Annotated in this window: 52 protein-coding genes, 2 tRNA genes and 1 pseudogene (2 of these 55 only partly in view); 18 read left to right on the top strand and 37 right to left on the bottom strand. The window is 72.5% G+C overall.

The features are described 5' to 3' along the window. The 4 genes from treS to WMF26_RS02885 all read left to right on the top strand — a co-directional run. Positions 1-432 carry the final stretch of a maltose alpha-D-glucosyltransferase gene (gene treS, locus WMF26_RS02900; RefSeq protein ID WP_437999065.1) on the top strand. Its footprint begins 2964 nt before the window's first position, so the window shows 432 of its 3396 coding nt (coding positions 2965-3396); its start codon lies off the left edge, out of view; the stop codon is at positions 430-432. A 578-nt stretch (positions 433-1010) separates the two neighbouring features. Next, on the top strand, positions 1011-1889 hold the full coding sequence (locus tag WMF26_RS02895) for a hypothetical protein (protein ID WP_437999064.1): 879 nt from the start codon (positions 1011-1013) through the stop codon (positions 1887-1889). 46 nt (positions 1890-1935) lie between these two features. Beyond that, positions 1936-2541: a hypothetical protein gene (locus WMF26_RS02890; protein ID WP_437999063.1), complete on the top strand. Its 606-nt coding sequence runs from the start codon at positions 1936-1938 to the stop codon at positions 2539-2541. Between the two features lie 213 nt (positions 2542-2754). Then, positions 2755-3408 (top strand): superoxide dismutase family protein, encoded by a 654-nt coding sequence (locus WMF26_RS02885; RefSeq protein WP_437999062.1) that lies wholly within the window; start codon positions 2755-2757, stop codon positions 3406-3408. A 210-nt stretch (positions 3409-3618) separates the two neighbouring features. Here WMF26_RS02885 and WMF26_RS02880 read toward each other — a convergent pair whose 3' ends face one another. The 14 genes from WMF26_RS02880 to WMF26_RS02815 form a co-directional block, all read right to left on the bottom strand. After that, complete coding sequence (locus tag WMF26_RS02880; RefSeq protein WP_437999061.1) at positions 3619-5253, bottom strand: serine/threonine protein kinase; 1635 nt, start codon at positions 5251-5253, stop codon at positions 3619-3621. A gap of 547 nt (positions 5254-5800) precedes the next feature. Then, a complete protein-coding gene (locus WMF26_RS02875; protein WP_437999060.1) occupies positions 5801-6748 on the bottom strand; it encodes an alpha/beta fold hydrolase in 948 nt (315 codons plus the stop codon). Beyond that, positions 6748-7071 carry a hypothetical protein gene (locus WMF26_RS02870; protein WP_437953863.1) on the bottom strand — a complete coding sequence of 108 codons (324 nt, stop codon included), beginning with the start codon at positions 7069-7071 and terminating at the stop codon, positions 6748-6750. Before WMF26_RS02870 ends, WMF26_RS02875 begins: the two co-directional genes overlap by 1 nt. Positions 7072-7438: 367 nt before the next feature. Continuing rightward, positions 7439-9085, bottom strand: coding sequence for a fumarate hydratase (locus tag WMF26_RS02865; protein ID WP_437953862.1), 1647 nt, complete (start codon positions 9083-9085; stop codon positions 7439-7441). Between the two features lie 90 nt (positions 9086-9175). Next, positions 9176-9946, bottom strand: coding sequence for a thioesterase II family protein (locus tag WMF26_RS02860; protein WP_437999059.1), 771 nt, complete (start codon positions 9944-9946; stop codon positions 9176-9178). A 42-nt stretch (positions 9947-9988) separates the two neighbouring features. Further along, on the bottom strand, positions 9989-10948 hold the full coding sequence (locus WMF26_RS02855; protein WP_437953860.1) for a hypothetical protein: 960 nt from the start codon (positions 10946-10948) through the stop codon (positions 9989-9991). A gap of 289 nt (positions 10949-11237) precedes the next feature. Then, entirely contained in the window at positions 11238-12431 is a 1194-nt protein-coding gene (locus WMF26_RS02850; protein WP_437999058.1) for a hypothetical protein, read from the bottom strand. Positions 12432-12471: 40 nt separating this feature from the next. Continuing rightward, entirely contained in the window at positions 12472-12876 is a 405-nt protein-coding gene (locus WMF26_RS02845) for a hypothetical protein (protein ID WP_437999057.1), read from the bottom strand. Positions 12877-12889: 13 nt separating this feature from the next. Continuing rightward, complete coding sequence (locus WMF26_RS02840) at positions 12890-13888, bottom strand: hypothetical protein (RefSeq protein WP_437999056.1); 999 nt, start codon at positions 13886-13888, stop codon at positions 12890-12892. Next, a complete protein-coding gene (locus WMF26_RS02835; RefSeq protein ID WP_437999055.1) occupies positions 13885-15597 on the bottom strand; it encodes a serine/threonine protein kinase in 1713 nt (570 codons plus the stop codon). The genes WMF26_RS02840 and WMF26_RS02835 overlap by 4 nt, the downstream gene beginning before the upstream one ends. A gap of 178 nt (positions 15598-15775) precedes the next feature. Beyond that, positions 15776-17737: a 4-alpha-glucanotransferase gene (locus WMF26_RS02830; RefSeq protein ID WP_437999054.1), complete on the bottom strand. Its 1962-nt coding sequence runs from the start codon at positions 17735-17737 to the stop codon at positions 15776-15778. A gap of 110 nt (positions 17738-17847) precedes the next feature. After that, complete coding sequence (locus WMF26_RS02825; RefSeq protein WP_437335688.1) at positions 17848-19716, bottom strand: GAF domain-containing sensor histidine kinase; 1869 nt, start codon at positions 19714-19716, stop codon at positions 17848-17850. Between the two features lie 25 nt (positions 19717-19741). Further along, a complete protein-coding gene (locus WMF26_RS02820; RefSeq protein ID WP_437335687.1) occupies positions 19742-20944 on the bottom strand; it encodes an FIST signal transduction protein in 1203 nt (400 codons plus the stop codon). A gap of 512 nt (positions 20945-21456) precedes the next feature. Then, the gene (locus WMF26_RS02815) at positions 21457-22536 is read right to left on the bottom strand and encodes a hypothetical protein (RefSeq protein WP_061622101.1); all 1080 of its coding nucleotides are present in this window, start codon (positions 22534-22536) and stop codon (positions 21457-21459) included. Between the two features lie 30 nt (positions 22537-22566). Here WMF26_RS02815 and WMF26_RS02810 point away from each other — a divergent pair, with 30 nt between their 5' ends. Continuing rightward, positions 22567-23814, top strand: coding sequence for a class I SAM-dependent rRNA methyltransferase (locus WMF26_RS02810; RefSeq protein ID WP_437999053.1), 1248 nt, complete (start codon positions 22567-22569; stop codon positions 23812-23814). A 183-nt stretch (positions 23815-23997) separates the two neighbouring features. Here WMF26_RS02810 and WMF26_RS02805 read toward each other — a convergent pair whose 3' ends face one another. Beyond that, positions 23998-25170: a M20 family metallopeptidase gene (locus WMF26_RS02805; protein WP_437999052.1), complete on the bottom strand. Its 1173-nt coding sequence runs from the start codon at positions 25168-25170 to the stop codon at positions 23998-24000. A 191-nt stretch (positions 25171-25361) separates the two neighbouring features. On the opposite strand from WMF26_RS02805, the gene argB reads away from it, so the two are divergent. Together argB and WMF26_RS02795 are read left to right on the top strand one after the other, a co-directional pair. Continuing rightward, positions 25362-26189 carry an acetylglutamate kinase gene (gene argB / locus WMF26_RS02800; protein ID WP_061627643.1) on the top strand — a complete coding sequence of 276 codons (828 nt, stop codon included), beginning with the start codon at positions 25362-25364 and terminating at the stop codon, positions 26187-26189. Between the two features lie 38 nt (positions 26190-26227). Then, the gene (locus WMF26_RS02795) at positions 26228-26713 is read left to right on the top strand and encodes a hypothetical protein (RefSeq protein WP_437999051.1); all 486 of its coding nucleotides are present in this window, start codon (positions 26228-26230) and stop codon (positions 26711-26713) included. On the opposite strand, the gene WMF26_RS02790 is transcribed toward WMF26_RS02795, so the two are convergent. Further along, on the bottom strand, positions 26674-27012 hold the full coding sequence (locus WMF26_RS02790; RefSeq protein ID WP_437999050.1) for a hypothetical protein: 339 nt from the start codon (positions 27010-27012) through the stop codon (positions 26674-26676). The two genes, WMF26_RS02795 and WMF26_RS02790, sit on opposite strands and share 40 nt — an antisense overlap. Positions 27013-27238: 226 nt before the next feature. Between WMF26_RS02790 and WMF26_RS02785 the strand changes: the two genes are divergently transcribed. Beyond that, positions 27239-29452, top strand: a complete 2214-nt coding sequence (locus tag WMF26_RS02785) for a hypothetical protein (RefSeq protein WP_437999049.1) — start codon at positions 27239-27241, stop codon at positions 29450-29452. 235 nt (positions 29453-29687) lie between these two features. Then, positions 29688-29760 (top strand) — tRNA-Ala (locus WMF26_RS02780). A 423-nt stretch (positions 29761-30183) separates the two neighbouring features. Here WMF26_RS02780 and rd read toward each other — a convergent pair. Beyond that, the gene (gene rd / locus WMF26_RS02775; RefSeq protein ID WP_020732538.1) at positions 30184-30348 is read right to left on the bottom strand and encodes a rubredoxin; all 165 of its coding nucleotides are present in this window, start codon (positions 30346-30348) and stop codon (positions 30184-30186) included. Between the two features lie 164 nt (positions 30349-30512). Next, positions 30513-31352, bottom strand: coding sequence for an SDR family NAD(P)-dependent oxidoreductase (locus WMF26_RS02770; protein WP_061623928.1), 840 nt, complete (start codon positions 31350-31352; stop codon positions 30513-30515). A gap of 389 nt (positions 31353-31741) precedes the next feature. Between WMF26_RS02770 and WMF26_RS02765 the strand changes: the two genes are divergently transcribed. The 6 genes from WMF26_RS02765 to WMF26_RS02740 all read left to right on the top strand — a co-directional run bounded on the left by WMF26_RS02765 (position 31742) and on the right by WMF26_RS02740 (position 36724). Continuing rightward, positions 31742-32848 (top strand): cytochrome-c peroxidase, encoded by a 1107-nt coding sequence (locus WMF26_RS02765; RefSeq protein WP_437999048.1) that lies wholly within the window; start codon positions 31742-31744, stop codon positions 32846-32848. Between the two features lie 58 nt (positions 32849-32906). Then, entirely contained in the window at positions 32907-33119 is a 213-nt protein-coding gene (locus WMF26_RS02760) for a hypothetical protein (RefSeq protein ID WP_437999047.1), read from the top strand. 181 nt (positions 33120-33300) lie between these two features. Next, a complete protein-coding gene (locus tag WMF26_RS02755) occupies positions 33301-33429 on the top strand; it encodes an AAA family ATPase (RefSeq protein WP_438002370.1) in 129 nt (42 codons plus the stop codon). 241 nt (positions 33430-33670) lie between these two features. Continuing rightward, on the top strand, positions 33671-34627 hold the full coding sequence (locus WMF26_RS02750) for a hypothetical protein (RefSeq protein WP_437999046.1): 957 nt from the start codon (positions 33671-33673) through the stop codon (positions 34625-34627). Between the two features lie 450 nt (positions 34628-35077). Next, entirely contained in the window at positions 35078-36145 is a 1068-nt protein-coding gene (locus tag WMF26_RS02745; RefSeq protein ID WP_437999045.1) for a metalloregulator ArsR/SmtB family transcription factor, read from the top strand. Positions 36146-36226: 81 nt separating this feature from the next. Continuing rightward, on the top strand, positions 36227-36724 hold the full coding sequence (locus tag WMF26_RS02740) for an SRPBCC family protein (RefSeq protein WP_437335675.1): 498 nt from the start codon (positions 36227-36229) through the stop codon (positions 36722-36724). Positions 36725-36733: 9 nt separating this feature from the next. On the opposite strand, the gene WMF26_RS02735 is transcribed toward WMF26_RS02740, so the two are convergent. The 4 genes from WMF26_RS02735 to WMF26_RS02720 form a co-directional block, all read right to left on the bottom strand. Beyond that, positions 36734-37198, bottom strand: a complete 465-nt coding sequence (locus tag WMF26_RS02735; protein WP_437999044.1) for a hypothetical protein — start codon at positions 37196-37198, stop codon at positions 36734-36736. Next, complete coding sequence (locus WMF26_RS02730; protein WP_061625582.1) at positions 37195-37554, bottom strand: c-type cytochrome; 360 nt, start codon at positions 37552-37554, stop codon at positions 37195-37197. Before WMF26_RS02730 ends, WMF26_RS02735 begins: the two co-directional genes overlap by 4 nt. A gap of 108 nt (positions 37555-37662) precedes the next feature. Continuing rightward, a complete protein-coding gene (locus WMF26_RS02725; protein WP_437999043.1) occupies positions 37663-40275 on the bottom strand; it encodes a penicillin-binding protein 1A in 2613 nt (870 codons plus the stop codon). A gap of 128 nt (positions 40276-40403) precedes the next feature. Next, positions 40404-42137, bottom strand: a complete 1734-nt coding sequence (locus WMF26_RS02720) for a hypothetical protein (RefSeq protein ID WP_437999042.1) — start codon at positions 42135-42137, stop codon at positions 40404-40406. A gap of 216 nt (positions 42138-42353) precedes the next feature. On the opposite strand from WMF26_RS02720, the gene WMF26_RS02715 reads away from it, so the two are divergent. Continuing rightward, on the top strand, positions 42354-42764 hold the full coding sequence (locus WMF26_RS02715; protein ID WP_437335671.1) for an SET domain-containing protein: 411 nt from the start codon (positions 42354-42356) through the stop codon (positions 42762-42764). Here WMF26_RS02715 and WMF26_RS02710 read toward each other — a convergent pair. The 11 genes from WMF26_RS02710 to WMF26_RS02660 form a co-directional block, all read right to left on the bottom strand. Continuing rightward, positions 42734-43237, bottom strand: a complete 504-nt coding sequence (locus WMF26_RS02710; protein ID WP_437335670.1) for an N-acetyltransferase family protein — start codon at positions 43235-43237, stop codon at positions 42734-42736. The two genes, WMF26_RS02715 and WMF26_RS02710, sit on opposite strands and share 31 nt — an antisense overlap. A gap of 95 nt (positions 43238-43332) precedes the next feature. Further along, a tRNA-Cys gene (locus WMF26_RS02705) sits at positions 43333-43404 on the bottom strand. A gap of 273 nt (positions 43405-43677) precedes the next feature. Further along, the gene (locus WMF26_RS02700) at positions 43678-44502 is read right to left on the bottom strand and encodes a hypothetical protein (protein WP_437999041.1); all 825 of its coding nucleotides are present in this window, start codon (positions 44500-44502) and stop codon (positions 43678-43680) included. A 60-nt stretch (positions 44503-44562) separates the two neighbouring features. Next, positions 44563-45468 (bottom strand): sulfate ABC transporter permease subunit CysW, encoded by a 906-nt coding sequence (gene cysW, locus WMF26_RS02695; RefSeq protein ID WP_437953826.1) that lies wholly within the window; start codon positions 45466-45468, stop codon positions 44563-44565. Next, positions 45468-46373: a sulfate ABC transporter permease subunit CysT gene (cysT, locus tag WMF26_RS02690; protein WP_437999040.1), complete on the bottom strand. Its 906-nt coding sequence runs from the start codon at positions 46371-46373 to the stop codon at positions 45468-45470. Before cysT ends, cysW begins: the two co-directional genes overlap by 1 nt. A gap of 6 nt (positions 46374-46379) precedes the next feature. Further along, positions 46380-47408 (bottom strand): sulfate ABC transporter substrate-binding protein, encoded by a 1029-nt coding sequence (locus tag WMF26_RS02685; RefSeq protein ID WP_437953824.1) that lies wholly within the window; start codon positions 47406-47408, stop codon positions 46380-46382. A 17-nt stretch (positions 47409-47425) separates the two neighbouring features. Further along, entirely contained in the window at positions 47426-47749 is a 324-nt protein-coding gene (locus tag WMF26_RS02680) for a DUF2325 domain-containing protein (protein WP_437317733.1), read from the bottom strand. A gap of 159 nt (positions 47750-47908) precedes the next feature. After that, positions 47909-48601 (bottom strand): helix-turn-helix domain-containing protein, encoded by a 693-nt coding sequence (locus WMF26_RS02675; protein WP_437335665.1) that lies wholly within the window; start codon positions 48599-48601, stop codon positions 47909-47911. Positions 48602-48641: 40 nt separating this feature from the next. Then, entirely contained in the window at positions 48642-49997 is a 1356-nt protein-coding gene (locus WMF26_RS02670; RefSeq protein WP_437999039.1) for an NAD(P)/FAD-dependent oxidoreductase, read from the bottom strand. A 98-nt stretch (positions 49998-50095) separates the two neighbouring features. Continuing rightward, positions 50096-50719, bottom strand: a complete 624-nt coding sequence (locus tag WMF26_RS02665; protein WP_437953821.1) for an RNA polymerase sigma factor — start codon at positions 50717-50719, stop codon at positions 50096-50098. A 370-nt stretch (positions 50720-51089) separates the two neighbouring features. After that, positions 51090-53021: a c-type cytochrome gene (locus tag WMF26_RS02660; protein ID WP_437999038.1), complete on the bottom strand. Its 1932-nt coding sequence runs from the start codon at positions 53019-53021 to the stop codon at positions 51090-51092. 104 nt (positions 53022-53125) lie between these two features. Between WMF26_RS02660 and WMF26_RS02655 the strand changes: the two genes are divergently transcribed. Continuing rightward, positions 53126-53773 (top strand): NADPH-dependent F420 reductase, encoded by a 648-nt coding sequence (locus tag WMF26_RS02655; protein ID WP_437335661.1) that lies wholly within the window; start codon positions 53126-53128, stop codon positions 53771-53773. A gap of 244 nt (positions 53774-54017) precedes the next feature. Here the strand turns inward: WMF26_RS02655 and WMF26_RS02650 are convergent. From WMF26_RS02650 to WMF26_RS02635, 4 genes and pseudogenes are all read right to left on the bottom strand, one after another. After that, positions 54018-54095 (bottom strand): annotated as a pseudogene (locus tag WMF26_RS02650) (hypothetical protein); the annotation flags it as partial. Between the two features lie 63 nt (positions 54096-54158). After that, positions 54159-55964 carry an NAD(P)H-hydrate dehydratase gene (locus tag WMF26_RS02645; RefSeq protein WP_437999037.1) on the bottom strand — a complete coding sequence of 602 codons (1806 nt, stop codon included), beginning with the start codon at positions 55962-55964 and terminating at the stop codon, positions 54159-54161. Next, a complete protein-coding gene (acpS, locus tag WMF26_RS02640; protein ID WP_437999036.1) occupies positions 55961-56524 on the bottom strand; it encodes a holo-ACP synthase in 564 nt (187 codons plus the stop codon). The genes WMF26_RS02645 and acpS overlap by 4 nt, the downstream gene beginning before the upstream one ends. After that, the gene (locus WMF26_RS02635; RefSeq protein ID WP_437999035.1) at positions 56521-56646 is read right to left on the bottom strand and encodes a hypothetical protein; all 126 of its coding nucleotides are present in this window, start codon (positions 56644-56646) and stop codon (positions 56521-56523) included. Before WMF26_RS02635 ends, acpS begins: the two co-directional genes overlap by 4 nt. Positions 56647-56839: 193 nt before the next feature. Between WMF26_RS02635 and WMF26_RS02630 the strand changes: the two genes are divergently transcribed. Next, a protein-coding gene (locus WMF26_RS02630) for an Eco57I restriction-modification methylase domain-containing protein (RefSeq protein WP_437999034.1) crosses the window boundary here: on the top strand, positions 56840-56981 show its 5' portion. 1550 nt of this gene lie beyond the right edge of the window; only the first 142 of its 1692 coding nucleotides appear in the window; it begins with the start codon at positions 56840-56842; its stop codon lies beyond the right edge, outside the window.

Below are 56981 nucleotides of genomic sequence, written 5' to 3'. Positions count from 1 at the left end.
TTGATCGATTTCGAGGGGGAGCCGGCGAGGCCGCTGAGCGAGCGCCGCTACAAGCGCGGCCCGCTCCGGGACGTGGGCGGGATGCTGCGCTCGTTCGACTACGCCGGCGCGTCGGCGCTCCGGGACGCTCGTCTCCGGCCCGAGGACGTCGCCGTCCTCAAGCCGTGGACCGACGCCTGGGTGGCGTGGGTCTCCGCGAGCTACCTCGCGGGATACCTGGAGACGATCGCGCGCGCTCAGGCGAGCGCCGAGCCGCGGGCGGACGAGACGGCGCCGTACGTGCCCGCGAGCGACGCGGATACGGTGCTCTTGCTCGACTTCTACCAGCTCGAGAAGTGCATCTACGAGGTCGGCTACGAGCTCAACAACCGGCCCGACTGGCTGGACATCCCGCTGCGCGGGCTGGAGCGCCTAATTACGCCCGGGACGTAATCAGACGCCGGCGCGCCTCCCTCCCCTTCCCTTCCCCCTCCAGCCGGTCAGGCCGCATCGGGCGCCGCCCAGCCGGGCGCGGATGGTGGCCCAATTTGCCCCGGAGTGATTCACATGAAGGCGGGAAGGCAGGAAGATCATTGATCTTTTCTTCCCGCCTTCCCGTCTTCATGTTCAAATCCGGCCCCCCTCCGGGCGCGCCCGATGCACGGCGCTCGCAGAGACCCGGCTCGCGCGCGGTCTGCAGCTCGTTGCCCGCGCGGGCCGCGCCCACCGCGACCGCGATGGCCTGTCCGGCGGCGCGCGTCGGCTCTCCCGAGGAGAAGGTGCTTTGGCGTGGGACGACTGGCTTGCTCGGCAGGCGAAGAGTCGAGTCGGACGGCGGGCATCTCTGCTAGGCTGGCGGCCTGCGCGGCTGACGGACAGCACCAGGAGCGCGGTTGGCCTGAACCTCGGGCCAGGAGGTCCTACCAGTGAGCAGGATTTCGCAACTCGGTTTGGGACTACGCATTGCCGCCACGCTTCTGATTTTCTCATTCAATGTGCGCGCCGAGCCCGCAAATTCCGCCAGCGATGCGGTGACCCGCTTGCGCGCGCAGGCGAACGCCGCCCAGGCGGAGGGGCGTTTCGCCGAGTCCCGGGAGATCTGGGAGGCGATCTGGACGATGGAGCGCTCCCAGGTCGCCGCCTGCAATATCGGGGCGCTCGCCTACCGGATCGGCGACGCGCCCGCGGCCGTGCGCTGGCTGTCGCTCTGCAAGGAGATCATGCGGCCGCCGCGCACGCCGGAGGAGCGCGAGCTGTACGAGTCGCGGCTCTTCGACCTGGCGCGCGCGCGCCAGCTCGTCGGCGAGCTCCGCATCGCCATCCCCGCCGGGGCGACCTGCACCATCGACGGCGAGCAGGTCACGATCGAGCGCGACAAGCCGATCCCCGTCACCCCGGGGCGCCACGCCGTGGTGGCGACGCTGAACGGCGCCGCCGTCCGGGTCGACGTCGATGTCCGCCGCGGGGAGCTCCGCGACGTCCGGCTCGATGTGCCGGCTCCGGCGCTCAGGCCCACGGCGACGCGGGCCCCTGCGCTCGCGAGCGCGCCGCCCGCCTCCAGGCTGCGGACCGGCCTCATCCTCGGGGGCGCCGCGGCCTCGACGCTCTTCCTGGCGCTCGGCGGCGGGCTGATGATCGTGGCGCACGAGGCGGAGATGAGCCGGAACGAGACCGCGCGCAGCGCCGGCGGCAACAACTGCCTTCGCCTCATCGCGCCGGAGTGCAAGCGTGCCGCCAGGTACGAGGACACCATGTTCACGGCGCGCGAGTTCGGCGCCGCCAGCTTCATCACCGGCGGCGTGCTGGCGGCCGGCACGCTCGGGATTGCGCTCTTCACCGAGTCGTCGCCGAGCCCGCGCGCCGAGGTCACCGCGTCGGCCAGCGGCATCTCGCTCCGCGGCGTGTGGTGAGCCACCCCCTCCGCTGAGCCCGCCGGCGCGCTGGACGACGCGGGCGATGCCGTTATCCTCGAGCGCTGGTGGGGCGATGATCCGGCTGGAGCTCGCAGGCGCGCATACGCGGGTGCACGCGACGCTGTGCGGCGCCTGCCCGCAGGGGCCGACCGGCTGCTGCGCCAGCCCGCCGGGGGTCGAGTGGTCGGACATCGGGCGGATCGTGTCGCTCGGCGGCGCAGGCTGGCTGCTCGATCAGATGACCGCGGGCAAGCTGCGCCCCGGCCGCCGCGGCCTGCTCATCCTGCGCGTCGAGCCCCAGGGCGGCGACGGCCACGCGCTGCCGAAGCGGTGCGCGTTCCACGGCCCCGAGGGGTGCACCATCCCGCCCGACCGGCGGGCCGCGACATGCAATTACTACGTCTGCGACGACGCCTTCGCGCACGGGGGCGAGGGTCGCGGCGACCCTGAAGCGCGGGCCGGGCGCAGGGCCCAGGACGCGCTCGTGGACCTCTACGGCCGCTGGGATCTAGAGCTCGCCGCGCTCGTCCTTAAGGGCTGGCCAGACGGCCCTACGTGGAATCAGGATTTTCTCGACTGGCTCGGCCGAGAATACGATCGCCTCGCTGCCACCGCAGCGTCCGCAACTCGAGCGCTCCGGGCCCGATAGCCCATCACGCGGTCGAAGCGCTGCAGCCGGCGAGCATGGCCACATCTTTCTATTATCAGCGCAATTTCTTGGCCAAAGGCGATCATTGCATGATTTTTGTGGCGTAGCTGCTTGGACGTTCGCCATGTTGGGACATACTCGTGCCCTCGATGGCTTGGCCGAATCCGGGGGCAATGGTGTGCCCGCTCGGGTCGCGCCGAGGAAAGGAGACTTATGTCACGGTGGTTGAAGCTCTCGTTGCTTGCCTTTGGTGCCAGCGCTCTCTTGGCCGCGTGTGGAGACGACGGAGAATCGCCCGCTGGGTCCACCAGCACGTCGAGCGGCGCGAGCACGTCGGCCACGACCGGCTCGGGCGGCGACGGCGGGAACGGCGGCGGCGACGGCGGGAACGGCGGCGGCGACGGCGGGAACGGCGGTGACGGCGGGAGCGGCGGCGACGGCGGGAGCGGCGGCGACGGCGGGAGCGGCGGTGGGTCCCTGCAGGCCGAGGCGGAGCTCGTGGAGCTCAACTCGAGCGGCCTGAGCGGGACGGCGACGTTCGCGCAGTCCGGAGAGGATGTGACGCTCACCATCACGGTGTCCGGCTGCCCCGCCGGCGAGCACTCCGCGCACATCCACGAGAACAAGAGCTGCGAGGACAACGGTAACGCCGCGGGCGCCCACTGGATTCCGAACGGCGAAGGACTCGGCAGCTTCACGTGCGATGACGCTGGCAAGGGCACGCACACGGTCAAGCGCGGCACCGACGTCTGGACCGTCGGCGGCGACCCGGCCACCGACGTGACGAAGTACTCGATCGTCGTCCACGCCGCGGCAGATCCGAACGCCGGCGGCCGCATCGGCTGCGGCCTCATCGAGCTGGAGTAACCCCTCCGCGGAGCTCTTCTGTGGAGCTCTTCTGTCCGGGCCCGTCGAGGGGCGCGCCGCTTCCCGGCAGGCGCGCCCTCTCCGGGCCCGGGCCGCTCGCGGCGCCCGTCAGGCGCGCCAGCATGCGATTCGGCCGCGCCGGGGGCGGCGACCCGGATACGAGGACCGCCACGACGCCAAGGACGCTGAGCGAGCCGAGGCTCGGAGTCTCTACTTCGGAGGCATCCCCGTGACCTCCTGACGGCGGAGGGTCACGGTACGCTCGACGACGTCGGACGCGGAGAGCTGCAGGAAGATCGACTCGTCGAACCAGCCGGACCTGGACACCACGACGACCTGCATCCCCCGAGGGAGCTCGATGCTGAGCGGCGTCGTGCCGAGCATGCTGCCGTTCCAGCTCACGTTCGCGTCCGCGGGCTCGCTCCGGATCGTGACCTTGGCCTTCGCCACGTTGGGCTCGACCACCTGCTCGACCGGGGAATCGGGAGGAGGCTGCGTCGACACGACAGGATCCACCGGCTCCGCCGGTCCCCCGCGGAGCATCGCGACGGCCCCCACGGCCAGCAGCGCCGCCACGCCGAGCGCGGAGGCGAGATACCCGCGCTGCCGCCACGACGAGACGCGCCCCACCGTCGCGCCCAGGCTGTCGGGGTCGACGGCCGCAGGCTCGTACTGGTGGTTCGCGGGGCTGCTGTGATCGGTGAGCACGGGCAGCGACGCCGCGGTCGCGGAGGGCCACATGGAGCGGTTCATCCCCATGACCATCGACGCGCGCGGGAACTCGCCGACCATCGAGGCGCGCTGGATGTCGCCCGCGACGTCCAGCGAGGTCAGGTACTCGAACTGCGCGGTGACCTGCTGGCGCACGAGCGCCCTGCTCTCCGCGAACATCTGGAGCACGTGCGCGCCGAGCTGCTCGGTGCGGACGTCCTCGCCCGAGGCCCGCAGGTGGCTCTCCAGCGCGTCGCCCATCTCCTGCGCGGTGGAGAACCGTTGCGCAGGGTCCCGCTGGAGCGCCCGGGCCACGATCTCGTCGAGCGCCGGATCGATGTCCGGAACGACGGCGGAGAGCCGCGGGATCTCCCGCGTGAGCAGCTGGTGCATCACGGCGACATGGTCGCCGTCGAAGAGCCGCCGCATCGCCAGGAGCTCCCAGAGCACGATGCCGATCGCGAAGATGTCGGCCCGCCGGTCGACGTCGGAGCTCGCCATCGCCTGCTCGGGCGCGGCGTACGCCATCTTGCCCTTGAACGTCCCACTCTCGGTGTGCGCAGCGTTCAGGGACGCCTTCGCGACGCCGAAATCGACGATCTTTACCGCGCCGTCGTACGTGATGAAGATGTTGTGCGGCGAGACGTCGCGGTGCACGACGCCGAGCAGGCGGCCGTCGAAATCCGTGAGCTCATGCGCGTAGTGCAGCCCGCGCAGCGCCTCGACGATGATCCTGACCCACACCGCGCGCGAGAAGCTCGCGGCGCCGGGACAGCCGCTGACCACCGCCCTCACGATGTCCTTGAGCGGCTGCCCCTCGAGGTACTCCATCACGATGAAGTACCCGCCGCTCTCGCCCCCGATCTCGTAGGTCTGGACGACGTTCGGGTGGTTGAGCCGGGCCGAGAGCTTGGCCTCGTCCAGGAACATCAGGACGTAGCGCGGGTCCTCCGCCATCCCGACGCGGAGACACTTCACAACAACGAGCTTGTTGAACGACCCGGGCCCGCGGGAAACGGCGAGGAACACATCCGCCATTCCCCCACGGCCTAATTTTGCAACCAGGCGGTATCGACCAAGCAAGCTATTGCTCGCTTGCTTGTTCGTCGAGATGGTTTGGCCGCCTGCATTCACGACATCCCCCGCTATAAGAGCTTAATTACCCCGTTGACCCCGAGTTTGCAAAGACTTTTATGTTTGGAAACACTCCGCGCACCTCCCGGAACACCTCCCGGACGCGTGGCGCGCCGCTCCATCGTTCGCCGCCACACCGTGGCATTCTTGCGCAGCGCTCCATCGCGGCCGCGCAAACCCGGTCGAGGCAGCGGATGTCAGGGTCCTAACGAAGTGGATCGAATGTGAGCGGCTCATGTGTGGTCGTGCTCACAGTGCGGCTATGTCATCTCGCCCGCCGCTCGGCAACGGCTTCGTTGTACAACAGCAGCATCACGACCCGGAACGCAAGGGGCCTGGTCGCTCCTCGGCGCGATCGGCTTCCGCCGGCGGGGCGCCGGCGAGCCCGGAGAGCGCGTCTCCGTAATCCAGCCTACGTGCTCTTGGTCGATCGCCTCGGACACCGGCAGTCTCGTCGCTCGCCGACGCCCAATGCGCTGAGCGAGCGCGCAACATCCGCCCAGCGCGGAGTCGCCTCCGCGCTGTCCCGGTCGTTCGTGGGAGGGTTTTACCAGGGGTCCTGCGTCCAGAACCTGCGCACGACCTCGAGCGTGGCGTCGAGCTGCTCGAAGTGGGGGAGGCCCCGCGTGGGCGCGACGCGGGCGACCTCGACGCGCGCGTTCCGCTGCTGGAGGTCGCCGAGGCGCTCGAAGCGCGAATACGGGTCTTGATCGTGGACGATCAGGGTGGGGACCGGGAGGCGCGCATACAGGCGCTCGAACGCGTCCTCCGTGAACAGGGCGCCCGAGATGAACGCGAGGGGCGCGCGGTGGGCGCCAGGCTCCTTCGACGTGCGGATGGCGTAGTCGACGAGGCCCGGATCCGGGGCGCCGACGAAGCTCTTCTTCAGGAACCAGCGAATGCTCGGCGGCGAGGCCAGCATGCGATAAAGCGCCCCGGCGACCGGAGGGACGTGCGCGATCGTCCGGAGGACGGCGCTCGCGCCGGGCGCCTCGCGGCCGAGCCCCGTCGGCGAGACGAGCACGAGGCTGTGCACGAGGCTCATCTCCTCGCAGGCGACGGCGGCGACGAACTCCGACGAGAGGGAGAGCGCGATGACGTCGGCGCCGCCAGGCTCGCGGACCACGTCCGTGAGGAAACGGCGCACCGCGGCGCGATAGAGCTCGCGATCGTAGGCGCGGTCCGCGCGCTCCGAGAGGCCGAAGCCCGGGAGATCGAGCGCATAGACGGGCCGCTCCCCGCGGAGCGCATCGAACAGGGGGGCCATCTCCTTGGACGAGGCGGCCGCGTCGACGCCGTGCAGCAGCACCACGGGGCGCCCCGTTGCGCGCGTGTCCACGTAATAGGCGAGGCGCCCGGCGCTCCACGTGTCGACGTGCCGGATCTCCGCGTCGAGCGCCGCCGCGAGGGGCGCGCGCTCCAGGCGACGGAGCGCGGTCGGCACGAAGCGGATACGATCGACGACCCCATCGAGGCTCATCGCGCGCGCTGCCATCACGTCCCCTCCACGGGGGGCATCCCCTCGTCGTCCGCGCGCTCGATATCGGCGATGCTCGCGGTCCTCGGAGCCGGCCGCGCCTCGGCGCCGCCAGCGGCGGCCTGTCGATGCTGGCCAGCCTGGCCAGCATCCCGGCGCCCGTCGCGCTCTCCGCGCTCGGCCTGGTCCGAGACCTCCTGCGCGGCGCGCACCAGCCGCTCCAGGCGCTCTTCCTCCAGGTGATGGCGAGCCCCCTCCGGACCACCGTGACGATCCTCGAAGCGGTGGTGCCCGTTCCCGGCATGGCCATGGGACACCGTGCGATCAGGTCGAACTGTCATGCTCAGCTCCTTCCGCACGGGGTCAAAGCACGGATCGTGCCCCTGCGAAGCGCAGATCCAGAGATGATCGCGGGGCCGCGAGCGGGCTGAACAGGGGCAAAGACGCCCCGAGTGTGACCTTTTGCCTCGTTCGATCCCGGCGAAGCGCGGGTCAAGGGCCTTGTCACGAACGGATGAAACAGGGGTTTTCCACGATCGGTCCGGCGGACAAGATCGCCAGTCGAACTCGTTATTTCATGTCCGCCGGCGCGGAACGTCCGCACGTCCTGGAAGGTCTGGCGCGCGCAGCGTGGGGCGGCCGATCGGCGGCCGCGCCGCGCTGGAGGCCGCGGGGAGCTGCCCGGCCGCGATCCCCGGGCGCCGGAGCTCAGCCCGCGACGTCGAGCTTCCGGCCGGCGGGCTTGTTGATGTCGGCGAAGAAATCGTTGCCCTTGTCGTCCACCACGATGAAGGCGGGGAAATCTTCGACCTCGATCTTCCAGACCGCCTCCATGCCGAGCTCGGGGTACTCGAGCACCTCGACCTTCTTGATGCAGTCCTTGGCGAGGCGCGCGGCCGGACCGCCGATCGAGCCGAGGTAGAAGCCGCCGTGCTTCTTGCACGCCGCGGTGACCGCGGGCGAGCGGTTGCCCTTGGCGAGCATGACGTAGCTGCCGCCGTGCGCCTGGAAGAGGTCGACGTACGCGTCCATCCGGCCGGCCGTGGTGGGCCCGAACGAGCCGGAGGCATAGCCCGCCGGCGTCTTCGCGGGCCCCGCGTAGTAGACCATGAACTCCTGCATGTAGCTCGGCATGCCCTCGCCGCGATCGAGGCGCTCCTTGATCTTCGCGTGCGCGATGTCGCGCGCGACGATCATCGGCCCGGTCAGCGAGAGCCGCGTCCGGATCGGGTACTTCGCGAGCTCGGCGCGGATCTCGCGCATGGGGCGGCGGAGGTCGATCTTCACGACCTCGCCCTCGAGATCCGCGTCCGTGGTGTCGGGCAGGTACTTCGCGGGATCGGCCTCGAGCTGCTCGAGGAAGATGCCCTCGCGCGTGATCTTGCCGAGCGCCTGCCGGTCCGCGGAGCACGAGACCGCGATGCCCACCGGGCACGAGGCGCCGTGCCGCGGCAGGCGGATGACCCGCACGTCATGGCAGAAGTACTTGCCCCCGAACTGGGCGCCGATCCCGGTCCGCTGCGCGATCTCGAGGACCTTCTGCTCGAGATCGCGGTCGCGGAAGCCGCGGCCGCGCGCGTTGCCCTCGGCCGGGAGCGTGTCGAGGTAGCGCGCCGAGGCGAGCTTCGCGACCTTGAGCGTGTGCTCGGCCGAGGTGCCGCCGACGACGATGGCGAGGTGGTACGGCGGGCACGCCGCCGTGCCGAGCGCGCGGATCTTGGCCTCGACGAAGGAGAGCAGGCTCTCGGGGTTCAGGAGCGCCTTGGTCTCCTGGTAGAGATAGCTCTTGTTCGCGGAGCCGCCGCCCTTCGCCATGAACAGGAATTTGTAGGCGTCGCCGTCCGTCGCGAAGATCTCGATCTGCGCAGGGAGGTTGTCGTTCGTGTTGACCTCCTTGTACATGTCGAGCGGCGCGAGCTGCGAGTAGCGGAGGTTCTGCGCGCGGTAGGTCTCGAAGACGCCGCGCGCGATGGCCGCCTCGTCGCCGCCGCCCGTGAAGACGAGCTGGCCCTTCTTGCCCATGACGATCGCCGTGCCGGTGTCCTGGCACGACGGGAGCACGCCCCCCGCGGCGATGCTCGCGTTCTTGAGGAGCTCGAGCGCGACGAACCGATCGTTCGACGAGGCCTCGGGATCGCCGAGGATGCGCGCGAGCTGCGCGAGGTGGCCGGGCCGGAGGAGGTGGGCGATGTCGCGCATGGCCTCGCGCGCGAGCAGGGTGAGCCCCTCCGGCTCGACCTTGAGGAAGGTCGAGCCGGCGGCCTCGAAGGTGGAGACATGGTCGCGGCTGACGAGGCGGTACGGCGTCTCGTCATGGCCGATGGGCAGCATGTCCTGGTACTGGAATTCGGTCATCGTTCGGGTCTCCGGGGGCGGGAGGCTGCGGGTCCCCCTTCTTTGCATGGCTCCGGCCCCGGGCTCAACACCCACCCAGCGCCGGCCGCCTCACGCGGGCAGCGAGCGCTCCACGCCGTCGAGGAGGGCCGAGATCGACCGCAGGAGCGGCGCCCGGGCGCTCCGCAGGAAGAAGTGCCCGCCGGGGAACATCTCGACCCGGAAGGCCCCGCTCGTGTGCTCCCGCCAGGCTTCCAGGTCGGCGCGGCTCGCGCGCTCGTCGTCGAGGCCGCCGAAGGCGGAGATCGGGCAGTCGAGCGGGCGCTCGGGGACGAACGGCTCGACCTCGTTGACCGCCACGTCCGCGCGGAGGGTGGGCAGGAAGAGCGCCAGGAGCTCCGGCTCGCGCAGCACCTCGTCGGGCGTGCCGCCCATGCGGCGGATCTGCTCCAGGAACGCGTGATCGGACAGGCCGTGGAGCGGCGCCGGGCCGGGCAGGTGGGGCGCGCGCCGGCCCGACAGGAGGAGGTGGCGCGGCAGGGGCGCGCCCCTCCGGCGCAGCTCGCGCGCGAGCTCGAAGCTCACCAGCGCGCCGAGGCTGTGGCCGTAGAAGGCGAACGGCTTCTCGAGCCAGCGCTCGATCCCGGTGGCGAGGGCCTGGACGAGCGGGGTGAGGCGATCGAAGGGCGGCTCGCTCAGGCGCGCCTCCCGGCCGGGGAGCTTGATCGCGCAGAGCTCGGTGTGCGCGGGGAGCTCGCGCCACCAGGCGCTGTATATCGATGAGCCGCCGCCCGCGTAGGGAAAGCAGAAGAGGCGAAGCCGGGCGCCGGGGTTCGGCCGCGGGCAGCCGACCCACGTGTCGGAGATTGAGCTCGTGGTCATCGTGCGGCGCTCAGCGTAGCTCGCCGCCGCCGCGCCCGCCCCCTACCATTTGCTGCCGAGGGCGACGCGGATGGTGGCGACCTTCCCCTGGTTCAGGCCGAAGCCGAGATCGTCGTCCAGCGCGACCAGCGCGCCGACCCGGGTGAAGGAGCCCTTCACGAGCGGCTCCCAGTCGATGAACGGCTCCGCCGCCAGCTGGGCGGAGTTGCTCGAGGAGAGGGGGAACGCGGCCTGGAGGCGCATGCCGATGCCGAAGTTGCCGAACGGGCGAAACGCGATCTCGTTGCCCTGCTCGATGACGGTCTTCGTGAAATCCCCTTCACGGGTCGGCAGGAAGAACTGAGTCGCGACGTCGTGGGTGAGGAACAGGATCTTCCCGAAGTGGATCTCGGTCCCCACGCGCGCCCGGAGGGCCCAGTGTCCGAGCAGCACGCGCTGCGCGTCGAAGTAGGCCCGCGCGGGGAAATTCGCCACCGCCGCGACCTCGAGGCGCGAGCCCGGGTGCGGATGGAGCGGGATCGTCAGGCTCATGCCGCCGAACAGCGCGAGGTTCGGCAGCGCGTTGCCAGCGTAATGCAGGCCGAACGTCGGGTTGCCGAAGAAGAAATGGCTGTGCTCGCCTTCGCTCCAGAATCGCTTGCCGAACAGGTCCGTGTCCTGGCGGCCCGAGACGTCGCCGTAGACGAACGGTATCTCCGCGTCGAGGTGGAGCCCCGCGACGATCTTGTACTGCGCGGTGGCGGTGATGGCGATGCCGAGCCGATCGGACTCCTCGAGCCTGACCTCGTCCGGGCCCGGGAGCACGTCGACGACCTGCTCCTGGTACGATGAGCTGAGGACGTCGACCTCGAACCCGAACCGGCCTCCCTGGCTCTTCGCCCAACGCTCCTTCGTCTTGTCCGTGACGGGCTGCCGCGACGCCGGCGGCTCCTGCGCCAGCGCGGGCGTGGCCAGGGAGAGCATGAGGAACAGGGTGCCAAGAGAGGCTTTGGTCGTGCTCACCTGGTGTCTCCCATCTCGTTCTCGACGCGCGGGCGCTGCGGGCGATGAACCACCTTGTCGCACTGTGCCGCCGCATCGCACGGGCGAGGCCCCATGACCGCGGCGCTCGCTCGGATCAATGCAGCCCGAGCGCCCTGGATGCAAGCTTTTTGACCGCCGCGACCCTGCGACGCCCTGCGTCGCGCGGCCCCGCCGGAGCGCGCGCGACGCGGCGCCGGCGGGGCGCCGCGGGGCGCCGCGGGGCGCCGCCAGCGCGGCGTCGCGCGGCCGCCGGCGCGGGGCGCCCGGATCACTGCGGCTCGCAGTAGCCGAAGTTGCACTTCGGCGCGTCGGACGGGCAGTCCGCGTCGCTGTCGCAAGGCGCGCAGTCGGCGCCGCCGCCGGCGACGGCGTCGAAGTAACACCAGCACGAGCGCGTCGGCATGAACGACGCGAGCGGCCCCATCTCCTCCGTGCGCCGCACCCGCATGGCGCACTCGGGGACGACGTCGTGCTGCGCCTCGAGCTTGATGAGATCGAGCCCCGCGGGCGGCTGCTTCCTGCCGGTGAGATAGTCGATCACCAGCGCCGCGCCGTCGCTCAACGGAGCTCCGGTGTTGATGCTCACGTGGGTGAGGAAGTGGAGAGGCCCCCAGATCGCGTAATGGCCGTCTCTGACATTGCGCTTGTCGCGCTTCAGAGGATCGGAGTCGGGGTAATAGCCGCAGCGCTGGTCGTAGTGCTGGTAAGCGAGCACCTTGAGCAGCGAGGCGCTCTCGCTCGCCACGTTGGCGCCGAGGACGCCGATCGTGCGCTCCGCGTCCGTCGAGAACGCGACGCTGCTCCTCATGTCGTCGCTCGACGCCGTGGGCGCCCCGAGCCAGCGCGACGCCGGGACGCGGATCGCCGCCGCCATCATCTGCTGCGTGCCGGAGCCGGCGTTGCGCTGGAAGATGAACCGCTCGTCGACCCAGGGCGCGACGCCGGAGCCCTGGCCGAACCCGTACACGAAGTACGCGGCCTCGGCGCTGATCGACGCCTGCGTCGACGCGTTGGGGACGACGAAGGTCATCGGCTGGATGGGGCCGGTGAAGTCGCTGATCGTGCTCGAGGTCGTGAAGGCGGCGTCGCAGGTCGTCGCGAACACGTCGGAGACCGCGACGTCGATCGGGCTCCCGTCCGGATCGGCGTCGCAGAGGCGCTCGGTGTCCGCGTCCCAGGTGCTCAGGCCGGCGCCCGTGAGCGGCGCGCCCCCGAAGAAGGCGGCGACCCCGGAGCACGAGCCCTGCCCTTGATAGACGATCGAGATGGGGGGCGTCGACGCGCTGAGCACCTTCGCGAGCTCGGCGAGGAACGGCTTCACCGCGCTCGATCCGGTGACGTAGACCGGGAAGGGCAGCGAGGAGCACGGCACGGCCTGCTGCGCCGCCGAGGGCGACGCGACGGCCAAGGCGGCGCCGAACAGCGCCGCAGCAGGCAAGAGGATCGGGCAAGACCGGAACATCCCGTCGCGCATCATCGTCGGTTCGCGTCCGCGGCGTGGGTCAGCGACCCCCGCTCGCGCCTGGCTCCGGCAGCGGGGGGAGCCCGCCGTCGCGGAGGTTCGTGAGCCTCGCGTCGTCGAACGGCCGGCACGCCGCGTCGGTGCACGCGTTGAGGAGCTGCTCGTTCGTCGTCGGCGCGCAGCTGTAACAGCCGTCGTCGCCGTCGCACCCGGCCGGCGGGACGCCGTCCGCGGGCACGCAGACGCGCCCGCCCGGGTCGCAGCGGGCGCCGGGGAACCGCGCGCAGTCGGCGTCCGTCGCGCACTGCCGATCCCGCCGCTCGACGAGCACCGAGCACGAGGCGAGCGCGGCGAGCGCGAGCGCCGCGCAGAGGCGGGCGCGGAGCGCGCGCGAAGGCGGCCGCGTGAGGCTCCGCTTTCGCGCGCTGGAGGGCTGCCGTTGCATGGCGCGCGCGGCCCTAGAAGGCGCCGAGGAGCCGGAGGGACGACGGAGCGACCGCGGCCCGGATCGAGGGCGACGCGGCGCGGGCTCCGCCGGGTCGCTCCGGGCCGCCGGCGACGGTGAGGTAGAGCGCGACCCCGCCGACGACCACGGCGGCGCCCGCGAGCAGATCGGCGGTGAGCGCGAGCGTCGCGGTCCGGGTGCGCGCGCGCTCGATCGCGCGGGGGTCGCCCGGGAAGGCGCCGAGCTCGGCGTCGAGATCGCTCGACGCGCCGAGCGCGAGGACCCCGGTGACCGCCGCGCCCGCGGCGAGGGCGCCGGTCGCGATCCAGGGCAGGACGGGCGCGGCCCGCTCCCGGCGAGGAGCGCGGTCGGCCACGGCGCCGGGCCGCCCCGGCGGCGGGGGCGCGGCGACGCGGGGGCCGGCGCTCGCGGCCGGATGGGCCGGCGCGTCGGGGATCTCGATCCGGAGCTCGACGTGATCGCCGCCGGCCACGTCGATGATCCGCGTGACGGCCGGGCGGCCCGCCGCCGTGGCGACGACGCGCCGCCGCCCGGCGCTCAGCAGCACCGGCTCGGCGAGCGGGGTCCTGCCCACCGGGACGTCGTCGACGGCGATCTCCACGTCGGGCGCCGAGGTCGAGAGCGCGACGGTCGCGACGCGGCCCCGCAGCACGGCGATGTCCCGCTCGACCGCGGCCCGCCGGTCGGCCGCGATCTGCGCGCCGCCGTCGGCCAGGTACCGCTCGAAGGCGCGCAGCGCGCAGGCGTAGTCCCTGAGCTGGTAACACGCCCCCGCGACGTTGTAGAGCACCTGGTACGCGGGCGCGAGCGCGTAGGCGCGGCGGAACTCCATGAGCGCGGCGCCGTAGTCGGCCTCCTTGTAGAGCTCGACGCCGCGCCGGAAGCGCGCGTCGGCCTCGGCGGTCTCGTCGGCGGGCCGGGCGAGCGCGCCGCCCGGAAGACCGGAGACGAGCGCCGCGGCGGCGAGGGCGAGGGCGCGCGAGGTCGTCATGGGGCGTAGGGGCTCTCCAGGTCGATGCCGCGCCCCGGCTTCTCGCCGCCGCGCGGCGCGGCGGGCGGCGGCGTCGCGGCCGGCGCGGGGGTCGAGGCGGGCGCGATCGCCGGCGTGCTCCGGGCGATCGGCGCCGGCTTTCCTCGAGGCGCGCCCGGATCGCGCTCCAGCGCGAGCTTCACGACGAGATCGCTCTTCGCCGCGATCGTCTCCTCCTGCGGCAGGAAACCCGGCGCCTCGGCGCGGACGACGTGCTCGCGCCCGTCCTTGACGAGCTGGCCCTGGTGATCGCCGCGCGACAGCGGCGCTCCGTCGAGGAACAGCCGCGCCTCCGCGGGCGAGACGCGGACCACGAGGCGCACCTCCTCTTGCGGCGGGGCCGGCTGCGGAGGAGGCGCGTCCGCGGGAGGAGCGGTGAGCGCCTCGAGGGGCCCGGCCGGCGCCGTGCGAGGCGGCGGACGCAGGATGCCGGCCGTCACGACGCCCGCGGCGAGGAGGAAGGCGATCGCGATCGCGGCGAGCCGCCGGCTCGAGCGCGAGGCGCGCTCGCCGCGCGCGGTTTGCCCGGTTCGCCGGGTCTGCCCCGTCTCGGTCGAGCTCACCGCGGGCGGCGTCGAGATCGCGTCCGAGGGGCTGAACGCCGCGGGGGCCGTCAAGGTCGGCGTCATCGACACCGGACCGGCGCCGATCTTCGGCAGGTCCGAGAGCGCGACCTTCCCGTAGCTGCCCGACCAGCGCACGTCGCGCAGCTGCTCCTCGACGAGCTGCTGGATCCGCGCGCGGTCGTCCGCGAACCGGCTCGCCACGAACGCGCCGACCTCGCGCGCGCTCATCCCGTGGTGATGCTCGCGCAGCCAGCGCTCGAGCTCCGCGTGCAGCTCGGCCGCGGTGGCGTAGCGGTCGCCGGGCGCGTGCGCGAGCGCCTTGTGGCAGATCCGCTCGAGCTCTGGATCGACGTCCGGCGCGGCCACGCGCAGGTCCGGGAGCTCGCCAAGGCCGAGCCGCCCGAGGATGGCGAGGTCGTTGTAGCCCTTCCACATGCGCCGCCGCGCGATCGCCTCCCAGAGGATCACGCCGACGGAGAAGACGTCGGAGCGCCGGTCCACGCGCTCGCCGCGCGATTGCTCCGGCGACATGTAGGCGACCTTGCCCTTGAGCATGCCGGCGCGCGTCTCGGACAGCGAGTCGGCCGCCTTCGCGATCCCGAAGTCGACCACTTTGATGACGCCGTCGTAGGTGACGAAGATGTTTTGCGGGCTCACGTCGCGGTGGACCACGTGAATGGGCGTGCCGTCGAAATCGCGCAGCTCGTGCGCGTAATGGAGCCCGGCGAGCGCGTCGGTCAGGACCCGCACCTGGACGGGGAGCGACAGATCGGCCAGCCCCACGCGGACGCGGAGCTGGCTGAGCGGCTGGCCGTCGAGGTACTCCATGGCGATGAAGAGCCGCTCGCCGTCCTCGCCCACCTCGTACGTCTGCACGACGTTGGGGTGATTGAGCCGGGCCGCGAGCCGCGCCTCGTCGAGGAACATGGCGAGGATCTCGGCGTCCTCGCACAGCTCGGCCCGCGCCCGCTTGAGGACGACCAGCTTGTTGAAGCCGGCCGGCCCCCGGGCGACCGCGAGGCAGACGTCGGCCATCCCGCCCCTGCCGATCTCGGCGATCGGGCGGTACTTGCGCCAACCTTGGGGATCGCTGGGAGCGCTCATTCGACCTAGGCCGGCTCCATCCCCGAGGGGAAAGCCAGGCCCGAGGATGCGCTCAACCTGTTACTTGCACGCAAACGGCGGGTGACGTTCGCGCGAACGCCGCCGCGCGAGGCGCGGGCTCGCCTCGCCGCGCTCGCGGGCGGTCAGCGCTGGCCGCGCGCCGGGCCGGACCGGTGTTCTAGCCGCGCGTCGCGCCGGACCGGCGCTCTAGCCGCGCGGCGAGGTCGCGCCGCTCCTGCGACTCCGCGCCTCCCCGCGCGCGCAGCGCGAGCGCGAGCACGCGCGGGAGGTCGAGCGCCTCGCCGCGCGCGCGCATCTCCGAATACGATCGCTCGTAATCGCGGGGCACCCGCAGCGACCAGTTGTGATCGCCGATCGTCCCGGGAGCATTGTAGATGTCCTTCACCCCGAGCAGATCGGAGAAGAAGACCATCACGTTCGACGCCTGGCTCGCGAAGAGGTCGGCGAACTTGGCCTGCGCGAGCGCGCGCGGATCGGACGCGAGCGCGCGCGCCATCGCGCCCTCCTCGGCCGGCGAGGGCGCGAGCCGGCCGGCGAGGTACGCGGCCTGCCGCTCGAGCGCGGAGGAGCGCGCCCACGCGTCGAGGAGCCGCCAGAGCGGCGGCGTGTCGTGCGTGCCCACCATGATCCAGTCGGAGGGCGCGGCGTTCTCGCTGCGATAGACGTCCTTCGGGTTGTCGAGATCGGCCTTCTGCGTGACCCGGAAGCGCCCGAGCCCGTGCCGCTCAAGGACCGCCTTGAGCGGGTACGGGAGCGTGCTCAGGACCTCGCACACGATGTCGGTGGTGGCGCGGCCGCGCGCCTCCGCGCAGCTCGCGATGGTGTCGAAGATCACGCTGTATCGCCCCACCTGCTCCGGCGTCAGCGCGGAGACCCAGTCGTCCGCGTACCGGGGCACGGCGCGGTTCAGCTGGGCGGGGGAGACGATCGCATAGCGGGCGAGCAGCGGGTGGTCCGGCAGGTCGGGCGACGAGAAGAGGCGCGCCCCGCCCTGGACCGCGCGCAGCGGATCGGGGGCGTCGGCGGCGTAGACCCACGGGCAGACGAGGCCGTGCGGGTGATCGAGGCGCACCCCGTCGAACTCGTCGAACATCTTCTCCATCCGCGCGCGCAGGAGGGCGAGCGCGCCGGAGGAGCCGTCCGCGTACTGCGCCGGATCCAGGACAGGGTAATTCCACACCTGACCTTCCGGGTTGGTGCGGCTCGGCGGCGCCCCCATCAGATAGCCCTTCAGGAAGACCGATTGATGCGCCCAGGCGTCCTGAGGCGAATAGCCGATCTGCAGATCGCCATAGAGCTTGAGCCCGAGCTCGCCCGTCACCGCCCGGAGCGCCGCGTGCTGCTCGTGCGCGAGGAGCTGGCAGAAGGCGTAGAGCTCGAGCTCGTCGCGGTACCGATCGAGGAGCTCTCGCCTGCGCTCCTCGCAGGCGACCACCTCGCCAGGGCCGGGCGCGAAGAGGCGGCGATCCAGCGCCGGCTCGCCCGACCAGCCGTGAAACCAGCCGCTCTGGTGCTCCTCGCAGAGGGGGCCGTAGAGCCCGTCGCGCTCGAGCCACGCCGCGTTCCGCTTCCTGAACGCGTCGAGCCGCTCGGCGAGGGCGCCGAGCTCGCCGCGCCGCCGCCGGTCGACGAACGACGCGTACGCCTCGCGCAGCGCGGCGCGCTGCGCGCGGTAGGCATAGCGGTGCAGCGCGCGCCCCTCGCTGCCGGCCGGCCTCTCGGCCACGATCCTCCGCACCGACTCGGGGCGCAGGAGCGCGCCGAAGGGGCCGTCCTCCGCGAGCCGGGCGAGCGCGATCGACAGCGTGCTCCGCGAGAAGATGGTGCCGTCGTACGGGGACGCGTTGTCGGCCGAGGTCTCCCCCTGCGGCCCGAGCTGGATGCCGTTGAACCCGAGATCGCGCGCGAACCGGAGGAATCGGCGCCCGCCCTCGCTGTACGGGGACCCGCGCCCCGTGTCCTCGTCGTCGTCCGACGGAAAGCTCGGATCGTGGATCGCGAGCACCAGGTTGCGGATGCCCAAGAGCTGCAATGCGGCCCTGACGAGCCCCCGCTCGTCCTCGTCCGCGCGAGCCTGGGCCCCTGCCACGTCGCCCCTGTCGTTCCCGGCGTCCTTCATCGCGGTAGGTATAGCGATGAAGGGATCGGCCCGCCAAGACGCGAAATCATGGACAGATCGGCCTCGGTGGTTGGATGAAATCGATGTCCGGCGAAACCCGAGGACGGCTGTCAGGCCCCGAGCCGCGTGCCCGCCGCGACTCCGGTGGTCGCGCCCGCGGCCTCCGCCGCCGGGAGCGTGAAGAAGAACGTGCTCCCCTCGCCCACCTTGCTCTCGACCCAGATCCGCCCGCCGTGCACCTCGACGAGCGCCTTCGCGATCGAGAGGCCGAGCCCCGTGCCCTTGTGCGCGGTCTCCTTCGCCTGCCAGTAACGCTCGAAGATCCTCGCCCGCTGGTCCTCCGGGATGCCCGGGCCGGTGTCGCGCACCGACACGCGCACCTCCCTGCCCCACGGCTCGGCGCGGATCGCGACCTCGCCGCCGGCGGGCGTGAACTTGATCGCGTTGCCGACGAGGTTCGCGATCACCTGCAGGATCCGCTCGCGATCGCAGAGCGCCCGTTCGACGCCGAGCTCGACGCCGAGCTCCAGGCGCAGCGACTTCTCCGCCGCCTCCTCGCGCAGGAGCTCCAGGGCGTCGCCCAGGAGGACGGCGACGTCGTGCGGCACCGGCTGGACCGAGATGTGGCCGCCTTCGAGCCTCGCCAGGTCGAGCAGATCGCGGATGAGGCGGTTCATGCGATCGGCCGACTTCTGGATGCGCTCGACCGGGCGACGCAGCTCGGCCGCCTCGTCCGAGCTCGGCAGCTTCCGGCGCAGGAGGCTCGTGTTCATGACGATGGTCGCGAGCGGGCTCTTGAGATCGTGCGACACCACCGCGACGAGCTCCTCCCGCGCCCGGATCGCCCGCTGCGCGCTCTCGTAGAGCCGCGCGTTGTCGATCGCCAGCGCGGCCCGCCGCCCGAGATCCTCCGCGAGCGCGCGGTCCTCCACGCCGTAGGGCAGATCGTCGCGGCCCGAGGCGATGGTGAGCACGCCGAGCATCGTGCCGCGCGTGACGAGCGGCACGGAGATGTAGCGCTGGAGGCCGAGCTCCCGGAGGAGCGCCTCGCTGGCGGACACCGGCGGCTCGCCGTCGTACGCGGCGCGCTCGCCATCGGGGGCGGGCGCGCCGGCCATCTCGCAGAGCACCGCCTCGCCCGTCTGCAGCACGCGCGAGACGCCGGCCGGGAGGACCGAGTCCATCGGCGTCTGGCCCTGCAAGAGGCGCGCGAGCTCGCTCTTCTGGGGGTCGGCGTGGACGACGACCGCGCGCCGGAGCATCGCCTCGCGCTCGATGATGTCGACCATGCACCAGTCCGCGACGAACGGGACCGGCAGCCGCGCGACGCGGACCAGCGTGGCCTCGTAGTTGAGCGAGCTGGAGAGCAGCCGGCTCGCCTCCGAGAGGAACGCGGCGCGCCGCTGCGCCGCCTCCGCCGCCGCGCGCCCCGCCTCCGCGGCGGCGAGGTGCCGCGCCCGCTCGCGCTCGTTCTCGATCATGCGCGCGTAGAGCAGGCGGTGCACGAGCGCCGTGCGGAAGGTCGACGCGAGCCTGCGCATCATGCCCCGGTACCGCGGCGCGAACGGGGGCTCGCCCTCGAAGCACAGGATGAGGCCGGAGGCGCCGCTGTCGTCCTGCCCCTCCAGCGAGAAGTGCCACGTGACGAGCCCGGGCCGCGCGAGCTCCGGGTACGGCAAGCGGAGGCCCGCGCCCTCGCCCAGCGGCGCGCCGGCCGCGGCCGGCGAGCGCGGCGGGATGGGCAGCGCGCGCGAGCTCGCCGAGAGCCCCGCGGCGTCGAGGAGCCGCGGGGCGAGGGGCGTCGGCTCGACGAGCACGAGCACCGCGATGCAGCTCAGCCGCTCGGCGAGCCGCTCCAGGAAGATCGCCATCGACTGGCGGGGATCGAAGAGGTCGAGCGCGGCGACCGTGAGCTCCTGGAGGACGCTGAGCAGCGCCAGCCGCTCCTCCTGGATCTCGTGATCTTCGCCGCTCGCCATGACGGGGCTCCTGCCGCTCCGGGGCTCAGGCCCCCAGAGCGAGCACGACGGCGGTCTTGTTGTGGAACTGCGGCACCCCCCGGCCCAGCGTGCCCACCTCCCCGAACGTCAGGCAGCCCATCACCGGGACGCTCTGGCCGAGCTCGCTCTCGAAGGTGGTCAGCTCGTCGCGCACCGTATCGCCGAGCATCATGCACCGCGAGATGCAGTCGAACACGAAGGCGCCGGCGATCGGCCCGGAGACCGCGTCGCGGGCCGTGATCGCGGCCTCGCGCGCGGCGCCGACGAGGCCGATGGGGTCGCCCTCCATGACGCGGATGAGGCACCCGTCCGGGACCTCGCCGACGCAGTAGAGCCCGCCGGGCGAGATCACGCGCAGCGGGTCGCGGATGACGTGCTCGCCGTCGGCCTGCGGGATGCCGAGCGGGTGGGTCATGGCGAAGGTGGCGAAGCCGTCGAGGTTGACCTGGTGGCCCTTCGCCCGGGCGGTGCGCTGGTAGACCGAGAAGGCGCCCTCGTACTCGAGCTCCGCGAGGACCGTGCCCTCGGCGCGGGTGACCATCGTCGGCGGGCCATAGGGGCGGAAGCCGTGGCGGATGCCGGTCGCCATGCGCGCCGGCGAGTCGATCGCGACCACGACCACGCTGTCCGAGTAGGCGCGGCCGCCCGCGAACTGCGCGGTGCGCACGAAGCGGAGGTTGTCGCCCGCGCCGCCGCCGGCCCAGACGACGCCCGTGCCGCCGACCTCGACCGCGCCGCGCACGACGTCGGCCGCGTTGCCCGTGAGCGCGTCCGGCAGCACGATGAGCGCGCGGCTCCACCCCGCCGGAACGGACGGCGGGAACCCCTCGAGCGCCCGCGAGGCGGCGAGCACGCCGGCGCGCCGCCCGTCCTGGCTCACCGGCTGCGCGACCCCGATGCCGACGCGCACGGTCTCCGAGACGACGAGCCCCACGACGAGCCCCTGCCGGAGAAGGCGGCTGCCCGCGAAGACCCCGGCCGTACAGCACCCCGCCCACGGGACGCCGGGCAGCTCGCTCGTCGTGGCCGCGGCGAGCGCGTCAGCGTCGTATTGATCCGTCGACAGGACGAGCGCAAACGCGGGTCGCGCCGCGGAACCCCCGTGATCGAAGCGCGCCGACTCGCGGAGCGCCGCAGCCACGGCCTCCGAGGCAGCCTTCTTTGGATCCGCCGTGGAGCTCGCGCCGACAAATACCTGTGTCGCCATGTTCTCTTCCCCCCTCGGAATGTAGGCACTCGCGTTATACTGGAGATTCATCCGAACGTCACGGCGCGCATTCTCCTGTGATGTCGTCCGTACAGGGCGCTCCCGCTCGTCGAGCGACTCGCGATTTTCCCGGCGTGACAACCTCGAATGAAGCGCCGGGCAGAGCCACGGCGGGCCCGCGAGGAGGAGACCTGCTGGGGAGACAGAGGTGCCCGAGACCGAGGGAGCAGAATCCTTATCCTTCAATACGACCACGTCCCCTGCAAGCTCGTCGGGCACGGCGGACACACCCGAGTCGATTGCACAGAAGCAACCGAGGTCGCGCCGCGCGCGCCGGACAACGCAGCGCACCACGCGGGCAACGTGGATTGCAGACCACGCTCGACGTCGCCTTGATGCCCAAGGCGGAATTGCGGCACCTCGTAGGCACGGGAGAGCGACCGGGCGAGGTGTGCCCGCCCCCCGGCGGGGCGGTCAGCGCGGGATATCGGAGATAGGATGATCGGAACGGCTCAGGGATCCGCCCACAACAGCGCGTAGGTCAGGGGGTGCCAGAACCCGCCGCGTTCCGTCCCCGGAGCAGCCCCGATGGCCACGAGCACGAGCCCTTGACCGTCGGAGACGTCGTCCGCCGGCACATCGCTGTTCGCCAGGATCTCGCGCATCGACACCGAGGACGTCACCGTCGCCGAGAGCGGCTCGTAGGTCTCGATCTCGACCTCCTCGAGCGCGCCGAGGTCGCCGCGCGAGAGGCCGACGAACGGAGGGAACGGCGAGATCGCGCCGTACGAGAGGTCCTGCGCGACGGGCACCGCGCTCACGTCCGCGCGGCCGGGCGCGAGCCGCACGTTGACCGGCGGCGCCGCCGCGCTCGCATGGGCGACCTGCAAGCTCAGCCTGCCGAAGCTCGTCTGCCGCGACATGGCGACCGCCACGAGGCCGGCGGTCGGCGTGTCGGCCGTGTAGGCGTCCCCGCAGCCCTGCTTCTCCCTGGCGTGCGTGTGTCCCTCGCCGCCGAGGCAGCCGGTGGCGACGAGGAGGAGGCTCTTCTCCTCGGCGAACACCGGCGCCGGCACCACGGGGAGCCCCGCGGCGACGATCGGGGCGGCGGGCTCCGCGGCGAGCGCGAGGATCTCGGCGCAGTCGAGCCCCTCCGTCGCGCCGAGGTCGCCGGCGATCACGTGCGCGCGCACGCTCGCCCCCTCGGGGATCGCCGCGCCGAGCGGCTCGATCGCCCGGGAACGAGCGAAGCCGAGGCCCGCGCCTTCGCCCGGCCAGGGCGCCACGCCGGCGCCGGTGCCGTCGGGGTAGGCGAGGAAGCAGAAGCGGACCGCGTCGTGATCGGCGACGCCGTTCACCACGGTGAGCCTGGTCGGCCCCGGCGGCTCGACGACGCCGCCGCCGCCCGTTCCCGTGGTGGTCGCGCTGCTCGAGGCCGATCCCGGGCCGCCGCCGGCGCCGGACGTGCTCGCCGCGCTCGGCGGATCCCGGCCGAGGAGGTCGTGGTCCTGCGTGCAGCCGGGTCCGCCGAGCGCGGCGAGCAGGATCCCCCCGAAGCAGGCACAGCCGATCGAGACAACACGGTGCAGCACGCTGGGAGCTTACCGTGCTAGGCGGGGTCGATGCGGGTCCATCTCACCGCGACAGCCGCCGCCGCCGTCCGCCGCGGCCACCCGTGGGTGTACCGAGACGGCATCGCGGGCGGCGGCGGGCGCGCGACCGGCGCCGGGGATCGCCGGCGCGGGGAGCGCGCGCCTCGAGGTGGCGGCGGCGCCGCCGCGACGGGCGACGTGGTCGAGCTGTCGGCCGAGGGCGCGCCGTTCCTCGGGCGGGGGCTCTGGGACGCCGACTCGCCGATCGCCGTCCGCGTCTTCCAGCGCGCGCAGGCGCCGGCGCTCGACGAGCGCGCGATCGCGGAGCGGCTCGAGCGCGCCTTCGCCCTGCGCGACGGCTGGTTCGCCGGCCGCGACACGACGGCCTACCGCCTGTGCAACGGCGAGGGGGACCGGGTGCCCTCGCTGGTCATCGATCGGTACGATCGCGTCGCGGTGGTCCGCCTCGACGGCGGCATGCTCGCGCCGTGGCTCGACCGCCTGCTCCCGCACCTCGCCCGCGCGCTCGGCGCCCGCGGCGTGCGCTCGATCGGCCTGCGCGCGCGCGGGGAGGCCACGGGCGGGGACGCGGACGGCAAGAAGCTCGCGCACGTGCACGGGCCGCCGCTGCCGGATCGCCTCTTCGTGCGGGAGACGGGGGTCGCGATGGAGGTCGATCTCGCGCGCGGGCAGAAGACGGGGGCGTTCCTCGACCAGCGCGACAACCGCGCGCGGGTGCGCGCGCTCGCGGCCGGGCGCCGGCGCGTGCTCAACCTGTTCAGCTACGCGGGCGGCTTCTCGGTGGCCGCGGCGCTCGGCGGCGCGGGGCGGGTCACCTCGGTGGACTCGGCGCCGGCCGCGCACGCGACCGCGCAGCGCACGTTCCGCGAGAACGGCGTCGATCCCGCGGCGCACGACTTCGTGACGGCGGACGCGTTCGACTTCCTCGAGAAGGCCCGCGCCCGCGGCGACCGGTACGATCTCGTCATCTCCGACCCGCCGAGCTTCGCGCCGAGCGAGCGCGCCAAGCCGCGCGCGCTCGGCGCCTACCGGCGGCTGCACGCCGCGGTCGCGCGCGTGCTCGATCGCGGCGGCGTGCTGTGCGCGGCGTCGTGCTCGAGCCACATCACGGCGGAGGACTTCCTGGCGACGCTCGACGACGCCACCCTGGAGCGGGACGATCTGCGGGTGCGGGCGATCCACGGGCAGCCGGAGGATCACCCGACGCTGCCGGCGTGGTGGGAGGGGCGGTACCTCAAGTTCGTGGTGCTGGAGTGAGCGTCGAGGAGCGCCGGCGCGCCGGAAGCGGCGGAGACTTTCACGACCGGCAAGAGCTGCGGTCTTGCCGTGATCCTGTGTTGCGAATCCACCGAAGGGGAGATCCTGAGTCGTTCAGATAGGGAATCTCGGGGAGCCTCCACACGAGGTGCCTCGCTCCCTGCTCGCCCGCGCGCCCTCGCGCTATCCCCTCGCCGAGGCGCGCCGACCCAGCAGGAAGGCCGCCAGCGCCTCCGCCTTGGGCACGAGCGTCCCCACCTCGATGAGCTCGTCCTTCGTGTGAAAGCCGCTGCCCCGCGGCCCCAGGCCGTCGATGGACGGGATCCCGATCTCGGCCGTCGAGCTCGCGTCGGAGCCGCCGCCGATGAGCGGCGCCTCGGCGTCGCCGAGCCCCGCCGCCCGCGCGCAGGCCGCGTACTCCCGGTAAAGCGCCGCGCTCGCCTCGGTCCGCACGAGCGGCGACCGCGCGACCTCGCCGTCCACGCGCGCCGAGGTGCCAGGCACCTCGAGCGCCGCCTCGCGCGCCGCAGCGGCGAGCGCAGACAGGATCGCCTCGCCGTCCGCGAGGCTCACGAAGCGGAAATCGACCGCCGCCTCCGCCGCGTCGGGCACCGTGTTCCTCCCCTGCCCGCCGCTCACCTTGCCGACGTTGACCGTGACCCCACGCGCGTAGTCGGTGAGCCGCTGCGCGCGGTCGATGAAGCGGGCGAGCGCCCAGATGGCGTTCGCGCCCTGCTCGTGCGCGTTGCCGGCGTGCGCCGCTTTGCCCGTCGCCCGCGCCGTCGCTCCACCCGTGCCCCTGCGCGCGGTGATGATCCTGTCCCCCTCGCGCCCCGCCTCGAACACGAGCGCGCACGCCGCGCCCGCGAGCTCGCGCTGCAGCAGCGGACGCCCCTCGGGCGACCCGACCTCCTCGTCCGACACGATCGCGAGCCGCACCGGGATCTCCGCCAGCGCGCCGAGCCGCTCGAGCGCCCGGAGCGCCTCGATCGCCACCACCAGCCCGCCCTTCATGTCGAGCACGCCGGGCCCGCGCGCGAGCTCCCCGTCCAGGCGGAAGCCCTCGAAGACGCCCGGGGGAAACACCGTGTCGAGGTGCCCGACGAGGGCGACGTGCCCCGCCGGCGACGCCTTCGCCGCCTCGCTCTCCACCACCCAGTGCGCCGCGAACCGCGCGCTCGGGAACCGGCGCACGGACAGGCCGGGGATCGTCGCGAGCTCGTCGGCGAGGACCTCGCCCACCGCGTCGCCGCCGCGCGGGTTGTCCGTGAACGAGTTGAGGTTCACCAGCCGCTCGAGGAGCGCGAGCATCGGCGCCGCGCGGCTGGACAGCGCCTGTCGAAGGGCGTGGATCACCGCGCCAGCATGCCACGGAAGCCCGGGCGCCGCCGCGCCGCGGAGGCCGGGGCGTCGCAGCGCCGCGGAGGCCGGACGCCGCAGCGCCGCGGAAGCCAGGGCGCGCAGGGGACCGGCGACCTCTGCCCTGCCCGCTGCAGAAGTGATACGTGTCCGCCCATGAACCGTCCCAGAGCAACGCGGAGGCACCCGTGACAGCGTCGGAAGGCCCGCTCGTCATCAAGCTCGGCGGCGAGGTCGTGGGCAGCCCGGCCCTCGCCGTCCTCGCCAGCGATCTCGCGGCGCTCACCCGCGCCGGCGCGCGCGCGGTCGTCGTCCACGGCGGCGGAGCGCAGGCGACCCGGCTGCAGGAGCGCCTCGGCATCCCCGTCCGGCAGGTCGCCGGCCAGCGCGTCACCGACGCGGACACGCTCGACGTCATGAAGATGGTCGTCGCCGGCAAGCTCAACGTCGACCTCTGCGCCGCGCTCGTCGCCGCGGGCGCGCGGCCCGTCGGGCTCCACGGCGCGAGCGGGCCCGCCCTCTCGGCGGTCAAGCGCCCGCCCCAGGTCTACCGGAGCGCCGGCCCCGATCCGGTGGACCTCGGCCTCGTCGGCGACATCACGGGCGTCGACCGCGGGCTCCTCGAGCTGCTCGGGCGCGGCGGCTACGTGCCCGTGCTCGCCTGCCTCGGCGCCGGCGCGGACGGACAGGTCTACAACATCAACGCCGACACGGTCGCCAACCGCGTCGCCATCGAGCTCGGCGCCGCTGGGCTCTTCCTCGTGAGCGACGTTCCGGGCGTGCTGCGCGACGTCGCGGACCCCGCCTCGCGCATCCCGAGCCTCACCGTCGCCGAGGGGCGCGCGCTCATCGCGAGCGGCGCCGTCACCCGCGGGATGATCCCGAAGCTCGAGGAGTCGTTCGCCGCGCTCGCGGAGGGCGTCCGCCGCATCCACATCCTCGGGCGGCTCCGCCCGGGCGATCTCGAGCGCGAGGCGAGCGCGCCCGGGTCCATCGGCACCGTGCTCGTCCCCTGAGACGGCGGCCGGCCTCGCCCCGGCCGGCCGCGCGCCGTATGCTCCTCGCCTCCTCGATGATGGACGCCGTCCACGCCGCGCTCTCGTTCGTGCAGGCGCATCGCGAGCAGATCGCGATCGGCGCGGGCGTGGGCGCCGCCAGCTTCGTCGCGGGCACGGCGCTCGTCGCGTTCGTGCTCGTCCGTCTGCCCGAGGACTACCTGCAGAAGCAGGAGGACGAGCCGTTCCTGCCGGGGCGCCCCGCCTGGATGCGCGTGTCGGCGCGCATCGGCAAGAACCTGCTCGGCGTCGTCGCCGTGGCGCTCGGGATCATGCTCTCGCTGCCCGGCATTCCCGGCCCGGGCGCGCTGGTGATCCTGATCGGCGTGATGCTCCTCGACATCCCCGGCAAGCGGCGGCTGGAGCGGCGTTTCCTCGGGGCGCCGAAGATGCGGTCGGTCGCCGATCGCGTGCGCGCCCGCTTCGGCCGCCCGCCGCTGCGCGTTCAGCCGGACTCCCGCCGCTCCTCGCCCGGCAAGGCCTGAGCGCCCGCTTCGCCCGGCGAGCCCTGGGCTGCGGCCGCCGACAGGCCCGGAGCGGCCGGCGGGCCCGCGGCGGCCGACAAGCCCGGCGCGGCCGCCTCGACCGGAGCGCCCGCGGCCGCCGTCGCGGCCGCCGGCCCGCCCCGACCGGCCCCCGCGCGCAGCCGGAAGTGCCAGGCGAAGAGCGCCGCCGCGAGCGCGAGCGCGAGCCCCGCCGAGACCCACTCGCGCGGCGCGAGCAGGAGGCAGCCGGCCAGGAAGGCGCAGGCCGCGAGCGCAAGGCGCTCTTCCGCGTCGGGCATCGGGGGCACCTCCCTCCCCGTACCGCCCCGCGCCGCGCGCATCAAGCACGCCGCGCCGCCGCCGCGCGAGCCCCCGCGCATCGAGCGCGCCGCGCGAGGCGACCAGGGCCCCGGCGCGCCCGCGCGTCGCGACCTTGGTCGCCTCGTGCGGCGCCCGCGCGGTTGCGGTAGGTAGGAACCGACAGCGGCGAGCGCTCCGCTCGCGCAGCACCGACCTCGACGCCTTATGAACGCAAACGACGATCGCGACGAGCGCGGGCCCGAGGGCGCGCTCCGGGACGAGGACCCCAGCGGGAGCCACGCGGCCGGCCGGAAGGCCGCCGCCGAGGGGAGCTCCGGCGCAGGCGAGGGCGCGCCCACGGGCAGCGCCGCGCGCGACGAGGAGCAGGGCGGCGCCGCGGCGGACGACGGCGCCGCGGCGGACGACGGCGCCGCGGCGGACGACGGCGCCGCGGCGGACGACGGCGCCGCGGCGGACGACGGCGACGCCGAGCGCGAGCCGGAGGCGGCTCCCCCGCGGCGCGGGCCATCGATGTGGGACATCCTCCGGGACAGCTTCTTCACGTTCGATCGGCGGACGCTCGGCTTCACGCGCATCCTGCTCGGCTTCTTCCTGATCGGCGACCTGTTCCGCCGCACGTGGGCGTGGAACGACATGTTCGCGGACATCGGCGTCCTGCCGAACCACGTGAACCTCTGGCGCCCGCAGGGCAGCGGGAACTTCTCGCTCCTCAACGCCTTCTCCACGCCGGGCGAGCTCGCGGTCCTCTGGGTCGTGATCTTCGCGACCTACGTCTGCCTGCTCATCGGCTGGAAGACGAAGCTCATGCAGGTGCTCTCGCTCGTGTTCGTCACGAGCATGAACGGGCGCGTCCTGCTCATCGAGAACGGCGGCTACGTCGTCCACAACCTGCTCCTGCTCTGGACGTGCTTCCTGCCGCTCGGCGATCGCTTCTCGCTCGACGCGCTCCTCGCGTCGATGAAGCGGAGCCGCGAGCGGACCGCCGACGATCTCAACGACCGCACCGCCGTCGACGACCCGCTCAAGCCGAACGACTTCGTGACCCTCGTCGGGCCCATCCTGCTGATCCAGATCGCGGCGATCTACTTCTTCAACGTGGTGCACAAGACCGGCCCCGCCTGGAAGAACGGGACCGCGATCCACTACGTGCTCTACGTCGACCGGATGGTGACGCCGATCGTGGCGGACATCCGCGACTACGCGCCGAACTTCCTCATCCTGTTCATGACGAAGATGGTGATCGCGTTCGAGGCGGCCATGCCGGTGTGCCTCCTCTCGCCGCTCGGCCGCGTGTGGGCCCGGCGGCTCGCGCTCGTGATGATGAACGTGCTCCACGTCGGCTTCGGCACGACGTTCGTGCTGGGGCCGTTCGCGTGGGCGCTCTGCGTGTTCTCGACGCTCCTCTTCGGCCGCGAGGACTGGGACATCGCCGCGCGCACGATGCGGCGCGCGCACCGGGCCCGCGTCGTGCTGTTCGACCCGCGGTCGCCGGGCGCCGTCCTCGCCTGCCGCGTGCTGAAGCGGATGGACCGGTTCGGGCTGCTGACGTTCGAGGCGTCGAGCTCCGCGGCGCACGGGCTCGCGGCGCGTCGCCCCGACGGCAACGGGGTCGAGGGCGCCCTGGCGCTCGCGGACCTCGTCGCGGCGATCCCGCTCGGCCCCGCGGTCGCGTGGGCGCTCCGCCTGCCGCTCGTGCGCGACGCGGTCACGGCGGCGATGGCGGCGGCGCACCGCCGCAGCCTGGGCCGGGCGCTCGGCGTGCGGGTCCCGGAGCGCTCGGAGGTCGCGCCCCCGCCGGCGCCGCTCCGGCTCGCCGGCCGGAAGGGGCTCGTCGCGCTGCGCGAGATCGGCGCGATCGTGATGTTCGTCGGCGCCGTGAACCAGGCGGCGGTCGAGCTCTGGGTCATCAAGAACCGCTGGAAGGTGCCGCACCCCGAGGAGACGCGCGTCCTCGCGCAGAAGCTCCGCTTCCTCCAGGGCTGGTTCATGTTCTCGCCCAACCCGGTGATGGACGACGGGACGATCGTGGTCGACGCCGTCACGGTCGACGGCCGCCACATCGATCCTTTCACGGGCGAGCCGCCGAACTTCGACCTCCTGAACGCGAAGAGCTTCGCGTACACCCAGATCTGGTGCGACTACTTCGCCCGCATCAAGCTGCCGGCGAACACCTCGTACCGCGACGCGATGAAGGAGTACATGTACCGCTACCCCGAGCGCACGGGGCGGCCCGAGGACGCGATCGTCTCGGGGGACGTGTACTGGGTGAAGGACTGGAACCCGAAGTGGGGGAGCACCCAGAGCTATGGGGAGGAGCGCGAGCGGCTCTTCTCCTTCCAGAACCCGAAGGCCCAGGCGCGCGCGCAGGCCGAGCCGCCCGGCGAGCCCGCGCAGACGGACCAGAGCCCGGCCAACTAGGCGTCGCCCGCGGCGCAGGCCCCGCGAGGGTTGCGCGAGAGGTGGTGCCGAGCTCCCCCGCCGAGGGCCTCCCCTCCTCCGGAACCAGAAACGAGCCCGGACGACGAGGAGGAAGAGGCCGGAGAAGGCGCACGGGGTCGCCGCTCAGGCAAGGCGCGGCGACCCCGGACAGAAAACCGCTTTCTTCGCTTGACAGCCGCGCCCAGGCGGGTAGAGTCCGCGCTCTCGAAAGCGAGGGCCTGTAGCTCAGTTGGGAGAGCGCTAGAATCGCACTCTAGAGGTCGCAGGTTCGATCCCTGTCAGGTCCACCCTCGAATTCGCTCGATTCTCTTTCTTAGCAGTTCTTCTTTCCACCCTCGTATCGTCGCTAGCGGGCGCGCACCGAGCTTGCGCCGCGGTTGGCTCCACGGCACCGCGCTGCGCCGTCCTCACGCACGGCGGCGTGCCTCTCGGCCGCCGCAGGACGCATCTCGCTCGCCGCGGCGTACTTCGGTCACCGCGGAGCGCTCCCGCGCGCTGCTTGCCGCGCTCGCCGCGCCGTGCCGAGCGCACCGCGAGAGCGCTGTGGCTGGCCCATCCGAGGCGCCGAGCTCGCCCGACCCGTGGTCGATCGCGCGGCCGCGCGCGGACGGTGTCGCGACAATACGGGGGGCACGGCGGGCGGACCGTCGATGTGCCCGCCCGCGCCTCCGTGTCACCCGCCCGCCGCGGCACCGGGCGGGGCAGCGCGCTCAGTCCTCGATCGGCTCGAAGTCCGCCTTGGTCGCGCCGCACTCCGGGCAAGCCCAGCTGTCGGGCAGGTGCTCGAACAAAGTCCCCGGCGCAATGCCGCTGTCGGGGTCGCCGACCGCCGGGTCGTAGATGAAATCGCAGACCAGGCACCGATATTTCTTCATCCGTGGTTCTCCTCAGGGGCTTGGCGAGCCGCGCACGACGCTACCACAAGGGCTATCGCCCCGGAGATGAACCTGGCGCGCCGCGCCGCGCGGCGCGACGGCCGGCCCAGCGGCGCTCCGTTCTGCGTCCTGCGTCTTCCGCGCGGACGCGGCGGCGATCCGCCTCAGGGAGGCGCCGGAGCGCCGCGCACGGCGAGCTGCTTCTTGCGCAGCATGCGCGCGATCGGCCGGTAGACGAGCCGCAGCAGCCAGCGGGGGCAGAGGACGCCGAGGTAGACGACGAACCACGCCACCACCCCGGGCACGACGAGCGCGCGGCCCCGGTCCACCGCGCGGACGAGGGAGCGCGCGCAGCGCTCCGGGGAGATCGACAGGAGCAGAGGGGGCTCGAGGCCGGTGAAATTGCCGGCCATCTCCGTGAACTCGGTCTGCACCGGCCCGGGACAGACCTGCGTCACCCGCACGCCGGTGCCGGCCAGATCGAGGCGGAGGCCCTCGGTAAAGCTCGTGACGAAGTGCTTCGTGCCGATGTATGCCGCCATCCCCGGCCCGAACGTGAGCCCGAAGCCGGAGCTCACGTTCGCGATCACGCCGCGCCCGCGCGACACCATCGGGCCGACGAGCCGGTGCGTGAGGTACGCGAGGCTCGTCACGTTCAGCGCGATCATCTGCTCGGTGCGCGACCACGCCGAGAGGTCGAACAGGCTGAGATCGCCGAAGCCGGCGTTGTTGACGAGGACGTCGACCCCCCCGACCTCGGCCGCGACGGCGAGGAGCATCGCGTCGACCGCCGCCCGATCGGTGACGTCGCAGCCGAAGACGAGCACGGTGAGCCCCGGACGCGCCGCGGCGAGCTCGGCGCGCAGCGCCTCCAGGCGATCCCTGCGGCGCGCCACCAGAACGAGCGCCCGGGCGCGGCCGGCGACCTCGCGCGCCAGCGCGCGGCCGATGCCCGACGACGCGCCGGTGATGAGCACGACCCCGCTGTCGATCGGCGATTGCACGGCCGCAAGGGTTGCCCAGCGCGCCCGGGCCGCGCAAGGGCCCCGAGGCCGAGCGCCGTCGCCACCTCCCCCGGATCGCCCGCCGCGGCCCGCGTCCGCTGCGCCGCGCCGGCGAGCGCGCCCCACGATCGCCTGTATAAATTGGATGAAACGGAAATGCGCACCTCGGGGGAGATGGACGCGAAGGCAGCACCTCAGCGCCCATTGCGCTACCCTCGAGACCAGGAGTCGCAACCTGGCGGTAACACGCACCGCGTCGCCGGGCGCCCCGCGCGACCGCGCAGCGCGCCTCGGCCGACGGTCGCGGCAGCTGCGCGGCTGAGGCGCGCGTTGACGTGGCAGGCGGCTCTATCTACCGTGGACTTCGTCCTCACGAGCCAGGAGACATCATGCGTTCGCCCTCATCTCTCGTCTGTGTGCTCCTCGTCGCCGCCGGCCTCGGCGCCTGCGAACGATCCGCGGAGTACGAGTATCAGGCCCCCCCGGCCTCGACCACGGCAAAGCCCTCGACGACGGGCGACGTGAAGCCGCTCGTCTTCAATCCGGACGACGTCAAGTCCTTCAAGGTCCTGCCCGCCAAATTCGAGTACGACAAGAACCCGATCACCGATGAGAAGGTGACCCTGGGCAGGATGCTCTGGTACGAGACGCGCCTCTCGAAGAACCACGATATCTCCTGCAACTCGTGTCATGACCTGTCCAACTACGGCGTGGACAACAAAAACTTCTCCTCCGGGCACAAGGGCCAGCTGGGCGGCCGCAACTCGCCGTCGGCCTACAACGCGGGCCACCACATCGCCCAGTTCTGGGACGGCCGCGCGGCCACCCTCGAGGACCAGGCCAAGGGGCCTATCCTGAACCCCGTCGAGATGGCCATGCCCGACGAGAAGCGGGTCATCACGACGCTCAAGTCGATCCCCGAGTACGTGAAGCTCTTCAAGTCGGCCTTCCCCGACGACAAGGAGCCGATCACCTACGACAACATGGCCAAGGCGATCGGCGCGTTCGAGCGCGGCCTCGTCACGCCGTCGCGCTTCGACAAGTACCTCGACGGCGACGACAAGGCCCTCACCGCCGAGGAGAAGGCCGGGTTCCACAAGTTCATCTCGCTCGGCTGCCCGACCTGCCACACGGGCGTCGCCGTCGGCGGCTCGACGTTCCAGAAGCTCGGCCTCGTGAAGGAGTACGCCGGCCTCAAGGACAACGGGCGCTTCGATGCCACGAAGGACGAGAAGGACAAGTTCTTCTTCCGCGTCCCGAGCCTCAGGAACATCGAGAAGACCTTCCCCTATTTCCACGACGGCTCGATCGCGACGCTCGACGAGACCGTGACCAAGATGGCGTGGCACCAGCTCGGCGTGGAGGCCAAGCCCGAGGAGGTGAAGGCGATCATCTCGTTCCTCAAGGCGCTCACCGGCGAGCTCCCGACCGAGTACATCAAGAAGCCCGAGCTGCCCCCGAGCACGCCCGCGACGCCCAAGGCCGACCCGTCGTGAGCGGCGCGCCGATCCGATAGCGCCGACCGGGCCGATCGGGTCTGCTCCGCCCCCTCGGATGAGCACGGGCGCCGGCGACGAGGGGCGATCCGCGCCCGCTCCTGAGAACGGAGCGGGCGCCTCCGCGGACGGCGCTCCCGAGGCGCGCGAGGGGCGCACCGCGCGGGCGCTCGTCGTCGTGCGCGAGCGCTTCGACGGCGCGGGCGTCGCCTTCCCCGTCGCGGCGCCCGACGCCGCGAGCTTCGGCCGCGACGAGGACGTCCTCGCGTGAGTGCTCGTGCCGAGCCTCGGCCACGCGTTCCACGTCGAGGCCGGCGAGCCGATCGCGCCGGCGAGCCGGCACGAGGTGCGCCGGCTGCTCGCCTCGCGGGCGCTGTCGACGTGGGAGCACCTGGGGCTCCTGCCCGGGAGCGCGCACCGCCTGGAGGTCGAGCGAGGGCGCGGCCGATCGTCTGATCCGCGGGACCGACGGCGCGGGCGGCCTGCTCACGCAGCGCGTGCGCGAGCGGCCGTCCTGCGTGCTCCTGCTCGACGAGATCGAGAAGGCCCACCGGGCCGTGTTCGACCTCGTGCCCGCCTGACGGCGCAGCGCATGAGTCGGCGTCGCGAGCTCTCCTAGGCGGGCCATCCACCTTTACGGGCATCACCACTCGTTCGTTCGGGAATCCACCGCTGCCTTCACCGGTTTTTCCGATAGAAATCGCTCGCTACCTCCACGATTTCTCGTGCAGCGCTCCGTAGACCAATGCATGAGCCGCGCTGGCCGCGCGTCGCGCACACCAGTGCGTGCGATGGCCTGCATCGAGAGGGGATGTTGGTCCCATGCGCGAACGCTCCGACCAGTTCATCAAGAGTCTGCTGCGCGACGCGCTCCGGCGCATGGCGGAGTCGGACACCGAGGTCGAGGTCGCCGCGGCCACCCAGCGGATCGACGTCTGGTGTGTGCCCGATCCGGCGCGCGAGGCGGTGCGGCGCGAGCTTGGAGTGCTGGGCGAGCTGGCGGCCGGGCCATGTATGTTCGAGGTCTTCCGCAACACCCCGGGCCTGCGGCACATGCGCGATTGCCTGCGCAAGCAGCTCGCCTGGCATCACGAGCTCGAGCGGCGGGCGCGGACCGCGCCCGATCGGATCGAGGCTCCACCGGCATCTCGCAACGAGGTGCCTTTCCCGTGGCTCATCGTCGTCAGCACGGGACGGCCCGAGACGGTGCTCGACGGATACGGCTGCCAGGCGCTGAGCCCGGGTGTGTACGGTCCGGCGCCGGCGCTGCACGTGCGCGTCGTGGTGCTCTCCGAGCTGCCGCGCACGCGCAGCACGCTCATCCTGCGGCTGATGGGTGCACGCTGGGTGCTGCGCGAGGCGCTGCAGGACCTGATGGCGCTGCCGGAGGACGCCTGGGAGCGGAGCGTCGCCCTGCCGCTTTTGGTACACTTCGGCTACGAGATCCCCGGGCAGCTCCCGGAAGACGTGGAGGATGACGTCATCATGGAGATCCAGGAGTGGTTCAAGAGCTACCAGGCGGAGCAGCGGCAGCTCGGCCTGGACGAGGGCAAGCGGCTCGGCCTGGACGAGGGCAAGCGACTCGGCCTGGACGAGGGCAAGCGGCTGGCGCTGGCGCGGCTGTTCGAGAAGCGGCTCGGCAGGGCGATGACGGACGACGAGCGCAGCACCCTGGCCGAGAGGTTGGCGCGGCTCGGGGAAGAGCGTCTGGATGAGGTGGTCTTGACCTTGGACGGCGAGACCCTCGCGGCATGGCTCGCGAACCCAGAGGGGCGCTGACGCTCCGCCGCCTTCGGAAGAATGCCTCCGCGGTGGCCGGTTGCGCAGCCCGCTGCACTCGCCGCCGTGCACTTCACGATCCCGCTCTTCGAACGGCGCACCACGAACGCCGAGGGCGTGACGCTCGGCCTTGGCCCGAGCACGCGATCGCGGGCGGGGCTTCGCCGACGCGTCGCTCGCGGGGAGCCTGTCGCAGGCGCTCGCGCCGCTGTGGCTGCTCCGGATGAGCCGGGAAGACGCGGCGTGAGCGTGGCGTGACGCGCAGCGCCCGCGGGGCCCGCCCGCCGGCGGCGAGCCCCGCGGGCATCCTCCCGCACGCGTCCGCCCGCCGGCGGCGAGCCCGCAGGCGTCCGCCGACGTGGCGCGACCGCGCCCGTCGCGCCCAGCGAGACTGATTCGACATCCGTCGAAACAGATTGACCAGGCGCGGGCGCTCGCTATTCTGATTTGATGACTGTCGAACCAGATCCTGCGGGGCCCACGCCGGGCGCTGCGGGCGCTGCGGGCGCCCTGAGCGTCGAGGAGCGCATCGGCGTGCTCAAGGCGCTCGCCGACGCCTCGCGGCTCCAGGTGGTGAGCGCCCTGATCGAGCGGCCTCACTGCGCCGAGGAGCTGGCCGAGCGGCTAGGGCGCGCGCCGTCCACCGTGTCGTTCCACCTGCGGAAGCTCGACGAGGCGGGCCTCGTGACGAAGCGCAAGACCCAGTATTACCTGGTCTATGCCCTGCGCGCCGATCTGCTCGATCTGCGGCTGAGGGAGCTCGCCGCGCTGCCGCGCGCCGAGGGCGGCCCGGAGCAGCGCCGCGTGGAGCGATCGCGGAACAAGGTGACGCGCGCCTACTTCCGCGACGGCGCGCTGGTCCAGCTGCCGAAGCAATGGCGCAAGCGGCGCATCGTGCTCGAGCAGTTCGTCGGCAAGTTCCAGGCGGGCCGGCGCTACCGCGAGCGCGAGGTGAACGAGATCATCCAGACCCTGTATCCCGACCACTGCACCATCCGGCGCCTGCTCGTGGACGAGGGATACATGGCGCGCGACGGCCAGCGCTACTGGCTGATCGAGCAGGAAGCGAAGGCGCCCGAGACACGGAGCGAGGCCCCGGAGCCGGGGAAGGAGCCCCCCGCGACCGGCAAGCCCATCCAGGGAGCGAGCAGGATGGAAACGCGCAAAGAGCTGAAGCGGAAGTACCTCGAGACCCCCAAGCAGGCGGGCATCTTCCAGGTGAAGAACACGGTGAACGGCAAGGTCTTGCTCGGCAGCAGCACGAACCTCCACGGGCCGCTCAACAAGCACCGTTTCATGCTGTCGCTCGGCGCTCACACGAACCAGGAGCTCCAGCGCGACTGGAAGGAGCACGGCGCCGAGGCCTTCACGTTCGAGGTGCTCGAGGTCGTGCAGACCAAGGACGATCCAAGCTTCTCGTTGACCGACGAGCTCACCTTGCTGGAGCAGATCTGGCTGGAGAAGCTGTCGCCGCTCCACCCGCGCGGCTACAACAGGGACACGAAGATCCGCGAGTGATGGCGGCCGCGGGCGCTTTCGGCCGCTCCCGCCGTGCTACGGTGACCGCGCCGGCTTCCCCGGGCGAAAGCGAGGGTCCTCGTGCTGTACATCCAGGAGAGCATCCGTATCGAGGCGCCGATCGAGGTGGCGTGGGCGTGGATGAGCGACCTCGAGCGCCTCATGCAGGTGAACGAGTTCCACGTCGCGGTGCGCTTCGAGACCGACGTTCGCCGGGGCAAGGGGACGCGCGTGCTCATCGATCACTCGTTCTTCGGCAGCGCCCCCGAGGCGCGCGGCGCGCGGGTGACCCACTGGGAAGAGGGCGCGGGGATCGGCTGGGTCGAGACGGATCTCAAGGCGCCGAAGAGCGCCTTCCCGCACTCCTCGCAGTACCGGCTGAAGCCGCTGCCCGGCGGCGCCACGCTCGTCACGGACGAGCTGCGCGGCTCGCTCAACCTCCCCGTCCTGGGGAAGGTCGCCGACCGGCTGCTGCGGGACGTGTTCGCGTCGAGGATCGTCCGGCGCGAGTGCGCGACCCTGAAGGCGCGCATCGAGGAGTTCGCGGCCGGCTGGAAGGCCGGGAGAGCGGCGGCGTAGCGCTGCGGCTCAGAACCGGAACAGCGGGCGGCCGTAGGGCAGGAACGGCCAGGGGATGGCGGCGAGCACGAGGAGCAGCGAGAACAGGACGCCGAGCGCGATGCGCCGGTGCCGCACCGTGGGGTCCTCGGCCCGCTTCGCCCGGGCCGAGGCGACGTGGGCGACCGCCACCGCCACGATCATGAGGAAGACGTGCTCGACGGCGAAGAAGCGCAGCGCGGCGACGGGCATCGCGGCCTTCAGCGCGGCCAGCGAGGTCGGCCGCAGCGGGCTGAGCACGACGTAGAGCAGGAGGCCGAGGAGGAGCTGGGCGTCGAGCGCGCCGACGAACGCGGCGCTCGCCTTGCGATCCGCCGGGGTCCACGGCTTCCGCTGGGTCCAGCCCTGGACCGATCGCACGAGCGAGAGGAACCCGAGCAGCAGGACGGCCCAGCGCAGCCACGAGTGCACGACGAGGACGAACGAATAGATCATGGAGCCTGCTTTCCGGCCGCGGTGCCGGCCTCGATGATGTACTGCGCCACGTCGGCGAGGTCCGACTCGCGGACCCCGCGGAAGCTGGGCATCGGCGGGACGTCGGCGCGCTTGCGGCCCGGGGCCACGGCCCAGCGGACGATGCCCGCGGGATCGGTCGCGTAGAGGGCCGCCATCTCGCTGAGCGGCGGGCCGACCAGCTTGGCCGCGGGGGCGTGGCAGGACGCGCAGAGCGTGGAGAAGAGGGCCTTGCCCTTCGCGGCCTGCGGCGAGAGCGCGACCCCCTCGTCGGGAGCCGGCCCCTTGCACGCGGCCACGAGCAAGAGGAGGGCGGCGAGGATCGGCGACCGTGTCATGCGGCGAGCGGGAACATAGCGCGACCGCGCGCCGAAGGAACGCGACGTCGTGACGCAGGGCTCGCCGGGGCGCCGGGCGGCTGGCCAGCCCGGCGGCGCGGGCGACGGTCACTGCGGTTTGAACAGGTCCAGGATCCCCTGCCCGATCGCGGACGGGTCGGGCAGGGCCACCCCGGTCGGCTCGGTGCCCTCGAGGAACACCTCCTCGACGGCGTTCTCCTGGCCGGGCATCGCGAGCGCGCCCGTCTCCGGGTCGATGGGGAGGCGCACGATCCCGAGCGGCTCCGGGAAGTCGGTCGCCGGCCGCCCCGCGTGCGCCTTGTCCATGAACGCGATGAACGCCGGCAGGGCGGCGCTGCTGCCCACCTCGCCGCCGCCGAGCGGCGTGGCGTCGTCGAAGCCGGTCCACACGGCGCACGCGATGTCGGTCGAGTAGCCGACGAACCAGGCGTCCTTCGCGTCGTTCGTCGTGCCCGTCTTGCCCGCGATCGGCCGGCGCAGCGAGAGCGCCTGCTTCGCCGTGCCGACCTTCACGACCGACGTGAGCAGGTCCGTCGTGACGTACGCCTCCGCCGCGGTCATCGCCGGCCGCGGCGGCGGGCGCGCCGGCAAGGGCAGCGCCTCGCCGCGCGGGCCCATGATCTTCGTCACGAGGACGGGCTCCTGGACCACGCCGCCCGCCGCGAACGTCGCGTAGGCGCCCGCCATCTCGCGCGGCGTCACCTCGTAGGCGCCGAGCGCGAGCGACAGGTCGGCGCCGAGCTTCGACGCGATCCCGAGCTCGCGCGCCCACGCGACCACGGCCTCGGGGCCCACGTCCCGGAGCGCCGCCACCGCGGCGACGTTCACGCTGTGGGCGAGCGCCTCGCGCAGGCGCTTCGGGCTCTGCCCCTCGCTCTCGTCGTAGTTGCCGGGCTTGTAGCCCTCGAGCGCCGCCGGGTTCGTCTCGAGCATCGACGCGGCGGTGAGCTTCCGCGCGTGGATGCCGTAGCCGTAGACGATGGCCTTGAACGTCGACCCCGGCTGCCGGTGCGCGTGGCTCGCCCGATCGAGCCCGCCGCGCGCGCCCTCGTAGCCGCCGACGAGCGCGACGATCTCGCGCGTGCGCGCGTCGAGCGCGACGAGCGCGCCCTGCGGGCCGAGGTCGAGCCGCAGCTTGCCGGCCTCGGGCTCGCCCGCGAAGCGCACGCGCAGCACCTTGCCGACCTCGGCGAAGCGGCTCGGCGGGAGCCCGCGCGGGTTGTACCGGCGCTCGCTCCGCAGGTCGACGGTCCCCTGCGCCGCGCCCACGCGGATCGCGAGCGTGCCGCGCGCGTCGTCGGCGCCCGTCACCACGCCGAGGTAGGCGCGGTTCTGATCCCTGGGGGCGCCCTGGAACGGCGCCGGATCGCCCTTCTTTCGGACGAACGGCGCGACGAGGCCGTGGCGCGCGGCGTAGGCGTCGAGGTTCTGGCGCACGGCCGCGCGCGCCGCGGCCTGCATCGTCGGGTCGATCGACGTCACGACCGTGTAGCCGCCGTACCTGGCCTCGGGCCCGACCGCCTTGCGCAGCGCGCGCTCGGCCTCGGCGAGGACCTCGGGCGCGAGCTCGTCCGAGTGCTCCGGCTCGGGGGCGAGGCGGATCGGCTCGGCGAGGGCGGCGTCGACCTGGGCGGCCGGCACGAAGCGCTTCTCGCGCATCTGGCCGAGCACGAAGGCGCGGCGCTTCTCGGCGCGCTCCTTGTTCACGCGCGGCGAGTAGATGGAGGGCCCCTTCACGATGCCCGCGAGGAGCGCCGCCTCGGCGAGCGTCACCTGGCGGACGCTCTTGCCGAAGTAGAACCGCGCCGCCTCCTCGACCCCGTAGCGCCCGTGGCCGAAGTAGATGTGGTTCAGGTAAAGCTCGAGGATCTGGTCCTTCGTGAGCTCCTGCTCGATGCGGCGGGCGAGGAGGAGCTCGCGCATCTTGCGGTCCAGCGTGCGCTCGTGCGTGAGCAGCACGTTCTTCACGACCTGCTGGGTGATCGTGCTGCCGCCCTGGCGCGCCTCCGCGGAGCGCAGGTTGACGAGCAGCGCGCGGAGCATGCCGAGGTAGTTGAGCCCGTCGTGCTTGTAGAACCTGGCATCCTCGGCCGCGAGCGCCGCGAGGCTCATCACCGGCGGGATCTCGGTGACGGGCACGAGCGTCCGGCGCTCGACGAAGAGCTCGCCGAGCACCGTGCCGTCGCGCGCGAGGAACCGCGTCACCTGCGGCGGGTTGTAATTTTTCAGCTCCGCTGTGGTCGGCAGGTCGGCTTCGTAGCGCCGGACGACGAGGAAGAACGCGAGCACCGCGGCGGCGAGGAGGCCGGCGAAGGCGATCGCGAGCCGCTTGCCCCAGCGGAGAAGCTGCGGCCGGAGCGGCGGCCTGGGACCGGCGCCGCGGGGCTTCCGCTGGAGGATCCTGCCGAGCGCCGCGACGGCCGCGCGAAGCGCCGCGGCGACCCGCGCCGGCGGCGGACGCACGGCCGCGGGCGGCGACGGCGGCGGAGGCACGGCCAGGGGCGGCGACGGCGGCGGAGGCACGGCCGCGGGCGGCGACGGCGGCGGCGCAGGGCGCTGCGGCGACCAGAGCCGCGTCGGCGCGCGCTCGCTCGGCGTCGGATCGGAGCTCGCCGCGCCGGCGTCGTACGGCAGCGTGGGCTCCAGCGGCGCCGACGGGGCGCTCGGCCCTGGTCGGGGGCCTTGCGCCTCGGGCAGCACGGCGGGTCGTCGCGGGGGATCCGAGGCCATGCGTCAGCGCGCCGGAGCCCGCAGCGCGCTCGCGTCGCGGGTGAGGTGTTCCGGCCGAGCCACGGTATCACGGGCCCGGGCGCCGCGGACGCCGACGATCACTGGATGCTCCACTTGTAGCTCGTCCGCTTGCCCTCGATGGACGTGCCGGCGAGCAGCGCCGTGTCGATCGCCACGAACGTGTCCGAAGGCACGGTGTTCCGCAGCCACGGGCCGAGCCCCTCGTTCTTGATGGGGCCGCGCTGCCGGTAGACGATCGAGTACCCCTTGCGCTCGAGGATCGCCTCCACCCCACGGCCGCTGTGGTCGAACACGATGTCCGGACGGCGGGTGCCGCAGCGCTGGTCGATCATCGCCTGCTTGTCGAAGTAGGTGCGGAAGTTGAGCACCATCCCGATGCGGCGTCGGCTGAGGATGCCGGGCGGTAGGCAGGTCAGGAAATCGCGCGTCGCGAGGGAGCACGTGTCGATGAACTCCGCTGATCCGTAATGCTCCTTGAAGACGTGGTAGGCCGTCATGCCCGCCTGCGACGACATCACCACGAAGCGGTGATCCGGCTTCTTGGCCTTGATCTCCCGCATGGCGTCCAGGACGACATCGGTGATGGTCGTGTCGCGGAGGTGCGGTTTGTTCGCGAGCTCGAACCAGGAGTAGTCGCGGTCCCCGACGCGCGCCTTGAGCGCCTCGCGCAGGCCGAAGGTCGACCAGATCGGCCGGCCGGACGACCTCGAGTCGGCGAGCGCGACGACGCCGACCAGGTTCACCGCGACGAGCGGCACGAGCGCGATGTGCACGCGGGGCGCGCTGCCCAGGGTCGCGGAGAGGCCGACCATGGTGACGACGACCAGGAGGGGGAGCGCGTGCGAGATGAAACGCCCGCCGGTCATCCAGTCGCCGCCCGTCAGGACGATGAAGGCCACGTAGGCGACGGCGAACGCCGCCGACAGGACGGCGGCGTAACACGGCTCTTCGCGGAGCGCCGCCCGCGCGATCTGGACGATGCCCACGGCGACGCCCGCGATGAGCCAGAGCCCGGTCGGATAGAGGTTGGCCCAGAGGTAGGACAGGCCGGCGGCGACGTCGATCCCGGCGGCCTTGGAGTAGACCGGGTTCGGGAAGAAGGCGCCGAAGTAGAGCCGCCGCGCGCCGAAGAGGAGCGCGACCTCGGCGCCCACGACCGCGGCGGCGACGAGCGCCGTCCGCGCCTCGCGCAGGCGGCCTGCGGCGGGATCGGCCCAGCGCGCCCGGAGGAGGGCGTAGGCGAGCGCGGCGGCGAGGACGCACGCGAGCACGAGGGGGCTCTCGGGGCGCGCGCACAGGAAGAGGAGCGAGGCGCCGGCGAAGCAGAGCAGGGCGCGCCGATCGGGCGCCGCGAGGTAGCCGTCGAGCTCGAGGACGAGCCACACCGCCGCGGCGGCGACGAGCGTGCTCTCGAGGCCGCCGAAGCCCCAGTAGATGAACCACGAGGCCGTCGCGACGAGCAGCTCGGCGCCGCGCGGGGCCGCCGGGACGGCCGCGCGCGCGAGCCGCGCGGTGAGCGCGATCGCGGCGGCGCCGGCCGCGATCGACGTGAGCGGGCCGAGGGTCGGCAGCGACACGCGCGTGACGGCGCCGAGCAACGCGAGCAGGAGCACGTGGGCCAGGCTGGAGCTCTGCTCCACGCGCTCGCCGTTGTAATTGAGTATCTGGCCGTGCTCCTTGAGGGTGTGCGCGGCCCAGTAGGTGATGTGGCTGTCGTCGTGTCCCGGCGCGGAGAAGAGCACGAATCCAAGCAGTACGAAGGCGGCGATCGCGGCGATCACCACGGCGGAACCGCGCGGCAGGCGTCTCATGCGGCGCCGAGTGTAGTTCAGCGCGTGAGAAGTCCCGCCAGGGATCGCTGACGTACTGAGCTAGCGGCGGCCGGGCATCTGGCGGGCGGGACCAGCGCGGCGCGCCGCCGGAGATCCTGCCCGATGTGCGCGCCGGCACAGCGCGGCTCGCCGGCGCCCTCGCGGCGGGGCGATGTCCCGCCGCGGCGGGGCGTGGTAGCGTCCGCGGCGCCCGCCATGACCGATCAGGAAATCGACGCCCTCATCGCCGAGAACCAGTTCCATCCGAACGTCGTCTGGCGCCGCATCCCCGGCAAGGGCCGCGGGGTCTTCGCTCGCCGGTTCTTGCCGAAGGGCGCCGTCGTCGAGTGGGCCGCCGTCAGCTGCTTCCCGGCGTCGGATCTGAAGACCGAGGAGCACCGCGACTGTCAGGCGCTCCATCACGTGTTCACGTGGGGACAGGAGCCCGGGCGGGAGAAGGCGTATGCGTGGGGGCTGCTCGCGCTGTACAACCACTCCTCGACGCCCAACATCGAGATGAACGACGGTCCGGTGCCGGACTCGATGGCTGCCATCGCGCTCCGCGACATCCACGAGGGCGAGGAGCTCTGCTTCGATTACGGGTACACCTGGTTCGAGCCTCGCTGATCCGCGAGCGTGAGCACCATGGTGAGCGACGCGCCGTTCCGGCCCACCTCGACGAACCCGAGGCGCCGGTACAGCCGCAGCGCGGGGTTGTCCGGCGAGACGCTGAGCGAGATGGCCGGGTAGCGGTTCCGGGCCTCCTCCAGCAGGGAGGTCAGCAGCCGGGTGCCCAGCCCTCGCCCCCGGTGATGGGGCAGGAGCGCGATGGAGAGCTCCGGGGTCTCGTCGTCGACGTGGCCGTACCCTCGCAGCGCGCCGGTGAGCCGCCGGAGCCAGGCGGCGCCAGCGACCTCGCCTTCCTGGAGCGCCACGACGCCGAGATCGTCCCGCTGTCCCCAGCCTTGCACGTACCTGGAGAGCTCGGGCCGGTGCACGATGTCCCGCGGGGGCGGCGGGCTGCCTTCCGGGACGTGGATGGCCTGGTAGAGCATCTCCCAGAGCAAGGGCTCGTCGGCCGGGGTCAGGAGACGGATCATGAGCCTTCCGAGGATACCGGCGCTCGCGCTCCAGCGTGGCCCATCGCTCTCCCCTGGGGCCGTTCAGCGCTCGGGCCGGACTTTCGTCCTTGCGGAGGTGAGGACGGGATTCGAACCCGCGTATAACGGTTTTGCAAACCGTTGCCTAACCACTTGGCTACCTCACCGACTGTTCGAAGCGGCGGGAGGTCATGCCTCACTTCTGCCCAGCTGTCAACGCCTTTACCGCGCCCCACCACCATTTACGTAGGCGTCCGAGCCGCCTCGACGGGAGTCCCGCCGCGGGGCGGGGCCCCAGCGCGCGCCGTGCGCTCCCCGCCCCGCTCCGCCCGCCCCCGCTCCGCCCGGCCCCGCTCCGCCCGGCCCCGCTCCGCCCTCCCCCTCCCTCCGTCATCTCCCCTCCGCCGGCCGCTGCGCCGCTGCGTTCCGGAGAGCGCCCCTTACTCCTCCTGCCCCCTCCGCCGCGCTCTCCGCGCCGCTCGCGCCGCTCGCGCGCTCGCCCGCTTCGCCCGTATCCGCGCCCCGAGCAGCCGCCCGAGGTAGCTGCCCCAGTAGGTCCAAAGCCGCGTCGACTGGAGCAACCCGGTCGGCACGATCCCCTTCCCTGCCTGGAACGGGTTGAAGCGCAGGGTGTTCTGGTCGATGTCCACCGGCTCGTACAGCTCGATATCGGCCACCGCCATCCAGCGCGCCCGCGCTCCCCTGCGACGGACCTCGAGCCGCAGCAGCGCGAGCCCCACCGCAGCCGAGCGCTCCAGCCTCTCCAGGCGATTGCCCTTCACCGTCGACGGGCGCAGCGGTATCAGCCGGAACTCCGCGCGACCGAAGCCCTCCACGTCGAACGGCAGCTGCGCGTAATAGTGGTTGTCCAAGAAATCACGCGTCTTCGTCGTGAAGACCGCGATCGGAAGCAGCCACAGGCGCCGCGCGCTCAAGAAGATGAGATCCTGATCGCCGGCGCTCGCCGCCGGCGTCACCTCCTGGCTGTCCCGGAAGCGCACCGCGACCCCCAGGACGTCCGGACGGCGCTCGACCTTCGCGCTCCGCCATCGCCAGATCCCGCCCGACAGCCGCACGAGCGCCGGCCCCCCGAGCCGCTGCGCCAGCGCGCCGACCTCGCCCTCCACCGCGAGCGGTTTCACCCCCGCGCAGTAGACCACGCCGTCCGGGTGGAACAGCCTCGCTCCCCGGAGAAGGCTGCCTTGCCAGGCGATCGGAGACAGGATTCCCCCGATCGCACGCCCAATCGCATCCAAGAACCGCATCGTGCCCCCCTCGCTCGAACCTGGAGCGCTGGGGGCCCATCGCAAGCCGGGCGCAGCCCGTCAGCCCGCGCCGGCCTTCGCCGTCTCGTCCAGCTCCGGGCCGGTCTCGCGCTGCGCCCGGTGCTCGATCAGGCGCTTCACCACGAGCGTGAAGAGCGCGAGGAGGACGAGCAGCGAGGCGACGGCGAACGCCGCCGAGAAGTGGAACTCGTTGTAGAGCACCTCGACGTGCAGCGGCATCGTGTTGGTCTGACCCCGGATATGGCCGGAGACGACCGACACCGCGCCGAACTCGCCCATCGCCCTCGCGTTGCAGAGCACCACCCCGTAGAGCAAACCCCACTTCGCGTTGGGCAGGGTGATGCGGAAGAACATGCTCCACCCGCTCGCGCCCAGCGACAGCGCCGCGTGCTCCTCGTCCGCCCCCTGGCTCTCCAGGAACGGGATGAGCTCGCGCGCGACGAAGGGGAACGTCACGAACGTCGTCGCCAGGATGATCCCGGGGCGATCGAAGATCACCTGGATGTCGTGATCGAGGAGCCAGGGGCCGATCACCCCTTGCGCCCCGAACAGGAGCACGAAGATCATGCCGGAGATCACCGGCGAGACCGCGAACGGCAGGTCGATCAGCGTGACCAGCAGGCTCTTGCCGGTGAACTCGAAGCGCGCGATCGCCCAGGCCGCGGCCACGCCGAAGACCAGGTTGAGCGGCACCGCGATGAGCGCGGTCGTGAGCGTCAGCTGGATCGCGGCCACGGCGTCCGGCGCGGTGATCGCCCGCCAGTAGCCCGAGAGGCCGTCCTTCAACGCCTCGATGAACACCGCCACGACCGGCAGGAAGAGGAAGAACCCGAGGAACGCGAGCGCCGCCGCCGTGAGCGCCCAGCGCACCGGCGCGGGCTCGGAGGTCGCGCCGCGCACCGCCCCGCGCGACCTCACCCGCAGCTTGCCCGCCGCGCCCGCCATTACGACGCGACCCCGGGCGCGCCGGCCCCCGCGGCCCCGGCGGCCGCCGCCCGCGGCGCCTCGACCGGGCTCCGCGACGAGACGCGCGAGCCGCTCCAGCGCTGGAGTCGGTTGATCACGAACAGGAGCACGAAGGAGCAGATCAGCATCAGGAGCGCGAGCGCCGTCGCCCCCGCATAGTCGTACTGCTCGAGCTTCGTCATGATGACGAGCGGCATGATCTCGGTCTTGAGCGGCATGTTCCCCGAGATGAACACGACCGAGCCGTACTCGCCGAACGCCCTCGCGAACGACATCGCGAACCCGGTGAGGATCGAGGGCCAGAGCGCCGGCAGGAGGATCCGGCGGAAGATCTCGAAGCGGCCCGCGCCGAGCGACGCCGCCGCCTCTTCCTGGTCCACCTCGAGCTCCTCCATCACCGGCTGGACCGTCCGCACGACGAACGGGAGCCCCACGAAGGTGAGCGCGATGACCACGCCGAGGCGGCTGAACGCGCTCTGGATCCCGAGCGGGTAGAGGAACTGGCCGACCCACCCCTGCTGCGCGTAGATGGCCGTGAGCGCGATGCCCCCGACCGCCGTCGGCAACGCGAACGGCAGATCGACGAGCGCGTCGACGATCGACTTGCCCGGGAAGCTGTAGCGCACGAGCACCCACGCCACGAGCACGCCGAAGACCGCGTTGATGCCCGCCGCGAGGAGCGACGCGGAGAAGCTGATCTTCAAGGAGGCGATGGCGCGCGGAGACGTCACCACATCCCAGATCTCGCCGGGCCCCAGCGTCGCTGTCTTGAGGAAGATCATCGACAGCGGGACGAGCACGAGCAGCGACAGGTACGTTACCGTAATCCCCATCGCGAGCCCGAAGCCGGGCAGAACGCTCTGTCGCCGCCAGAGGAGAGCCACAGAAATTTACTTGCCGGCCTGGTAGATCTGGTCGAAGACGCCGCCGTCGGAGAAGTGCGCCTTCTGGGCTTTTTGCCACCCGCCGAACACCTCGTCAATCGAGAAGAGCGCGACCTTCTGGAAGACGCCCTCCGACTCGGCCGCCGCGAGGACCGCCGGATGCCGCGGACGGTAGAAGTGCTTCACCGCGATGCGCTGCCCCTCCTCCGTGTAGAGGAAGTTGAGGTACGCCTCCGCCGCCGCCCGCGTCCCGCGCTTGTCGACGACCTTGTCGACCACCGCGACAGGAGGCTCGGCGAGGATGCTGATCGACGGCACGACCACCTCGAACTTCTCCTTACCGTTCTGCCCGCTCTGCTTCACCGCGAGCAGCGCCTCGTTCTCCCAGGCGATCAGGACGTCGCCGAGCCCGCGCTCGACGAACGTCGTGGTCGAGCCGCGCGCGCCCGTGTCGAGGACGGGCACGTTCTTGAACAGGCGGCCGACGAAATCCTTCGCCTTGGCCTCGTCGCCGCCCGTCCGCTTCAGCTCGTACCCCCACGCGGCGAGGTAGTTCCACCGCGCGCCGCCGGAGGTCTTCGGGTTCGGCGTGATGACCGCGACGCCCTCCTTCACGAGATCGTCCCAGTCCTTGATGCCCTTCGGGTTGCCCGCGCGCACCAGGAAGACGATGGTCGAGGTGTAAGGAGCGCTGTTGTCCTTGAGGCGCGCCTGCCACCCCTCCTTGAGCCGACCGCTCGGCACGAGCGCGTCGACGTCATAGGCCAGCGCGAGCGTGACCACGTCCGCCTCGAGCCCGTCGATCACCGACCGGGCCTGCTTGCCCGAGCCGCCGTGCGACTGCTTGATGGTGATGTCCTGCCCGCCCTGCTCCTTCCAGCGCTTCGCGAAGGCGGCGTTCACCTCCTCGTAGAGCTCGCGCGTGGGGTCGTACGAGACGTTCAGCAGCTGCACCGAGCCCGATTTGCTCGCCTCGCTCTTCGAGCACCCGGCCAGCGCAAGCACGCAGCAGAGCACCATGATCAAGCATCGCATCGCTCGTCCCTACTCCCTCATCCGGTCGCCAGATACCGCGCTTCCCGCTGCGCGAGCGCGTCGAGGAGCTGCTGGAAGCGCGACGCGCCGACGCGGCGGGCCATGAAGGCCGCCCTGCCGAGCTTCTGGCAGAGCTTCTTGGCGAGCAGCACGCCGCCGTGGCTGTTCACGTCGGTCAGCACGATGACGAGGTCGGCCCGCTCGATGGCCGCCCGCATCTCGGCCGCCCCGCGGCCCCCCGTGTTGCCCGTGTGAAACTCCAGACGGTGCCCGGCCTGCAACGCCATCCGCTCCAGCTGCGCCTGGTTGCGATCCAACCCCCCGATCCAGGTGATCCGCATCGCGCCGACTCCTTGCTACCAGCAGCGGGCTCCCGCCGCTATAACGGACATATCTCACGCTACAGCAGAGGGCGCAAGCGGAATCTGACAATATAACGGAGGACACGTCTTGGATACCGGAGGGACACGTGGCAGCTGGGGTCCGGAAACGGTGGGGGGCTACCCGCGCGAGCCGTAGGTCATGACGAGGTACATGACGGCCTCGGTGCCGCCCAGGTTGCGGTAGCTGTGGGGGCTGTCGGCCTCGAACAGGATGGCGTCGCCGGTCTCGAGGACGCGCCGCTCGCCGGACACGGTGATCTCCACCGAGCCCTCCGTGACGATCAGGTTCTCCGAGGTGCCGGGGGCGTGCGCGTCGGCGTGCTCCACGGAGCGCGGCGCGAGGCGGAGCTCGTAGAACTCCACGTTGCGCGGCCGATCCATCGGGAAGAGCGCCCGGGAGGAGAAGTCGCCGTTGCGCGAGCGGAGGATGCGCGCGTGCGAGGCCTGCATCACGGTCGTGACCGGCGAGGTCGCCTGGCTCATCAGCGCCGAGAACGGGACCCCGAGGGCGCGCGCGATCTTCCAGAGGACGTTGATGGTCGGCGTGCTCTGGCCCAGCTCGATCTGCCCGAGCATCGCCCGGCTCACCCCGGACGCCTTGGCCAGGCGCTCGAGCGACAGGCCGCGCTCGGCCCGGAACCGCTTCAGGTTGGTGGCGACGACCGGCGTGAGGTCCGAGGACTCGTCGAGCGCGAGGTCGTCCCCGCCCGGCTCGCTCGCCGGGGGCGGGGGCGGCGGCGGCGGTTCGGCGGTCGCCGCTCGCGCGGATGGCTGGGCTCTGCGTGCCTTCACTGGAAGCGTATCCGCCATGGTGGAGGCCGCGCGTCAAGCAAGCGAGCGCGGACGTCGCTCAGGCGCCGCCGGAGACGGCGTCCGCCACCGCGCTCCTGGCCGACGGGCGGGGCGCCGGGGGGACGGCCACGGGCGCCGCCGCGGGGAGCGCGGCGGGGGTGGTGTGGCCGGTGATGAGCCGGGCGCCGCGCTTGAAGGTGACGTACTGCCACATCCACGCGAACATGACGGCGAAGCGGTTCTTGAAGCCGATGAGGAACAGCACGTGGACGCCGAGCCACGCGAGCCACGCGATGGTGCCGGACATCTGCAGGTGCCCGACCCTGGCGATGGCGCGCGAGCGGCCGATGGTCGCCATCGTCCCCTTGTCGCGGTAGGCGAACTGCCCGCGCGGGCGGCCGGCGAGGTCGCCGAGGATGCTGCGCGCGACGAAGCGCCCCTCCTGGATCGCCGCGGGGCTGAGGCCGGGCACCTCGACGCCGTTCCGGTCGCGGAGCATGGCCATGTCGCCGATCGCGAAGGCGTTCGGGTGGCCGGGCAGGGAGCAGTCCGGCTCGACCTTCACGCGGCCGATGCGATCGAGCTCGACCCCGAGGGCGCGCGCGAGCGGGGTGCCGCGGACGCCCGCCGCCCAGATGACCGTCGCGGCGGGGAGGCGCTCGCCGTCCTCGAACTCGACCCCCTGCTCGTCGATGGTCCGGAAGCGGCGGCCCTTGATGACCTCGACCCCGAGCGACGTGAGCTGCTCCTCGGCGCTCGCCGAGAGGCTCTCGGGGAAGGCCTGGAGGATGCGCTGGCCGATCTCGACGAGCAGCACGCGCGAGAGCGAGGCGTCGAGGGAGCGGAAATCGCGCTCGAGGATGTAGCGCGCGAGCTCGGCGAAGGCGCCGGCCATCTCGACGCCGGTGGCGCCGCCGCCGATGACGACGAACGTGAGCAGCCGCCGCCGCGCGACGGGGTCCGCCTCGCGCTCGGCGGCCTCGAAGGCGAGCAGCATGCGCTCGCGGATGGTGAGCGCCTCGTCGAGGTTCTTGAGCGCCGGCGCGAAGCGGGCCCACTCCTCGTGGCCAAAGTAGTTGTTCGCCGCGCCGACCGCGAGGATGAGGTAATCGTACTTCATCGTGTCGGCGTCGACGGTGATGCGCCGCCCGGCGAGATCGACGCTCGTGACCTCGCCGAGCAGGACCCGCACGTTGCGCTGGCGCGACAGGACCGAGCGGATCGGGACCGCGATGTCGGCCGGCGAGAGGCTTGCGGTCGCCACCTGGTAGAGCAGCGGCTGGAACAGGTGGTGATTGGTCCTATCGATGAGCGTGACCCGGACGGGCGCGTTGCGAAGCGCCTTTGCCGCGTTCAGGCCGCCGAAGCCTCCGCCGACGATCACGACGTGGGGCTCTTTCGCCGTCGTTGCCATGGTGCCTCCTGGCGAGGAACGCCTCCTCGGTGGCACGCCGATGGTAGGGGCCGCCGATCAGGGGGGCAAGCCGGGCGCGCGGCGGGCGCGGCCGCCGATCACGCGGCGGCCTGCACGTCCGTGGGCGCGTCGGTCTTCAGGTCGATCTTCGGGCCTTGGGCTTCGCCGCGCAGCGCCTCGGCGAGCAGCTTCCGGCCGCGGTGCAGGCGGCTCATGACGGTGCCGACCGGGACGCCCAGCTGCGTCGCTGCGTCCTTGTAGGAAAGCTCCTCGAGGTCCACGAGCACCACGGTATCGCGGAAGCTCGGCGGGAGCGTCGCGAGCGCGCGCCGCACGCCGGGCGACAGGGCGTGCATGTCGGCGCGGCGCTCGGGCGCGGTCCACGCGCACGGGTCGGTCGCGAGCACGTCGAGGGCGTTGCGCTCGCGGCGGCTGCGCCGGCAGCGCGTGATGAAGACGCTGAAGAGGATCTGGTGCACCCACGCCCGCAGGTTGGTCCCGGGCTCATAGCTCGCCGCGAACCGGATGGCGCGCTCCACCGTGTCCTGCACGAGGTCCTCCGCCGTCGCGGGCGATCGGGAGAGCCGCAGCGCGCGGCCAAAGAGCTCCGGTGTCATTTCGACAAGGCCCCGGAGCAGCTCGTCGACCGCCGCCCGCGCGCCCGCGCCCGGCGCCGTCCGGGCCGCGCCGAGCGACGGCCCGCGCCCGACCGCGCGTGTCACGCCGGGCGACAACGGCGCTGGATTCGGGGACCGGGCGGGGGCATGGGCGGGGTGGACGAGCATGGCGGGACCTCCTGCGATGAGCGCTGGCAAGGCAGGTGCCACCGGGGGGATCGCGCGAAGGGCGCGAAAGGCGCTGGATGGCGCGGGCGGAGGCACGCGGGCGCGTGTCAAATCGACAGCAGGTCGCCGCGGCCCGTCAGAGTGGCGAAGAGGCCCGCGGCGCGCGCCGGACTGGCGGCCGGGCCGGCGGGGGCGCCGCGCAGGCGTTCAGCGGCGCGCCCGCGGGACCTGCGCGCCCGCGGGACCTGCGCAGGCGAGCGCGAAGCCCGGCGCGCCCCCCCTGCGCTGCCCCGGGTGGCTCCGGTCGTCAGAGCGTCTCGAGGTAGGCGACGAGGTCGTCGATCTGGGCCGGCGCGAGCGTCGACGTGACGCCGTGCTTGTCCCCTCCGCCGCAGGGCCCGAAGCGATCGCGGAGCGTCGCGGCGCAGCCGTCGTGCATGTACGGGGCGCGCGCGGCGAGCCCGCGCAGCGAGGGCACCTGGAAGGCCTTGCCCGTGCCCACGTCGACGGTCTGATCGTTCGTGAGCTTCTCGCCCGAGTGGCACGAGGCGCAGCCCACGGCGGCGTCGTTGAAGAGCGCCTCGCCGCGCTGGACGGCGGCCGGATCCGCCGGCTCCGACACGGGCACGGGCTTGATCGTGTCGAGCCACGACGCGAAGGCCTCGACGCGCTCGGGGCGCTGGTGGATGCCTCCCATCCGCTGCTCGAAGACCTCGCTCATGATGGCGTCGAGGTCGGTCATGTCGCCGTCCCAGTGCAGCGGCGCGGTCTCGAGGATGCCGCCCGCGAGCGTTTGCGTGCGGCGCGCTCCGATGGGCTTGAAGGACCACGTCCGGCCGTCGTCCTGCCCCTCCGGATGGCACGACGCGCACGCGATCGCCATCTGCACCTCCACGTCTTGGATGCCGTGAAAGAGGGCGTGGCCCGAGTCGAGCCGGCGCTCGCCGGGGAGCAGGAAGGTGGCGACGTGGGCGCCGCTCACGGCCCCGAAGCGGAGGATGCTCGGCGGCTCCCGCAGCTGCACGAGCAGGTTGCTCGCCTCGTCGTAACCGACGGCGATGGGCTCGCCGGGCACCGGGATGGAGCGCTGGTCGCGGAAGGACGCGCAGTCGTCGACGGCCCCGGTCTGCTCGGTCTGCTCGAGCACGTCGAGCGGCGTCTCGATCACCGTGCGGCTGCCCGCCATCACGATGGCGCCGCGGAACCCGTCGGGCGATATCGCCATGTCGACGGGGAGCAGGCCAAAGGGGAGGCCGCCCGCGCCCGGCGCGGGCGCCGCCGGCGTCGGGTTGGCCTCGCTGGGCAGCGGTCGCATGAAGGTCACCGCCGGCTGAACCACGATCGTGCTGCAGTCGAACCCCGAGTAGCCGCCCTGCGTCGAATCGTCGATGTCGATCGGGTCCACGAGGCCGCGCTGGTGCACCATGGCCACGCCGCCCCCGGGCAGCGGGATCGTCCTCCAGGCCACCGCCGGCTCGAACGTGCGCCCGAACCGCTCCTGGACGTGGACCGGCGGCTTCACGCGCTCGGCCACGGCGCCGTCCTCCGAGACGACGAGGAGCTCGGACGACCGGAACCGGCTCACGAGGAGCGCGTCCCCCTCGATCACCACGTCGCGCAGGTCGCGCTCGAGGCGCAGCTCGCGGACGGGCGGGGCCTCGAGGTCGGAGGAGAGCGTGACGAGCTCCCCGCCCGCGCACGCCACGTGGAGCAGGCCGGCCGCAGCGTCGTAGGCGACGCCGCGCGGCGCGGGGCAAACGGGCCTGCGGTGCATCTGCTGGGTCGCGAGATCGATCGTGACGACGGCGCCGCCGCGGCGGAGCGCCACGTGGGCCGTGCCGGGCGGGCCCTCGGTCACGCGCCCCGGCTCGTCGCCCTCTTCCAGGGGGAGGACGGCCTCCACCTCGAGGGTGCCGAGATTGATGATGGAGATCCTGTCGCGATCCGGGTCCGCGGCGACGACGAGGTCCTTGTCGGCCGTGACCAGGAGCGTGCCGCCGCTGATGGGCGGCGGCGGCACGGCGGACACGTCGACGTGCTGATCGCCGAACGAGCCTCCGCCCACCCCCCCGACGCCCACCGAGAAGCCCCCCGCGAAGCCTTCCGCGAAGCCCCCCGCGAAGCCCCCCGTCGCCGTGGAGCTGTCGGGAGACGGAAACCAGTCCTCGTAATCATCACATCCGGCGACGGCCACAGCGGCGAGCGCGACGAGCCACGTTGCGACGCGAGCTTTCATCATGCCTCCTCCGCCCGGCGCCGCCCCGCGAACGCGGCCCGAGCATGCCTCGAATTTCGGACAACTGCGCTGGAGCTCGGCTCCGCAGGCGTGCGATGATCCACGCCATGAAAAACGTCGCGGTCCTCGGATCCGGGATTGTCGGGCAGGTGCTGGCCGACGGGTTCCTCAAGCACGGTTACGACGTGATGCGCGCCACGCGCGAGCCATCGAAGCTCGCGAGCTGGCAGTCGGACGCGGGGCCGAACGCTCGCGTGGGGACGTTCGCGGAGGCGGCGCAGTTCGGGAGCATCGTCGTGCTCGCCGTGAAGGGGACGGCGGCGGAGCAGGCGGTGGATCTCGCGGGCCCCGCGGCGCTCGCGGGGAAGACGGTCATCGACGCGACGAACCCCATCGCGGACGAGCCGCCCGTCAACGGGGTGCTCAAGTTCTTCACGGGGCCGAACGAGTCGCTGCTCGAGAGGCTCGCGCGGCGCGCGCCGGACGCGCATTTCGTGAAGGCCTTCTCGAGCGTCGGCAGCGTGTGGATGGTCAATCCGGACTTCGATGGCGTCCGGCCGACGATGTTCATCTGCGGCGACAGCGCCGGCGCGAAGAAGGAGGTGGAGGGCATCCTCGACGCGTTCGGGTGGGAGACCGAGGACATGGGGGGCGTCGAGGCGGCGCGCGCGATCGAGCCTCTCTGCATGCTCTGGTGCATCCCCGGCCTGCTGAACAACCGGTGGACGCACGCGTTCAAGCTGCTGAAGAAGTGACGAGAGGAGTGATGGGTTTCTCGTAAGGGTTTGTGGCTTGGATCGTGGGGGAGCATTGTCCCTCCCACGTCTCCCGTCTCCCGTCTGCGTCTGGCCTCCGCGTGCGCGTGCGCGTGCGCGATATGTGATTGAGAAGAGCCATGCTCCCGAATCCTCGCAGGGGAAGGCCCTGCCGTTGAGAGGATAGAGACAGCGCTCATTCGAGTAAAATCGAAGAGAACCGCGCACGCGCACGCGCACGCGCACGGGGGACGGAAGAGGGGAGACGGGGGACGGAAGAGGGGAGACGGGGGACGGAAGAGGGAAGACGGGAGACGGAAGCTGCCTAGATCCGAGCCGTGAACGGTTGCTTATCCTCGTCGCGGCTCGTCCCCCGACACCCCGTCTAGACCTGGCCGGACAGCGGATCGACTCCGGCGGCCAGGGCCGCGATCAGGCCGGGGACGAGCTCCGCGATCTCGCTCGCGAGCAGCCCCCGATCGCTGCCCGTCTGCGCGCGCCACACGTCCCCGGCGAGCGCGTGGATCAGCACCCCCGCGCTCGCGGCGGCGGAAGGCTCCATCGAGCACAGGAGCGCCGCGATCAGCCCGGTCAGGACGTCGCCCGATCCGGCGGTGGCGAGCGCCGGGTTGCCCGCCATGCAGATGAGCATGCGGCCGTCCGGGAGCGCGATGACCGTGCGCGCCCCCTTCAGCAGGACGATCGCCCCGGTGCGGGCCACCGCCTCGCGCACGGCGCCGAAGCGGTCCTCCTCGACGGCCCGCGCGCTGCGGCCGAGCAGCCGGCCGAGCTCGCCGGAGTGCGGCGTCAGGATGAGGTGCCCGCGCGCGGTCGCGAGCGCCTCGGGGCGGCCGGCGAAGTGCGTCAGGGCGTCGGCGTCGACCACCTTCAGGCCGTCCCAGCCGAGCACGACGTGATCCACCGCGGCCCGCGCCCGCTCGTCGAGGCCCAGGCCAGGCCCGATCGCGACCGCCCGCCGCCCGGCGAGCGCGCCGTCGAGCGACGCGGCGATGCGGTCCGGATCGATCGAGGTCGTCATCAGCTCCACGACGCGCGACTCCATCGCGGGCGCGGCGTCGGCCCAGGTGCAGATCGTCACCAGGCCCGCGCCCGTGCGCATCGCCGCGCGCGCCGTCAGCAGCGCGGCGCCGAGCTTGCCGGACGACCCGGCGATCACGAGCACGTTGCCCGCCTGGTGCTTGTAGACGCTCGCCTCGCGCGGGCGGAACGACGCGCCGACCGTCTCCTTGCGGATGACCTCCGCGACGTGGCCCACCTCGGCGAGGATCGGCCGGTCCGGGACGCCGAGATCGACCACATGGACGTTGCCGGCGAGCCGCGCGCCCTCGGGCGTGAGCAGGCCGATCTTGAGGTGGCCGAACGTGACGGTCTCGTCGGCCTGCACCGCGGCGCCGAGCGGCGCGCCGCTGTCGGCGTCGAGGCCCGAGGGCACGTCGAGCGCGATGCAGAGGCAGGTCGCCGTGTTGAGGACGCCGATGACGTCGGCGAGGTGGCCCTCGATCGGGCGGTCGAGCCCCGTGCCGAAGAGGGCGTCGACAACGAGATCGGCCTCCGCGAGCGCGGCCTCGAGCGGGGCGAGCGGCGCGCCCGGCGGGAGCTCGGTCAGCGCGCCGCCGAGATCGACGTACGCGTCGTGGTTGATGCGGCTGTCGCCGGTGACCTTCTCGGACGAGGCCGCCAGGAAGACCTGGACCTCCGCGCCGCGGGCGAGGAGGTGGCGCGCCACGACGAAGCCGTCGCCGCCGTTGTTGCCGGCGCCGCAGACGACGACGACGCGGGCGTGGAGCGGGTACGTCGCGGGCTGGCCGGGGCTCGGGACGTGCCGCACCGGGAAGGCGCGCACCCGCGCGGCGCGGGCGTCGTCGGCGTCGCGGCGGCCGTTCGGCGGCGGCGGGACGCTCCCGGAGCGAGGACCGCCCCTGGACGCCAGCGTCGCGGGCCAGAGCGCCTTGGCGGGCGCGGCCAGGTGCGGCGGCGCAGGGCGCGCGGCGTGGCCGGGGAGCGCGGCGTCGCCGGACGGCGCGGCGCTGCGGGCCTCGATGATCGCCGAGATCACGTCGGCGGCGCCGCGGCCCGCGTTCTCCATGAGGACCACGCCGGGGACGTGGCAATGGTGGATCGCGTGCTTATCGAAGGCGCGCATCTGCGCGCGCGAGAGGACCGGAATCACGAGCGCTCTTTCCCTTCGTCGTCCAGGTGGGGTCGGCCTACGCCGCCCGCGTCATTCGTCATCGAGGATCGGCCTTCGCCGTCCTCATCATCCGTCGTCGGGGATCGGCCTTCGCCGCCCGCGTCATTCGTCGTCGGGGATCGGCCTTCGCCGTCCTCATCATCCGTCGTCGGGGATCGGCCTTCGCCGTCCCCTTCCAGGATCACCACCGCCGCCGCCACCCCGGCGTCGTGCGTGATCGACAGATGCACCCGCGTGACGCCCAGGCGGTCCGCGAGCGCGCGCGCCGGTCCGTGGAGCGCCATCGTCGGCGGCGTGCGCGGCGCGCCGCGGACCTCCAGGTGGTGCCAGCCGACCCCCGGCGCCCCGGCCAGCGCCTTCACCACCGCCTCCTTCGCGGCGAAGCGGCCCGCGAGCGCCGTCGCCCGGTCGACACGGTGCGCGAGCGAGCGCCGCTCGGGCTCGGACAGCACGCGCTCCCAGAACCGATCCCCCCACCGCGCGAGCGCCTCCTCCATGCGTCCGATGCCGCAGACGTCGATGCCGATGCCGAGGATCACGCGGCCACCTCGACCGAACGGCGGCCCGGCACGGGCGCGGCGGCCGGCGGCGGCGGGGCGCCCTCGCAGGCGGCGCTCGCCGCGGCGCGATCGCCGGAACAGAGACACAGGGGGAAGGCCATGGGGGCGACTCTACCCTATTCAATGTCGATGCCCCGTGAAACGCGATCCGCGTCTCCCCCGATCGCGGAGAAACGCCCTCGCGGCGGCGCGCGGCAGGCGGCCGCGGCCTCCGACGCCGGCGCAGAGCGGCGAGCGCGGCGGCGGGCATCGCCGGAGGGCGCCGATCGCGGCTAGCATCTCCACGCGGCGCCCATGCAGACAGCCCTCGATCTGACGGTCATGCTCCCGCCGAGCGCCTACGACTACGGCGAGCGCTCGTCGGGCGAGACCCACGGCGTGGTGCTGACCAAACCCCACGTCGTCAATCTCATCCTCGATCTCGCGGGCTACACGG

It is taken from the genome of Sorangium sp. So ce185 (assembly GCF_051526825.1).
Lineage (GTDB): Bacteria > Myxococcota_A > Polyangia > Polyangiales > Polyangiaceae > Sorangium > Sorangium cellulosum_D.
Note: the sequence above shows the minus strand (reverse complement) of the source record. Positions and strands in the feature narration are given on the sequence as shown.

Coding starts and splice junctions, on each gene's coding strand:
- WMF26_RS02810 (WP_437999053.1), top strand. CDS start 22,567: ATGCGGGTCCATCTCACCGCGACAGCCGCCGCCGCCGTCCGCCGCGGC.
- WMF26_RS02760 (WP_437999047.1), top strand. CDS start 32,907: ATGAGCACGGGCGCCGGCGACGAGGGGCGATCCGCGCCCGCTCCTGAG.
- WMF26_RS02790 (WP_437999050.1), bottom strand. CDS start 27,012: ATGCCCGACGCGGAAGAGCGCCTTGCGCTCGCGGCCTGCGCCTTCCTG.
- WMF26_RS02730 (WP_061625582.1), bottom strand. CDS start 37,554: ATGACACGGTCGCCGATCCTCGCCGCCCTCCTCTTGCTCGTGGCCGCG.
- WMF26_RS02735 (WP_437999044.1), bottom strand. CDS start 37,198: ATGATCTATTCGTTCGTCCTCGTCGTGCACTCGTGGCTGCGCTGGGCC.
- WMF26_RS02750 (WP_437999046.1), top strand. CDS start 33,671: ATGCGCGAACGCTCCGACCAGTTCATCAAGAGTCTGCTGCGCGACGCG.
- WMF26_RS02670 (WP_437999039.1), bottom strand. CDS start 49,997: ATGGCAACGACGGCGAAAGAGCCCCACGTCGTGATCGTCGGCGGAGGC.
- WMF26_RS02765 (WP_437999048.1), top strand. CDS start 31,742: ATGCGTTCGCCCTCATCTCTCGTCTGTGTGCTCCTCGTCGCCGCCGGC.
- WMF26_RS02635 (WP_437999035.1), bottom strand. CDS start 56,646: ATGGCCTTCCCCCTGTGTCTCTGTTCCGGCGATCGCGCCGCGGCGAGC.
- WMF26_RS02795 (WP_437999051.1), top strand. CDS start 26,228: ATGCTCCTCGCCTCCTCGATGATGGACGCCGTCCACGCCGCGCTCTCG.
- WMF26_RS02685 (WP_437953824.1), bottom strand. CDS start 47,408: ATGCGATGCTTGATCATGGTGCTCTGCTGCGTGCTTGCGCTGGCCGGG.
- WMF26_RS02825 (WP_437335688.1), bottom strand. CDS start 19,716: ATGGCGAGCGGCGAAGATCACGAGATCCAGGAGGAGCGGCTGGCGCTG.
- WMF26_RS02875 (WP_437999060.1), bottom strand. CDS start 6,748: ATGGCAGCGCGCGCGATGAGCCTCGATGGGGTCGTCGATCGTATCCGC.
- WMF26_RS02655 (WP_437335661.1), top strand. CDS start 53,126: ATGAAAAACGTCGCGGTCCTCGGATCCGGGATTGTCGGGCAGGTGCTG.
- WMF26_RS02830 (WP_437999054.1), bottom strand. CDS start 17,737: ATGAAGGACGCCGGGAACGACAGGGGCGACGTGGCAGGGGCCCAGGCT.
- WMF26_RS02660 (WP_437999038.1), bottom strand. CDS start 53,021: ATGATGAAAGCTCGCGTCGCAACGTGGCTCGTCGCGCTCGCCGCTGTG.
- WMF26_RS02675 (WP_437335665.1), bottom strand. CDS start 48,601: ATGGCGGATACGCTTCCAGTGAAGGCACGCAGAGCCCAGCCATCCGCG.
- WMF26_RS02885 (WP_437999062.1), top strand. CDS start 2,755: ATGTCACGGTGGTTGAAGCTCTCGTTGCTTGCCTTTGGTGCCAGCGCT.
- WMF26_RS02710 (WP_437335670.1), bottom strand. CDS start 43,237: ATGATCCGTCTCCTGACCCCGGCCGACGAGCCCTTGCTCTGGGAGATG.
- WMF26_RS02785 (WP_437999049.1), top strand. CDS start 27,239: ATGAACGCAAACGACGATCGCGACGAGCGCGGGCCCGAGGGCGCGCTC.
- WMF26_RS02715 (WP_437335671.1), top strand. CDS start 42,354: ATGACCGATCAGGAAATCGACGCCCTCATCGCCGAGAACCAGTTCCAT.
- rd (WP_020732538.1), bottom strand. CDS start 30,348: ATGAAGAAATATCGGTGCCTGGTCTGCGATTTCATCTACGACCCGGCG.
- WMF26_RS02820 (WP_437335687.1), bottom strand. CDS start 20,944: ATGGCGACACAGGTATTTGTCGGCGCGAGCTCCACGGCGGATCCAAAG.
- WMF26_RS02860 (WP_437999059.1), bottom strand. CDS start 9,946: ATGACCACGAGCTCAATCTCCGACACGTGGGTCGGCTGCCCGCGGCCG.
- cysW (WP_437953826.1), bottom strand. CDS start 45,468: ATGGCGGGCGCGGCGGGCAAGCTGCGGGTGAGGTCGCGCGGGGCGGTG.
- WMF26_RS02745 (WP_437999045.1), top strand. CDS start 35,078: ATGACTGTCGAACCAGATCCTGCGGGGCCCACGCCGGGCGCTGCGGGC.
- WMF26_RS02870 (WP_437953863.1), bottom strand. CDS start 7,071: ATGACAGTTCGACCTGATCGCACGGTGTCCCATGGCCATGCCGGGAAC.
- WMF26_RS02840 (WP_437999056.1), bottom strand. CDS start 13,888: ATGACGACCTCGCGCGCCCTCGCCCTCGCCGCCGCGGCGCTCGTCTCC.
- WMF26_RS02680 (WP_437317733.1), bottom strand. CDS start 47,749: ATGCGGATCACCTGGATCGGGGGGTTGGATCGCAACCAGGCGCAGCTG.
- WMF26_RS02865 (WP_437953862.1), bottom strand. CDS start 9,085: ATGACCGAATTCCAGTACCAGGACATGCTGCCCATCGGCCATGACGAG.
- WMF26_RS02850 (WP_437999058.1), bottom strand. CDS start 12,431: ATGTTCCGGTCTTGCCCGATCCTCTTGCCTGCTGCGGCGCTGTTCGGC.
- WMF26_RS02890 (WP_437999063.1), top strand. CDS start 1,936: ATGCCGTTATCCTCGAGCGCTGGTGGGGCGATGATCCGGCTGGAGCTC.
- WMF26_RS02720 (WP_437999042.1), bottom strand. CDS start 42,137: ATGAGACGCCTGCCGCGCGGTTCCGCCGTGGTGATCGCCGCGATCGCC.
- WMF26_RS02845 (WP_437999057.1), bottom strand. CDS start 12,876: ATGCAACGGCAGCCCTCCAGCGCGCGAAAGCGGAGCCTCACGCGGCCG.
- WMF26_RS02700 (WP_437999041.1), bottom strand. CDS start 44,502: ATGCGGTTCTTGGATGCGATTGGGCGTGCGATCGGGGGAATCCTGTCT.
- WMF26_RS02835 (WP_437999055.1), bottom strand. CDS start 15,597: ATGAGCGCTCCCAGCGATCCCCAAGGTTGGCGCAAGTACCGCCCGATC.